Genomic DNA, 54913 nt, shown 5'->3' on the forward strand with positions numbered 1-54913 from the left:
GCCTGCTGTGGCGTCGGCGTCCTGGAGATCGGTCGGGGGGATGCTCAAGAGCCGCTGTCGGACTCGCCGGCTCCGCCGTCGGCACCTCCGTCGTGGACTCCGGGTGTGCCTGCCGCGCCGCCGTCCGCGGGACCCTCGGCTCCGCCGTCCGCACCACCGTCATGGACGCCCGGCGTACCTGCCGCACCACCGTCCGCAGGGCCCTCGGCGCCGCCGTCCGCACCACCGTCGTGCACACCCGGCGTACCTGCCGCACCACCGTCCGCGGGACCCTCGGCGCCGCCGTCCGCACCACCGTCATGGACGCCCGGCGTACCCGCCGCGCCACCGTCCGCGGGTCCCTCGTGCTGGTTCGGATCCTGCTCGGGGTTGGTCATCGTTCCTCCTGAGAATCGAACCGCTGGGATGGGGCACAGCCTGCAGAGCCCTCTTTGCTTGCTTTCACCAAGCTCGCTCACGCGTTTCTGGTCGGCAACCTGAAGCAATGGCGGTGCGCCCGGTCGGCGGGCCCGATCGTCTTCACCGACAGCGGGTCATGATGGTCCCGTGGCGACAAAGGATGACAAGAAGTACACCGAGGACGGCCATTTCCTCATCATCAAGGGCCGACGCTGGCGGGCCACCGACCCCCTCGTACCCGCAAAGGTGGAGAAGCGCCTGACTCACCACCTCATGTCGGCCCGCCGGGGTGTCGCCGCCGCGGGCGACGACGAGGACGCGCGAAAGGCGGCCCGAGCGCGGGTGCAGCTCGCGAAGACCGGACTAGGGGAACGCGGCACGGCCTGGTGGGAACAGACCCCGGCCGAACGGCGCGAGCGCTGGGACGAGTGCCTGCGCAGGCTGGATGCGGAGGACTCCGCCTGACGACGGAACCGAAACACCGGCGATAGCCGACCCCCCTCCCCGCGCCCTTGCGCCACCAGGTATCTTGCATCGCATGGAACCAGGTGATTCGACCAAGCAGGCCAGGGCAGCCGCCCAGCTGCGCAAGGGCGTCCTGGAGTACTGCGTACTCGCCCTCATGCGGGACCGTCCCCGCTACGGCGTGGAACTCCTGCACGCCCTGGAGGACTCCGGCGCCCTCGCCACCAGCCAGGGAACGGTCTACCCGCTGCTCTCCCGGCTCCGCCGCGACGACCTGGTCACCACCACCTGGCAGGAGTCCGCCTCCGGCCCACCCCGTCGCTACTACGCGCTCACCGACAGCGGCCGGGCCGCGCTCGACGAGTTCACCCGCGTCTGGCCCGGCTTCCGCAACGCCGTCGACGCCTTCCTGACCACCCCGCCCCCCTCCCCCGGAGATTCCGCATGAAGACCTCTGCCGACCCCATACGCGACTACCTCTCGGCCGTCGAGCGCGAGGCGTCCGCGCTCCCCGCCGACCGTCGCCAGGAGCTCCTCGCCGACCTCGCCGAGCACATCGAGGTGACGCGCGCGGAACGCCCCGATGCCGCGATCGGCTCGGTCCTGGCGGAGCTCGGGGACCCGCGCGCGATCGCGGCGACGGCGCTGGCCGAGTCGGGGAGCGGGGTTGCGGGGGCCCCGGCCCGAGGCGGCGCCGACGGTGCGCCCGCCGGGCGCGGCAAGGTGCATCCCCTGGCCCCGCTCCTGATGCTCACCGTCCCGTTCCTCGTCGCGGCGTTCCTCCCCGACGTCCCCGCCGCGCAGTTCTGCAGCACGGTGTTCCGCGTCGTCGGTGCGGTACTGCTCTGCACCTCGGTGCACTGGACAACTGTCCAGAAGACCACTGGCGTGCTGATCGCCGCCGTCCTGCCGACCGTGGCCATCAGCATCTGGATCTCATCCAGCACCGCTCCGTCGGATGGTGCGGCCCTCCTGGCCAACCTGGCGATGTTCGTCCTGCTGGCCGGCACGGCAGCATGGCTCTGGCGGGTCCGCCGCGCCTGAGCGCGGCCGACGCAGTCGACGTCTTCGCGTCACCGATTTCGCCCCGGAATCGGCATTCGGGGGAATCAGCGTGTCTTGGGGCCAGGAAGGGCGTTTACCAGCTCAGGCGCCAGAGAGCGGGGTGCTCCGGCCGCGCGACCTCGTGTTGAGGCTGGCTTGGCGCCTTCCGGCTGATTGAAAATCAAGGAGAAGAAGAATGTCTGCCATGAAGAAGACGATGAGCGTTGCCCTGGCCACCGGCGGTCTCGTGATGGGCGCTGCTGGTCTCGCGTCCGCCGACGCCGGCGCCCAGGGTGCTGCCGTGGGTTCGCCGGGCGTGCTCTCGGGCAACCAGGCTCAGGTCCCGGTCCACATCCCGGTCAACCTGTGCGGCAACACCGTCAACGTCATCGGCCTGCTCAACCCGGCCTTCGGCAACACCTGCGTCAACAGCTGACCAGGCTTATCGCACCGTAGGAGCCTGTCGGCTCGACACGGTTTGAGCGGGTGTGCCGCCGATGTTCCCTTCGGCGACACACCCGCTTTTTTTGCTGTCCGTGAGCCTGGTGGGGCAGCGCATTCCTCCTACGGGCGCCGACGGTGGCCACAGGGCGATGAGTTTGGCGGAGGGACACGGTCTACACCCACAAACCCGTGAGCCGGAGGCCCCCATGAGCACAGAAGCCCTACCGCCCGTCGTCGATGCCGACACCTGGCAGCGCCAACTCGACGACCTGCGCCTACGGGAGAAAGCCGCGACCAGGGAACTCGACGCGATCGCCGCCCAGCGCCGCCGGATGCCCATGGTCGAGATGCCCGACTACACGCTCCAGGGCGAGGAAGGACCGGCCCGGCTGGCCGACATCTTCGACGGCAGGTCCCAGCTGATCGTCTACAACCACATGTGGTTCCCCGGCAAGAAGTGGCAGTGCCCCGGCTGCACGGGGTTCACCTCGCAGTTCACCCGGCTGGAGTTCCTGGCGGGCTACGACGCCAGGTTCGTCGTCGTCACCCAGGGCCCGATCGACGAGGCCCTCGCGTACAAACGGCGGGTCGGGAACAAGATGACCTGGTACTCCACCGCGAACAGCCCGTTCGGCACCGATGTGGGCGCACCGCCCGGCGGTGGATTCGCGGTCAACGTCTTCCTGCGCGACGGCGACACCGTCCATCGCACCTGGCACACCAGCGGCCGAGGCACCGAGCAGCTCAGTCACACGTTCGCGCTGATCGACCTGTTGCCGTACGGGCGGCAGGAGGAGTGGCAGGACTCGCCCAAGGGCTGGCCGCAGTCACCCACCTACAGCCGGTGGTCCGGGTCCGAGGACATCGCCGCACGCTACGGCGCCGAGCCGTCATAAAAGCCCCTCGTAGGCGGACGGTGGGCCCCGCTAGTGGGCGGTCCAGCCGCCGTCGAGGACGAGGTTCGCACCGGTCATGTACGAGGACTGGTCCGAGGCCAGGAACAGCGCTGCCTCGGCGGCCTCTTCGGGGGTGCCCAGGCGCCCCAGGAGGGTGCGTTCCTCGAACTCCTTACGACGCTTGTCCGGATCCCCCGTCGAGTCGAGGGCCGTCTGCAGGAGATCGGTCAGGATCACGCCGGGGCTGAGGGTGTTGACCCGAATGCCGTCACCGGCGTGATCGACGGCGAGCGCGCGCGTCAGTTGCAGGACACCTGCCTTGGAGGCGGAGTAGGCGGCCACTGCTTCCGAACCGACCAGCGCCAGCTCGGACGCGACGTTGACGATGACGCCTCCCCCGGCGCTGCGCAGGGCGGGCAGCGCATGCTTGGCGCAGAGGAACACCCCCTTGAGGTTCACGTCCATCAGCCAGTCCCACTCCTCGACCGTGGTGTCCTCCACGCGCTTGGCGAACTCCACCCCCGCGTTGTTGACGAGCACGTCGAGATGACCGAACCGCTCCACGGCCCGTCGCATCAAGGCGACCACCTCGTCCTCGCGGGTGACGTCGCAACGCACCACGAACGCCTCCCCGCCCTCGTCCGTGATGAGCCGGGCGGTCTCCGCCAGCGGCGTCTCCTTGTCACCGGCCACCACCACATGGGCTCCCTCGGCCGCCAGGCGCCGCGCGATGGCACGTCCCAGTCCGCTGCCTGCTCCGGACACCACCGCACACCGGCCGTCCATGGGCATGTTCCGCTCCTGTCCGTTCGTCACCGTCAACAACCTCAGGCACATGGCGCGCCCGCCACCCATTGTCGGCCCGGGGCACACGTGACACCCGTCGCACCTAGGGCGAGCGGCGTACGGTGCTGGTCGGGGATGGTGGTGTCATGAAGGAGCAGAGCTTCGACGTGTGGGCGGCCGGGAACGCCTACGAGCGGTACATGGGCCGGTGGAGCCGTCTGGTCGCCGATGAGTTCGTGGCGTGGCTGGACTGTGGGGACGGGTTGCGGTGGCTGGATGTGGGCTGCGGCACGGGGGCGCTGACCTCGGCGGTGGCCTCGCAGTGCCGGCCCCGGCTGGTGGTGGGTCTTGACCGGTCCGCCGGGTTCGTGGACTCGGCCCGTGCCACTGCTCCGGCGCCCGCGTGCTGTGTCGTCGGCGACGGGCTTTCGCTGCCGGTGCGCGACGCCCGGTTCGACGTGGCCGTCAGCGGCCTGGTGCTCAACTTCCTTCCCTCGCCGGGTGCGGCGGTGGCCGAAGCTGCCCGGACCGTGCGGCCCGGCGGGCTGGTCGCCGCGTACGTGTGGGACTACGCCGAAGGCATGGCGTTCCTGCGCCACTTCTGGGATGCCGCGATCGCGGTGGACCCCTCGGCCGTCGATCTCGACGAGGGGCGGCGCTTCCCGATGTGCGGCCCGGATCGCCTCCGGTCGCTGTGGAGCGGGGCGGGACTCGCCGACGTGGACGTCGAACCCATGGAGGTGGAAACCGTATTCGCCGGGTTCCCTGATCTGTGGGAGCCGTTCCTGGCCGGGCAGGGCCCCGCACCCGGCTACGTCGCCGCCCTCGCCCCGTCCGCCCGGGACCGGTTGCGCGACACACTTCGCGAGGGCGTGCCGGTGCGGCCCGACGGGTCGATCGTGCTCAGCGCCCGCGCCTGGGCGATCCGGGGAAGGCGAATCCACACCGGGACACACGCCGCCCCATGGAGCGACGCCGGGTGAGTGCGCATACTCATGCGCGCCCCGGGGTCGGCCCGGCAAAATGCGGCCATGACTTGTGCTCTCCCGGAACCTCGGCCTCGACGCAGCTGGCCCTGGTCGAACAGGACACCTCTCCGCACGGACGTCGGTACCGGCCTTCTGCTGTTGGTGGTTGAGGTAGTCGTGTACGTGGCGGGGAGCTTCGGCCACGGCATGGAGGTGTGGGTCGCGCAGACGGACCAGGCGAGGATCGATGCCGCGCAACGGGCAGGCATCGCATGGACGCAGTACCTGCTCATCGGCGCGCTCGTTCTGGCCGGGCTCGCGCTGCTGGTCCGCGCGCCATGGACGATGATGTTGCAGCTCCTGGCCGTCGGAACGCTCACGGTGCTGTTCGTGTTCTCGCAGCACGAGTACGACCGTACGCACCCGGGCCCCGCACCCACTCCGAGCGCCGGATACTCACCCTGCTACAGCGGAAGCAACAGGTGTGACTGAACCGTCGCCATTTCCTATGGTTCGACCATGCACACAAGCACGTCCCGCCCCGCCCCTCCACGGTCCCGCCGCCTCGGCGGCCACCCCCGCGCATCCGACGTCCGGAAGGGGGGCGCGGCATGACGCTCAATCAGCTGCGGGCCTTCGTCGAGGCCGAACGGCTCGGCTCGTTCACCGCCGCCGCGCAGGCCATGGACATCGCCCAGGCATCGGCGTCCGAGCTGGTCCGGCGGCTGGAGGCGGAGCTGGAGGCAGAGCTGTTCCTGCGCGGCAGCCGCACGCTGACCCTGACCTCGGCAGGGCGCGAACTGCTGCCGTACGCCCAGGAAGCGCTGGCGGCGGCCGACAGCGGGACCCGCGCGGTCCACTCTCTTGGGTCGCTGGGCGGCGGCACCGCCACCTTCGGGGTGCTGCGCAACGCCGACTACTACCTGCTCGCCAACCTGGTGCAGATGTTCCACGCCCGCTACCCGGCCGTCCGCGTACGGCTCGTGGGCCAGAACTCCGCCGAGACCGCCTCGGCCGTCGCGGCGGGCCAGATCGAGGCGGGCCTGGTCATCCTGCCCATCGACGACGAGGGGCTCGCCATCACTCCCCTCATGCGGGACGAGGTGTTCTACGTCAGCGCGAGCGCCGAACGCACCAGCGCCCCCGTGAGCATCGAGGCGTTCTCCAGCGCGCCGCTGGTGCTCTACGACGCGCACTACGGGTGGAAGGATCCGACCCGGCGCCAGCTCGCCGAGCGTGCCCAGCTCGCCGGAGCCCGTATCGATCCGCTGATCGAGCTGGAGCACGTGGAAGCGGCACTGAAGCTGACGGCGGCCGGGGTCGGCGACACGATCGCGAGCCGGGCGGTGATCGCCAGCCCTTCCTTCCCCGCCGGGCTGCATACCGCGCCCTTCGCCGAGCCCCTCTACGACACCATCGCGCTCGTCAGGCGGCGCGGCCACCCCCTGTCCCGCGCCACCCGGGAACTCGCCCGCCTCGCCGAGGACACCATCCGTGAGATCGGGAGCGGATTGCTGACCTGAACCACAGGAAAACCCTGTGGGAAGCGCAGGAATCGCCCCTCTAGTCCTGTGGAACAGCCGCGTCTACCGTCCCGGGTATGCAGATCACGCACGACGAACAGAAGACCCTCGCTCCCTTCCAGTGGCTCAAGAAGCCGGAGGTCGACGGTCCCCCCGCCCAGCGCGACCCCAAGGTGGTCGAGCGCGTCTCCCAGATGCTGAAGGAGATCGAGAGCAAGGGCATGGACGCCGTCCGCGCCTATGGACAGGAGCTCGACGGCTGGTCCGGCGATCTCGAGATCGGGGCCACCGAGCTCAAGAAGTCGGGCGACGCCCTGCCCGCCGACGTCCGTACCGCCCTTGAGATGGGGTACGAGCGCACGCACCGCTTCGCCTCCGCCCAGCGCGAGCACCTGACCGACTTCGAGATCGAGCTCGCCCCCGGTGTGGCGGGCGGACAGCGCTACGTCCCGGTGTCGCGGGTCGGCGCCTACCTCCCGGCAGGCCGGTTCCCGCTCCTTGCCAGCGCCTTCATGACCGTGGGCGTCGCCAAGACGGCAGGTGTTCCCACGGTGGTGGCGTGCACTCCGCCCTCGGGCGAGCACGGCGCCCACCCGGCCGTGCTCTACGGCGCCTACCTGTCCCGGGCCGACCGGGTCTTCGCGGTCGGCGGCGTCCAGGCCCTCGGCGCGATGGCGTTCGGTCTCCTGGGCGAGGCCCCCGTCGACATGCTCGTCGGTGCGGGGAACGCCTTCGTCACGGAGGCCAAGCGGCAGCTCTTCGGGCAGGTCGGGATCGACCTCCTCGCAGGACCGTCCGAGGTGGCCGTCATCGCGGACGACACCGCCGACCCGGTCTGGGTCGCCGCGGACCTGCTCGGCCAGGCCGAGCACGGACCCAACTCCCCGGCCGCGCTGATCACCACGTCGGAGAAGCTGGGCCGGGCGGTCGTCGCCGAGATGGACCGCCAGCTGGAGACGCTCGCCACCCGTGACATCGCCGGACCCGCCTGGCGGGACTTCGGCTCCGTCATCGTCGTGCGCGACCGGGACCAGGCCGTCGCCGTGTCGGACATCCTCGGCCCCGAGCACCTGGAGATCCAGACGCAGGACGACGACTTCTACCTCCACAACCTCACCAACTACGGCTCGGTCTTCCTGGGGCCCTGGTCCACCGTCGCCTACTCCGACAAGGGCATCGCCGGCACGAACCACGTGCTGCCGACCGGCAAGACGGCCCGCTACAACGCGGGGCTCTCCGTCTCCCGCTTCCTCAAGCCCCTCACGTACCAGCGGGCCGTCAAGGAGGGCACCGCTTCCCTGGCGCCCGCCGTCGAACGGATCTCCGCGTTCGAGGGCCTCGCCGCCCACGGCGCGACGGCCACGATCCGCATCGACCGGATCGGCCGCACCTCCGGAGCGTTCGACGCCGTCCCCGAAGCGCTGCGCGAGCAGCTCTGATCCAAGCCTCCGCCTCGCCTCCGCGCCACTCCGGGCCGGAGGCGAGGGGGCCCGCTCGCGCCAGGAGCACCCACACTCCTGGCGCGGCCGGGCCCCGGGCCGCCGCCGGTGTCGGCCGCCCGGGACGAGTGAGTACCGTCCTGTACCAGGGGCACCCGCGCCCCCACTCCCCCGAGGATCTCCCCATGCACCACCCCTCGCCAGACGCGGCCCCCTCGCACCCGGGCCCCGCACTCCAACAGGGCCTCAAGGGCCGCCAGATCACCATGATCTCCATCGGCGGCGTGATCGGGGCCGGGCTGTTCGTCGGCTCGTCGACCGCCGTCGCGGCCGCCGGTCCTGCCGTACTGATCTCCTTCTTGCTGGCCGCCGTGCTGGTGGTGCTGGTCATGCAGATGCTCGGGGAGATGGCCGTCGCCCATCCCGACACCGGGTCGTTCTCCACCTACGCGGACCGTGCCCTCGGCCGCTGGGCCGGGTTCTCCATCGGCTGGCTGTACTGGTGGTTCTACATTCTCGTCATTCCCATCGAGGCCATCGCCGCGGGCGAGGTCATCGCGGGGCTCACGTCCGTGCCGAGCTGGATTCCCGCGCTCGCCATGATCGCCCTGCTCGCGGGAAGCAACCTCCTCGCCGTGCGCAACTACGGCGAGTTCGAGTACTGGTTCGCCCTCCTGAAGGTCGTGGCGATCGTCGCCTTCCTCGTGCTCGGCGCGCTCGCGATCTTCGGTGTCCTGCCCGGCTCGGACGCCCACGGCGTCTCCCACCTGTGGAGCGAGGGAGGGTTCGCCCCCAAGGGCGGAGTGGCGGTGCTCGCCGGTCTGCTCACGGCGATGTTCAGCTTCCAGGGCAGTGAGATCGTCACGATCGCCGCCGCCGAGTCCGAGGAACCGAAGAAGAACATCAAGAAGGCCGTACGTGCCGTCGTGTGGCGCCTGGGGCTCTTCTACGTCGGCTCGATCTTCGTCGTGGTCAGCCTGGTGCCGTGGAACTCCGACGCGCTGGCCGACGGCTCCTACCAGGCGGTCCTCGACCGGATGAACATCCCGGGCGCCGGGCTCATCATGGACGTGGTGCTCGTCGTGGCCGTGAGCAGTTGCCTCAACTCGGCCATCTACACCGCCTCGCGTATGGCGTTCTCCCTCGCCCGCCGCCAGGACGCCCCGGCGGCCCTGGCCACCACATCGGCGGCCGGTGTGCCCCGCAACGCGGTCGTGGCCTCGACCGTCATCGGCGTCGCCGCGGTGATCGCCAACTACCTTCTGCCGAGCGTGTTCACGTACCTCATCGCCTCCAGCGGTGCGATCGCCCTGATGATGTACATGGTCATCGCCATCACCCAGTACGCCACCCGGCGCAAGGATCCCCAGCCGGGCGAAGTGCGCATGTGGGCGTTCCCCTATCTGACCCTCGCCACGATCGCCTTCATCGCCGGGGTGCTCGTCCTCATGGCGGTACTGCCCGGCCACCGCCTCGAACTCTGGCTCTCCCTCGCCCTGGCCGCCGTCCTGGTCACCGTGGGCGTTCTGCGACAGCGGCGCCACGGCGACCGGCCCGGCGCCGAGCCCTCTGCCGGGACGGACGCCATGGCGGGTCAGCGGTGAGACGCCAGGGGTGAGCGGTCAGGGGATCCTGGCATGCGTGGCCCGGGGCACGAACTCCGTCGGCAGGACCAGGCGCTCACCCTTGGGATCGGCGTCGCCGTCGATGCGCCGCACCAGCAACCGCGCCGCCTGACGCGACAGTTCCCGCAGGTCGTGCCGGACCGTGGTCAGCCGGAAGACTTCCCAGGCCGCCATGGGGAGGTCGTCGAAGCCGATCACGGTGAGGTCGTCGGGGACGCGGAGCCCGGCCGCGAGTGCCGCGTTCAGGACGCCGATGGCGACCACGTCGTTGCCGCAGAAGACCGCCGTGGGACTCTGGGCCGCGGCGAGCAGGTGGGGCAGCGCCTCGTACCCGGTGTCGTACTCGAAGGCGCCGCGCACCACGCGGTCCTCGGGCAGTCCGATGCCCGCGTCGGCCAGGGCGAGGCGGAACCCCAGCTCGCGCTCGCGTCCGGTCGTCGTGTTGGCCGCGCCGAAGATGCCGGCGATCCGCCGGTGGCCCAGCTCGGCGAGCTCGTGGGCGACCAGACGTCCACCGCCCTCGTTGTCGACGACGGAGGCATAGTCGCCCTGGCCGCCCGTGTCGCGGTTGAGGAAGACGTAGGGCATGCCGCGCCGGTCGAGCTGCGCCGGGAGGCGGGAGTCGGTGGTCGCCGTCGCGAGCACCACGCCGTCCAGGGACTGGTCCAGGAGGTTCTCCTCGGCCACCGCCTCGTCGGAGCGTTCGGTGATGAGCATCATGCGGTAGCCAAGGAGCTGGAGCTCGTCGTGCAGGGGCGCGACGACATGCGGGTAGAAGGGGTTCGTCAGGTCGGTCACGATCACCCCGATACGCCGGGTCGACCGGGTGGAAAGCGTCCGGCCCGCCTCGCTGGGCACGTAGTTCAGCGCCTGCGCCGCCTGCCGGACCTTCTCGCGGGTCGCCGCGGACACCCGGCTGTCGTCCCGCAGGGCGCGGGAGACCGTCGGCTGCGAGACGCCGGCCAGCCTCGCCACATCGTGACTCGTGATCGCCATCGGCCCTCTCCTCGTCACCCGGCCCGCCACCCCGGCGACCGACTTCTCAGTATACGTATGCCGAACCTCTTGACATTGGACGGCCCAGAACCTGTCATGGAATGCATACGTATTCCACGTGAAGGAGCAGCCATGAACGATGTCGTCGTGTCCACCACCGAACTGGGGCGCCGCACGGTTCGCCGCAGCGACTTCGTCTCCTGCAACCAGGCCTTCATCGACTGCCGCACACCGGGCTCGGACCGCAAGGAGAACTACGCGATGATCGGGCCCGGCGTCTCGCAGGCCGCCGGTCAGCACGTCAACCTCCGGCTGCCGCACGGCTACAACATCGGTGCGGCCGCCATGCCCCACGGCGTCACCAACAACCTCCACCTCCACTACACGGCCGAGGTGTTCGTCTGCACCGAGGGCGAGTACCTGCTGCGCTGGGGCGCCGACGGCAGCCAGGGGGAACTCCTCCTCAAGGCCGGGGACATCGCCTCCGTCCCCACCTGGATCTTCCGCGGCTTCACCAACACCGGTCCCGACGAGGGCTGGATGTTCACCGTGCTCGGCATGGACCACACCGGCGGCATCATCTGGGGCCCCTCGGTCCTGCGCGAGGCCGAGGGCCACGGCCTGTACCTGACCGCCGACAACAAGCTGATCGACACGGTCGCCGGTGACGCGATCGCGCCCGGCACCGAGCTGACCGAGCCGATGGCCCAGGAGTACATCGACCGCCTGCGCCACTACGGCGTCGACGAGATGAAGCGCCGTGTCGCGGCCGCCGACGAACTGGTCTGGTCCGAGCGGCCCTTCCTCGACAGCACCCTGCCCGGCGGTGGCGTGCGGCTGAGCTGCGTCATCGGGTACGGCATGACCGAGGACCTGCACCAGGAGCCCCGGATCTTCAACCCGCACGGGCACAACGTCGCCTGGCTGCGCGCCGAGCCGGGCCAGGGCGTCTCCCTCCACCGGCAGCACGAGACGCAGACGCTGATCGTCAAGGACGGGCTGTGGGAGATCACCCTCAACCGCACCGACCCCGTCTCGGTGCGCCTGGGCCCGCGGGACATGCTCTCCGTGCCCCAGGACGCCTGGCGCACCCTGCGCAACGTCGGCGACGAGCGCGGCGACCTCATGGTCGTCAACTCGGGTGACGGCCGCGTCCGCCTGGACTGGGACGAGGAGGTCTCCAAGTGCGCCGCCGACGCGGGCCTGGGCATCGACCACAACGGCTACGTGGCGCCGTACGCGCTGCTGCCCCGATCCGCCCGCCGCTGGTGAGCCAGGTGACCCGCACCGGCCCACTGCCGCTCGTGGTGGTTCCCGGCATGCTGTGCGACCCCGGTCTGTGGTCGGAGGTGGACTTCCCCGAGGGCCACACGCTCCGTCACCTCGACCTGCGGAAGCCGGACATCGGGGCCCTGGCCGATGACCTGCTGGCCTCGGTGTCCGGCCCGTTCGTCGTGGTCGGGCTGAGCCTCGGTGCCATCGTCGCGTTCGAGGCGCTGCGGCGCTCTCCGCAGCGGATCGCCGGACTCTGCGTGATGTCGACGAACGCGGGAGCGCCTCGCCCCGAGCAGTACACGGCCTGGCGTGCGATGGACGCTCTGATCGCCGAGGGCCGGTTCGCGGACGTCGTCGAACAGACACTGCCCGGCATGTTCCCCACCCCCCGGCCGCCGAGCACGTCGGCCGAGCGCTACCGGAGCATGGCGTACGCCGTCGGCCCCGATGCCGCGCGGGCCCAACTGGCCGCCCAGGCCACCCGCCGGGACGCGCTCGCCGCGCTGCGCGGCGCCCGGTGCCCGGCCGTGGTCCTGTCGGGGACCCAGGACGCGCTGTGCCCGCCGGACTTCCACCGGGCCGTCGCGGGAGCCCTGCCGGACGCCGAACTGCGCGAGGTGGCGGGGGCAGGGCACCTCCTCCCCTGGCAGCGGCCCTCCGCCGTCTCCGACGCGCTGCGGGACCTGCTCGCCCGGGTGCCCGCCGCATTCCCCGCCGCCTGACCCACAGCCCTCGCCCGCCTCAGAACACCGCAACAACCCCCTCCCCAAGAATCCCGAAGAGAGAGCCGTCATGCCTCGTTTCCTCAAGTCCCCTGTACCCGCGGGCACGGTGAGCGCCGCCCGCGCGGATGTCGCCGACCGCGTCCGCGCCATCCTCGACGACATCCGCGACCGGGGTGACGAAGCGGTCCGCCAGTACTCCGAGAAGTTCGACAACTGGAGCCCGGAGTCCTTCCGTCTGTCCCCGGACGAGATAAGGAAGATCGTCGCCGATGTGCCGGAGACGGTCCTGGAGGACATCGAGTTCGTCCAGCGGCAGGTGCGTACGTTCGCGCAGGCGCAGCGCGATTCGCTGCACGACGTGGAGATCGAGACCCTGCCCGGGGTGCGCCTGGGGCATCGGCACGTCCCGGTGGCCGGCGCCGGGGCCTACGTACCGGGAGGGCGTTACCCGCTGACCGCGTCGGCGCACATGACGATCGTGACCGCGAAGGTGGCCGGGGTGGAGCGGGTCGCCGCCTGCACCCCGCCGATCCGGGGCGAGATACCCGCCGCGACGGTCGCGGCCATGCATCTGGCGGGGGCCGACGAGATCTACCTCCTCGGCGGTGTCCAGGCCGTGGCCGCCCTGGCCATCGGCACCGAGACGGTCGGGCGGGTGCCGCTGATCGCGGGCCCCGGCAACGCGTACGTCGCCGAGGCCAAGCGCCAGTTGTTCGGCGAGGTCGGCATCGACCTGTTCGCGGGTCCGACAGAGATCCTGGTGATCGCCGACGAGAACGCCGACCCGTTCGTGGTGGCCGTCGACCTCCTCTCACAGGCCGAGCACGGCCCGGACTCCCCCGCCGTACTCGTCACCACGTCCGAGGAGTTGGGCCGCGCGGTCGAGCGCCACATCGAGCGTCTGCTGCCCGGGATGCCGACCAAGGACTTCGCCGGACCTGCCTGGCGCGACCACGGCGAGATCGTCGTGGCGGGCTCCCTGGACGAGGCCTTCGAGATCGCGGACTCCTACGCCAGCGAGCACGTCGAGGTCCTGACGGAGAACCCGCGCCAGGCGCTGGACAAGATGCGTGACTACGGAGCGCTCTTCCTCGGGGAAGGCACCTGTGTCTCGTACGGCGACAAGGTCATCGGCACCAACCACGTACTGCCGACGCGGGGGGCCGCGCGCTACACCGGCGGTCTGTGGGTGGGGAAGTACCTCAAGACGGTGACCTACCAAGAGGTCACGGACACCTCGTCGTCGGCGCTGCTGGGTGAGGTGTGCGGGCGCGCGGCGCGCGTCGAGCTGTTCGAGGGTCACGCCCGCTCCGGTGACGTCCGCGCGGCCAAGTACGGCGGCGGCACGCTGCCCTGGAACGACGAGAGCGCCGTGAACGCCGAGAGCTCCGAGGCGGGCGCATGAGTGCCGGCACTGCGGCACTGGCCGGGCGCACGGCGCTGGTCAGCGGGGGCGGCAGCGGACTCGGCGCCGCCATCGCCCGCGCCCTGCTGGCGGACGGGGCGCGGGTGGTGATCACCGGTCGCAATGAGCAGGCCCTGAAGGAGACCGCCGCGCGGCTGGGCCCTGGCGTCGTCCACCGGGTCTGTGATGTGTCCGGGCCCGGGGACGTCGAGGCCCTCGCGGAGAGTCTCGCGGGCGAGGAGATCTCCGTACTCGTCAACAACGCCGGGATCGCGGGCCCTGTGGCACCCCTGACCGAGATCTCGCCGCAGGACTGGGACGAGGTGTTCGACGTGAACGTGCGCGGGGTGTTCCTGATGTGCCGGGCCTTCCTCCCCGCCATGACGGCGCGGGGCGCGGGCGATGTCATCAACATCGCCTCGGTGTCGGGCAAGCGCCCCTTGCTGCGGCGCACGCCCTACTGCGCGTCCAAGATGGCGGTCATCGGCCTGACCACCACTTTGGCGGGCGAGGTCGGACCCTCGGGGGTCACGGTCAACTCCCTTTCCCCTGGGCCAGTTTCGGGGCCCCGGATGGAACGCAACTTCCGTCTGGAGGCGGAACGCACCGGCGGCAGCTACGCGCAGGCCGAGGAGGCGTTCGTGTCGCGGTCGGCCCTCGGCCGGATGGTCACCGAGGACGAGGTGGGCGCGGCGGTCAGCGCGATGCTGCGGATGCCGGGGCTGTGCGGCGCCGACATCGACCTCTCGGCAGGGATGGTCGCGCGGTGACGGCGGCAGAAGCGGTGCCGCCCGGAGCGGCGGTGACGCCCGGAGGACCGGGGCGCCGCTCCCTCAAGGAGCGGCTGGCGGCGGGTGAGCGGCTGTACGGCGCCCTGCTGCGGCTGCCCTCGGAGACCCTGGTGGAGATGGCGGGGGTCGCGGGCCTGGACTACCTGGTCATCGACTGCGAGCACGGCCCGGCCGACACGGCCCTGCTCCAGCACCATCTGACGGCCGCGGCGGCGCAGGGCATCGATGTCCTCGTGCGCGTGGGCACGGCCGAGCCCGCCCTTGCCCTGCGCTGCCTGGACCTGGGGGCCGCGGGGATCATCCATCCGCATGTCGACGACGCGCAGGACGCACGGCGGGCGGTGGCCTCGGTCCACTATCCGCCGCTGGGGAGAAGGGGGTTCGCGACCTACAGCAGAGCGGGCCGTTTCGGCACCGTCCCTGCGGCCGAGCATGTGGCCGCGTCCCAGGACGCCCTGGTGGTGGTGATGATCGAGACGGAACGGGCCTGCGGCGCCGCTGCTGAGATCGCCGCGACCGAGGGCGTGGACGCGGTGCTCGTGGGCCCTGCCGACCTGGCGGCGGACTGTTCCTTCCCCGGGCAGGACGTGGTCGACGCGCTGGTCACGACCGCTCACCAGGCGTCTCGTGCGGCGGGCCGGTCGGTGATGGCGATCGTGCCGGACACCGAACTCGCCAGGGCCGCCGAACAGGCGGGTGCCCAACTGGTGCTCTACAACATGGCCCAGGTCCTGATGGACACCTTCCGGTCCCTCGCGGGCCCCCGCGCGCCCATCGCCGCACACCCCACCGGGCCCGTCCCGTCCACCGCCACACCTGCCGTCGGAAGCCTCCCTTCCACCTCTTGACGGCCCCCGTCGCGCTCCTTAGTGTTCGGCGGAAGTTCATACGTATGCATACCCACGACATCGCGCGAACGGAGAAGCCATGTCCGCTGTAGCGCCGCCCACCACCGCAGTCGGCACCCAAGGGGTCGACGCGGAGAAGCGGAGTGCGATACGCCGCGCCATCGGCGCGGGAAGCATCGGAAACTTCGTCGAACAATTCGACTACGGCCTCTACGGCTACATGGCGCCGGTCCTGGCCCCCGCCTTCTTCCCGCAGAGCAACCAGGCCGTGGCCGTGCTGAGCACGTACGCGATCATCGCCATCGCCTGTCTGTTCCGCCCCTTGGGCGGGACGCTCGTCGGCCGCTGGGGCGACCGCGTGGGCCGCAAGAAGACGCTGCTGTGGACCATCGTGCTCATGGGTGTGGCCACCGCCCTGATCGGCGCCCTGCCGACGTATCAGCAGATCGGGATCTTCGCGCCCCTGCTCCTCCTGCTCCTGCGCGTCGTCCAGGGCATGGTGTCGGGCGGCGAGTACGTCGGGGCGGTGGCGTTCATCGTGGAGTGGGCGGAGCCGAACCGGCGCGGCTACTACGCCTCGTACGCCTCCAACAGCTGTTTCGCCGGCATCCTCGCCGGGGCCGGCACCGCCGCGCTCACCAGTTGGGCGTTCCAGGGGCCCGCCCTGGACTCGTGGGGCTGGCGCATCCCGTTCCTGCTCGCGCTGCCGCTGAGCGCGGTCGGGATCTGGCTGCGGGGGCGCATCGAGGAGTCGCCGGAGTTCGTCCGTGCCACGGAGGGCGGCGCCGACGTCGTCAAGGCCCCGATCAGGGAGGCGCTGCGCACGCAGTGGCGGCCGATGCTCGTGTTCTGCGGCGTCTCGGTGATGCTCGCGATCCTGTCCTACAGCTGGGTCACGTTCTATCCCGAGTACCTGACCGGCACACTTGGCCTGCCGCGCTGGATGGCTCTGACGTCCAACGCCATATCCATCGCCGTACTCATCCCCCTGCTGCCCCTGGCCGGCATCATCTCGGACCGGATCGGCCGCAAACCGATGCTGATCACCGGCGCCGTCGCCTGCGTCGTCCTGGTCCCGCTGGCCTTCCGGGTCGGCGAGGGCGGCACATTCGGGGCGGCCATCGCGAGTCAGCTCATCTACATCGTCCCCGAGTTCTTCCTGACCGGCATCGTCACGGTCTGCACGGCCGAACTCTTCGCCACGCGCACCCGGTTCAGCGCGAGCGCCATCGCGTACAACAGCTCGTTCTCCATCTTCATGGGGATCACGCCGTTCGTCGCCGCCCTGCTCGTGAACAGCTTCGACTCGATCTATGCCGTGTGGGTCTACCTCGCGGCTGCCGCCGTCATGGCTCTCGTGGTCGTGACCACGTTCATGACGGAGACGTACCGGAGCCACCTGGGGGCGGACAAGTTCGCCGCGTGAGCGGTGGCGCCGCCCTCTTCTACATACGCATACACCCACCTGCGACACACGCGCAGAGCAAGAAAGGCACCCATCATGTCGCTCGACCCCGTCGCCTACCTCCCCTACAAGGACCCCGACGACTTCATCCGTGAGGTCACCGACCGCATCTGGGTCGGCCGGGACATCTCCTACATCGTCGACAACTACGAGCCGGACTCGATCGTCCACACCAGCCTCGGCACCGTGGTGGGCCGCGACGGCGTGATCGAGGGCACGACGATGCGCATGGGCAGTACGCCCGGTCACATCGGCCAGGCCGAGGACGTGGTCTGGGAGGCGCGCGGGAACGACGCCTTCCTCAGCTCGCACCTCGTCTTCTCCGCCGACGAGCATCTGGTCGACGGACGCAACATCCGCATCCGCAAGCGCACGGTCGCCAACTGCCTCTACCGCCGCGGCCGCATGGTCGAGGAGTGGGTGGTCCGCGATGAGCTCGCCACCTGTCTCCAGCGTGGCGTGGCCCCGGACGAAGCGGCCCGCGCCCTGCGGTTCCAGGGGTACAGCGGGTCGATGACCGAGGAGCCGCCGAAGGACGTGCTCCTGTCCGGGGTCAGCGGGCCGCGGCCCGACGAGTTCCGGCCCGAGTGCGAGATGGTCCTCGAGTTCATCGACGAGGTCTGGACGCAGCGACGGCTGCAGAAGGTCAACGACTTCATGGCGCGTGACCTCTTCCTGCACACGATCGGCGACCGGACCGTCATCCGCCCGGAGCGCTACCAGAGCGATCTGATGGCCATGGTGGCCGCGTTCCCCGACGCCCGTTTCGAGGTGCGGGACGTACAGACCAACCACTCGCCGCGCTACGCCGGCCTCCGGGTGGCCGTCACCTGGACCATGCACGGCACCTACCGGGGCACGCCGGACTTCGGCCCGCTGACCGACCGGCCGGTGACCGTGCTCGGTGTCTCCCAGTTCCTGATCCAGGAGGGCCGGATCGTAAGGGAGTTCCGTGTCTACGACGAGATCTCGCTGCGGGCCCAGATCAACGGCACGCGAGGTGACGGGCCGTCGGTGGAGGCCAACATCTACTGACCGGCGCCCGGTGATCATCTGGTCGTCGGGGCGTGCGAGCATCCCGGTATGAGGTGTTTCGAGACCGTCACGCACATCGCCGCGCCCCCGGCGACCGTATTCGACCTGTCGTTGGACGTGGATCTGCACACCGCGTCCATGGCCGAGTCCGGGGAGCGGATCGTCGGTGGCGTACGCGCGGGACGTATGGCGCTCGGTGACACCGTGACGTGGGAAGCCCGGCACTTCGGCGTGCGGTGGCGGATGACTTCACGCATCAGTGCGTACGAGCGGCCCGGCACCTTCGTCGACGAGCAGGTATCCGGGCCGTTCGAGCGGTGGCACCACACGCACCACTTCGCACCGGACGGGCGCGGGGGCACGGTCATGCGTGACGTGGTCGAGTTCGCGGCGCCTTTCGGCCTGTTGGGTACGGCTGTGGAGGCGGTGGCGCTCGGCCGGTACATGCACGAGCTCATCGACGCGCGCAATGTGCACGTGCGGCAGCAAGCGGAGGCGTCGGCCTAGCACCACGCCCCGCCGCCGCCCGGGATTCAGCCGGCCGGTGCCGTGAGCCCGCTCAGGTCGCGTCTCAGACGATCACGACCCGGCGCCCGCGCGTATGACCGGCCTGGCTGTCGATGTGTGCCTCCGCGGCCTCGGCGAGCGTGTACGACTTCTCGACCGGGATGTGGAGCTTTCCCCGCGAGATGAGGTCGGCGGCCTCGGCGAGCGCTTGCGGCACGCTCCCCGCCACGCCGGAGAACCGAACGCCGAGCTCCGGTGCCGCGAGATCGGCGATGGAGATGACCTTCTGCGGGTCCCCGGTCAGCTCGACGAGCTCGCGAATGACGCCCGAGCCGGCCAGATCGAGGGCGGCGTCCATCTGCCCGAGCTGCCGCACTCGTTCGACCCAGCCCTCGCCGTACGTCGTGGCGAGGGCGCCCAAGCCACGCAGGTAATCCTGGTTCGCGGCCCCCGCCGTGCCGATCACGGCGATGCCGCGGTCGCGGGCGATCTGCAGCACCGCCGACCCCACTCCCCCGGACGCGCCGCTGACCAGCAGCGTCTGTCCGGGCTGCACGCCTACCTCGCGGATGACGCGCAGCGCGGTCTCCACCACCGAGGGGTATCCGGCCGCCTCTTCGAACGTCAGGTCCTCGGGTATAGGGGCCCAGGCCGACAGCACGGCGAACTCGGCATAGGTGCTCGACCCTTCGCCGAACACGTGGTCGCCGGCCTCGACGTCTTCGACGCCCTCGCCGACCTCGTCCACCACCCCGGCGGCGTCCAGCCCGACTCCGGCGGGCAACTCGACCGGATGGGCACCCAGGACCTGGCCCTCGCGGACCCTCCAGTCGACGGGGTTCACGCCCGCCGCCCGTACGGCGACGCGTATCTGGCCGGGGCCCGCGTGGGGCTCCTCGGCATCCGTGAGGTGCAGGACATCGGGACCGCCGAACTCGGCGAAGCTCACTCTCTTCATGCCGCCGAACATAACACTAACGGTTAGTGTTTAAAAACGGTTACGGTTTTGTACCTGATAGCATCCGGCCATGACCGTGCCGACCGGCCGCCGCGAGCGCAAGAAGGCCGCGACCCGCCAGAAGATCGCCGACACCGCCCTGCGGCTGTTCCTGGAGCGCGGGTACGACGCGGTGGGGATCCGCGACGTGGCAGCCGAGGCCGACGTGGCCGTCACCACGCTCTTCTCCCACTTCGCCTCGAAAGAGGCCCTGGTGTTCGAGCAGGACGAGGACTTCGAGCAACGCCTCACACAGGCGGTCACCGGCCGGGCTCCGCACGAGCCGCTCGTTCCCGCACTGCGGCACGAGATCCAGGCCCTGGTGCGCCACTGCACGGCGGACGGCGCCGCCCCGGTCTGGCGCATGGTCGAGGAATCGCCCGCCCTGCGGAAGTACGAGGAGTCGATGCGGCTGCGACACGCGGAGCTGCTGGCGACGGCCATCGCCGCCGACGCCGGTCTGCCACGGACCGATACGGCCTGCCGGGCGATCGCGAGGTTCGTGATCGACGCCTACTCGGTGGCCCGCGAGGCGGCCGATCCGGATGCCGCCGTGGACGAGATCTTCCGGATGATCGAGGCGGCCTGGGAGGTCACCAGCTCGGTTCCCCCCGTACGCGGGGAACCGAGCTGACGCCGGAGCCAGAGCGTGCGGCTCAGCCGTTGCCCTTGCCGTTGCCCGACAGCGCCGGGATGTCGCTGAGGACGTGCGACAGCGGCTCGTCCTGCTTGGCCTGCGTGGAGTTGTCGGCACACTGCTGGTTCTGCGGCGCCGAGAGGACCGGGATGTCCTGGACCGCGACCGGCACGAGGATGCCGACCAGGGAGCCCACGTTCGCCTTGACCGGCACACCGGCACAGAGCTTGTTCAGCGAGCCCTCGACCAGGCTGCCCTGCAGACTCATGTCCCCGTCGGTGGCGCTGTTGCCGAACGCCGTCTCGGCGCCGTTGCCGCTGAGCGAGGTGGTGCCGGTGTCGTCGCCGATGGCGGCCGCACTGCCGGCGCTGCCGGCCAGGGCGGCGGCTGCGAGGCTCAGGGCGAGGGGGAGGTTACGGGTACGCATGGTCACTCCAAGACGGAACGTCAGTTGCCAGAAAGGCCAGTAGATCCGTCAATGCCCCAAGTCATGGGTATTTTCGCCCGTTAGCGGAGTGTCGGCGTACCGGGGCTGACGACCTCGGCCTCGCTCCAATGGCATGATCGACCTCGCAGCAGGGGCCCCGACAATATTACCTACCAAATCGGTCGAAGAATTGATACCTACAGCTTCGCGGGTGTTTTCACGAATAAGCCGCAAGATCGAGTTCACCGCATGGCGTCAGCCACGCACGATCCTGTGGGCCACGGCATGCGTGGTGGCCCTCGGATTCCTCGTCGCGCTGGAGATCGCCGCGCGCCACTACGGCGGCGTACCGGGGCCGATCACCAACCAGGCGCGAGAGGTGCTGTTCCCGCCCAAGCCAGGTCCGCTGTACGGCGGCCTGGCGTTGATGATGGTGGTCCTCACCTGGCGGCAGCGGTTCATCGCTGCCGGTGCCGCGATCGGCATCGACGTCGTCTTCGTGCTCGTGCGGTGGGCGGCCGACGCCGAGGTGCCCGAAGGCCAGTTCTTCGGAAATGGCGCGCTGTGGACGATGCTGGGCTGCGCCGTCATCGCGATCACCCGCCGCACCGGCCAGGAGCGTGTCCTGCTCCTGAAGGGCGTCGGCCTGGGCCTGCTGCTCGTGGCCGGACGCAAGACCGGTGACACCTGGCTGCTCATCACGGCGAAGACCCGACCGACCGTCCTCGACCCGTACGTGGCGATCGCCGATCACGCGCTGGGCAACCCGTCATGGCTGGCGGGCCGGATGCTCAAGGCCACCGGCCCGGTCACCACCCATGTTCTCGACCTGGTCTACGCACAGCTCGCGGTGGCCGCGATCGCCGTCGCCCTGTACCAGCTGCGCAACGTGGCGGCCGAGCGCCGCTTCCCCCGCCACCACCTGGTGCGCACCTTCCTGGTGATCGGCCTCCTCGGGCCCGCCATCTACATGATCTTCCCGGTCGTCGGGCCGATCTTCGCCTACGGCCCGGGCACCTCGGGCACCGGCGGCGTGCAGTGGGCGGTGGCCAACCTGTGGCCGCACACGCCACCGCCGCTCAGCCTCCCGCACCCGGTCCCGTACGACGGGATCACCCCGCGCAACTGCGTGCCCAGCCTGCACACGGCATGGGCCACCGCGATCTTCATCCACTCCCGCAAGGGGCCACGGCTGCTGCGCTACGCAGGCACGTTCTGGCTGGTCGCCACGCTCAGCGCGACCCTGGGGTTCGGCTACCACTACGGCGTGGACCTCATCGCCGGTGTGGTGTTCGCGCTCACGGTCGAAGCCGCGCTGCGCTCGTTCGACCACGGCTGGGAACGGCAGGGCATCCAGCTGGTCGCCTACGGCACGACGGTCTTCGCCGCGCTCCTGGTGTCGTACCGCTACCTGCCGATGGAGATGGCCGAGCACCCTGAGGTGTCCGGCCCTCTCCTCCTGCTGGCGATGGCCTCGGTGATCTACGGCTACGTACGGACCACCAGGCTGTGGGAGCCGAAGCCCGCACCGGCGCTGCGAGCGGAACCACAACCCGAACCGGTCTGAGTCACGCCGTGGCCGCCGGGCGCAGGCGCACCGGCAGGGCCTGGTGGCCGTTGCTGATCAGCGAGCCGAGCCTCTTCAGCTCGGAGGCAGGCACGCCGAGTTCGATCTGCGGGAACCGGTCGAAGAGCATGCGCAGGGCGGTGACGACCTCGATGCGGGCCAGGGGCGCGCCGAGGCAGAAGTGGACCCCGAAGCCGAAGGCAAGGTGATCCTTCTTGGTGCGTGCGATGTCGAAGTCGTCCGCGCTCTCGCCGTGCCAGTCGGGGTGGCGGTTGGCCGCGGCATATGAGGCGAGGATCGCCTCGCCCTTGCCGATGATCCGGCCGTCAGGGAGTTCGATGTCGGCGACGGCGAAGCGCATGGGCAGATGCTTGACTGCGGGCTCGAAGCGCAGGGTCTCCTCGACGGCGTCGTTCCACTGCCTCTGACCGGAGCGCAGGGCGGCGAGCTGCTCGGGGTGGGTGAGCAGCTGGGTGACCGCCTGGTCGATGACGTTGACGGTGGTCTCGTATCCGGCGGAGATCATCAGCAGCAGCGTGTCGCGCAGCTCGCTTTCCGACAGCGCCGTCCCGTCGCCCTCGTCGTCGCGTGCGGCGATGAGGAGGGACGTCATGTCGTCGCCCGGATCGGTGCGCTTGGTGGCGATGAGAAAGTCGAGCGCCTTGTAGACCTCGGCGGTGTTGGCCGCCGACTGATCGGCGGTCAACGTGGTGTCGAAGACCCCGTCGACCATTCTGCGGAAGTCGGCCCGCTGCTCGGCGGGGACGCCCATGAGATGACCGACGACCGCGATCGGCAGCGGGTAGGCGAGGTGGTCACGCAGGTCGACGGTCTCACCGGCGGGCAGGGCGTCCATGGCGTCGAGGAGAGTGGTGACGATCTCCTCGACGGCCTCGGTCAGCGCGGCGATGCGGCGGTGGCTGAACGTGGGCGCGACCATGCGGCGCAGGCGGCTGTGATCGGCTCCGTAGGCGGTGAACATGTTCTCGACCGCGACCCACAGCGCCAGCGGCCACACCTGTACCGCCTCACCGAAGCCCGGCCAGTGGGCACGGGCGTCCTTGGAGACCTTCGCGCTGGTCAGCAACTCCTTGAGGAGCACGGGGTCGCTGACCGACCAGGCCTGCACGCCGAGGACGTCGACCAGGACCGCCGACCCGTGGGCCCGGAGTCTCCGGTGCTCCTCGTGCGGGTCGGCGCCGGTGGGGTCGAGGACGATCGGCGGGGTGGGCGAGGGCGTCACGGTAAATGTCCTTTCCGACGTACGCATCAGGCGAACGCGGCGGTAGAGAGCAAGCGGTCGGGGGCCGGGCGGCAGCCGTACGGGCCGAGGCCCCAGGACAGATGAGCATGGTTGCCGGAGAAGCGAAAGCCCCCCGAGAGCCCAGGTGTTGGCCGTACGACGGCCGCCGGCGGAGCCGCCGGGCAGGGCCCGGCGGCATGGATCGGTGTCAGGTCAGCCGCCACAGGTGGTCCGCCGTGCCGTTGTCCTCGAACTGCACGACCTGCGCACTGTTGGCCGTCGACATGCCGTCCACCCCGAGGACCTTGCCGCTGTGCCGGTTGCGGAGCAGGAACCAGCCCTCCCCCTTGTCCACCTTCTCCCAGCGCAGATGCTCGGCCCCGCTGTCGGTGAACTGAACCGACCTGGCGGAATCGGCCGTCGACGCTCCTTCGATGCCGAGCACCTTGCCGCTGTACCCGTTGCGCAGCGTGTACCGGCCCTCGCCCCGGTCGATGAGCTGCCACGCGTGGTCGCCCGTACCGGAGTTGTCGAACTGGACCACGCGCCCGCCGTCGTCCAGGGACATGCCGTCTACCGCGAGGACCTTGCCGCTGTGCCGGTTCTCGATCCGCCGGTAGGGCGGCTCGGGCGTCCAGGTGCGGCCATCGGGGGCAGCCGTGGGGAACGCGGTGACGCGCAGTCGTGCCGCGCCCATCGGGATGAGCGTCACGTCCTCCTGCGCGCCGGTGGCACGGGCCGGGCCCCGCTGGAGAGGGGCCACCACGTGCTCGTCGTCCGCGACCCATTCCTCCAGGCGCCGGGCGCGGGCGCGGATGCGTACCGGGACGCCTTCGTGCGTGAACGGGTCGCCGGTCAGCGGTCCGGGGTCGGCGGTGAAGGAGAGATCGTCCTTGGGGTCGGGGGCGAGCGCGTAGTTCCACGGGGTGGTCGCGTGCACCGCCTGGTGCGGGAAGGCGTCCGTGCCCGCGTACCGCTCGTAAGACTCGCCGATGCGCAGGGAGTACGTCAGGGGGCCGCGGTCGACGCTGACCGCGCCGTTCTTCCAGGTGCGGACGGCAGTGCTCTGCGGCAGCCGCAAGGTGACCCGGTCGCCGTCGCGCCAGGTCCGCTCGACCTCGGCGAAGGACGGTCCGTCCGGGGCCCGCAATCGGCTCCCGTTGACGGTGAGTTGGGGATTGTCGCACCAGCCGGGTATGCGCAGCCGGAGCGGGAAGCGGGTCGGCTTGTCCAGGGTCAGGGTGAGGGTGACCGTTTCCTTGAAGGGGTAGTCGGTGTCCTCGGTGATCGTGACCAGGGTGCCGTTGGCGACCTTCGCCGTGACCCGGCACGGGGCGTACATCGCCGCCGCCAGGCCGCGGTCCGGGGTCGCGAGCCACAGCTCCTCGGTGAAGTACGGCCAGCCCATGCCGTAGTTGTGCGGGCAGCAGCGGTACTGGTCGACGCCGGGCTGGAAGGCCTGCATCGCGAAGCCGTTCTGGAACTGGCCTTGCGTCTTGCGGGTGTTGTCGAGGTCGACGCTGTTGGCGCTGGTGACGTAGTGGATGCCGGTTCCGGCCGGGTCGGTCGCCGCGGGCAGCATGTTGAAGGCGAGCTCTTCGCACAGGTCGGCCCAGACCGGGTCGCCCGTGATGCGGGTGAGGAGTTCGTGACTGGCCATGAACTCGACGGTGCCGCAGGTCTCGAAGCCCTGACGGGGGTCGCCGAAACCGGGGCGCGCGTTCTCGTCGCCCGCGAAGCCGCCGCCGGGGAACTGCCCGTACGTCCCGATCGCGGTCGCGTAGTTGCGGTACGTCGCCCGCGTGTGGGCCGCCTTGCCGGAACGCAGCGCGTACTGGGCGGGCTCACGGAAGCCCTGCGCCACATTGACGTTGTGCCAGTCGGCGACGCCGCCGGCCCAGTCCACGCCGTGGGTGTGCATCTTGTCGGCGAGTTCGAGCAGGAAACTCTCCTGGGTGCGGTTGTAGACCCAGAAGGCGACGTCGAGCCCGTCGCCCCATCGCTTGGAGACCCAGCTGGAATCGAAGGCACCCGGTCCCTGCGCGTTCATGAAGCGCATGAAGCGCAGCAGGAACGGCACGATCCGCTTGTCCCCGGTGAACTCCTCGTGCGAGCGCAGCGCCTGGAGGAGCGGCAGATAGGGCCAGAAGTCCGGGCCGCCGTTCAGCTGGGTGCGCAGCCTTCTGGGACCGAAGAACCCGTCCGCTTCCTGGGTGGCGATGATCGCGTCGATCCACCGGCGGCTCTCCGCCAGGGCGGTGCGGTCCTGGGTGAGGGCGGCGAGGTCGACGTATCCGCGCAGCCAGTACGTCACTTCCTCCCACCCCTGCTTGTCCGGGTGCACCCAGCCCGAGTCGTCGAACGCGAGGAAGTGCGAGATCTCCGCGTACCGCCCGAACAGTCCGCCGAGCAGGAGGTCGAGCTGTCCGCGCAGCCAGCCACGCGCGGTGACGCTGCCCACCGGGAGCTTCTGGAACGCGGTGGGGGCCAGGGGCGCGGCGTTCGGGCCGTACAGACCGCCGCGCGCCGGGGTCGCCGCCTGCGCGGCGGGTGCGGTGACGGCTGCCACGCCGCCGGTCGCGCCGAGGGTGATCGCGCCGGAGCGCAGAAGGAAGTGGCGCCGGTCGAGCTGCGTCATGAGTACCGTCCCGTCGTTTCCGTTTTCGCTGGTGGCGGCCATGCAGGGTGCTTTACAACGTTGGAAATCCGCGATGTGCGAGATCTCAAAGACGTTGAGCAGAGGGGCAGTTGGCATCTCAGCACCGAGTGACGGCGTTGTCCAGAGGGCCAGAGGGACGGATGAGACAGGGACGGATGAGGCCTTGTGCCGCTGTCGCGACCTCGTGCTGCTGCCGCGGCCTTGTGTGCTGAGCCGGGACGGTGCCCGGATCTTCGTGGCTTCTGCCAGTACGGAGGTGTGCCGGGACCCGTAGAGACTGCCAGTCAGGGTCGCGGCACGCACGCCCTGGCAACGGGGGCCGCGTCCAACGCCAAACCGACGGAGGACGGCACCATGAGCACGCAGCAGCAGTACGACGAGATCGGTGAGGCGTACGAGGGGTTCAAGGCCCTGCCGTTGGAGCAGTACTCCGTAGTGCCGAGCTTCCTGGCGATGGTCGGGGACGTGCGCGGCAGGTCGGTCCTCGACCTGGCCTCCGGCACCGGCTTCTACAGCCGGGAGTTCAGGCGGCGCGGCGCCACCGATGTTCTCGGCGTCGACATCTCGGGCGAGATGGTCTCTGTGGCACGGCAGTTGGAGCAGCGTGATCAGCTGGGTGTGCGCTACGAGGTCGGTGACGTGGCCGAACTGCGGCCGCTCGGCACGCGCTTCGACATCACGCTGGCCGTCCAGCTGCTCAACTACGCGCCGGACGTCGCCACCACGGAACGCATGTGCCGCAACATCCACCGGAACATGAAGCCGGGCGGCGAGCTGTTCGCGCTCAACCAGTCGCCCGACTTCCGCTTCGACGGGCCGGGCCCCGACAAGTACGGCTTCCGCAGCGAGCTCACCGGCGAGAAGGTCGAGACGGGGCCGCAGGTGAGGACCACGGCGCTGCTCGACCCGGCGCCGGTCTCCTTCATCGCCAACCTGCCGCGCCGAGAGGTCTACGAGAAGTGCCTGGCGGCGGCCGGATTCAGCGACCTGGCCTGGGTGCCGCTGACGGTGTCGGAGGCCGGCGTGCGCGAGTTCGGTGCGGACCACTGGGCGGACTTCCACGCCAACCCGCCGCTGGTGATGCTGCGCTGCCGCGCCTGACGACCTGCCGGACACCGGGCCGCCGCCAGCCGCCGTCCGCCGGGCCGGGGCGGCACCTGCGTCAGGAGTGGGTGGGCGCCGTCTCACCGGTGGACCGGGCGGCAGCGGCCTGGCGCCGCCGGGGCCCGGCAGGCGTCGCGTCCTGCTTCCGTGGTGCGGGGCGGATCAGACCGAGAACGCCGGCCGCCAGCGCCCATGCCAGGAGCGGGAACGCGGCAACCCTTTCCATGCCTCCCATGCCGAGCCCGAGGTAGTGGCCGGAGAGGAAGAGCCCAAAGGCCACGAGCGCGGTGGCACCCATCAGGCTGGTCGCCCAGCGCAGCGGGCGGGGAACACCGGCCGAGGAGCCGGGTCCCGCCAGGCAGAGACCGATGTTGCCCAGTGCCATGATGAGCAGGGCGCCCAGGACGTGCTGGTTCTCGTTCACGTCCGCAGGGGCCAGCCCCGCGAGGACGAATCCCACCCCTCCCGCTGCCAGCAGCGTCCGGGCCGTGATCGCTGCCGCGCCTCTGCGCCACTGGTCGGCACCGGTCAGGACCACGCCCACGACGAGCAGAGCCCCCAGGGCGACGAACGCCCCGTTCATCAGACCGTGTTCGGGAGAGCACACGTACCGGGTCTCCGGCTCCGCCTGCAAGGCGCAGTGGGCATTGCCCAGGTCGCTGATGTTGTACCGCGCCCAGCTGTACGGCTTCGCCCAGGCCGACTCGGCGATGACATGGATGACGAAGAACTGCACGACACCCATGATCCATGCCGCATACCCGATTCGGGCCGTCAACTTCACACCTGTTGTTCGCTCAAGTTCCATGCGTACAGCGGATCATGAAGCGCTCTCCCCCAGCACTCCGACGAACCACCGGACCAGGGTGGGGAAATCCCCCGGCCGAGCGTCATGTCCCGGGTCCTTGAAAGGCGTTCAGAGCCTGCGGGAGACATCCTGTGCCGCTTGCTTTACGGCCGGTGCGAAGCCGCTGAGTTGTTCCTCCGTGACGAGGAAGGTGAGGGCGGAGACCGAGACCGCGCCGACGGGGGTTCCATCGGCGTCGAGCACCGGGGCGGCGACCGCGCAGATGGAGTCGTCCGACTCCTCGTAGTCCGTGGCGTAGCCGTCGGCCCGGATGCGGGCCAGCTCTTCGGTGAGGGCCGCGCGGTCGGTGTGGGTGCGGGGCGTACGGGCGGGCAGCCCGGTGCGGTCGAGGATGTCGGCCGCCTCGCCCGGCGGCAGGTGCGCGAGCAGCGCCTTGCCCGCGGCCGTGGTGTGCAGCGGCAGCGGGGTCCCGACGTCGCTGGCGATGCGATAGGCGTGGCCGGGGTCGACCTTGTGCGTGTACGTGGCGTAGTCGCCGCTGAGCACGGCCAAGTGGACGGTCTGGCGCAGGCGTTGCTGGAGGGCGCGCAGGACCGCGTCGATGCCGACGGCGTCGTCGGCTAGCACCAGGGCCGACAGGGCCCGGAGTTGATTTCCGCTGCCGTAGCGGCCCTCGCCGTCCGCCGCCGCGTACCCCTCCTCGATCAGGATGGCCAGGACCCGGTGGGTGCTTGCCTTGGGCACTCCCGAGTGTTCGGCGATCTCACCGAGGCGGTGCGGCCCGTCCGGGCGGGCCAGTGCGTGCAGGACCCGCAGCGCCTTGGCGACGGAATTAACGGGCTTGCTGCGATCCATTGACCCTCCGAGAACACGCGGGCTATGTTGCCAACCGGTCCGTACAGCGGAACGCCAATCTACTCTACGGAACGCTCGTCTGTCCTCCGGCCGCGACGCACCCCTGGGTCGCCCCGCGTGCCGGACGCTCCATGCACCTATCTCACGCTCGGGAAAGGCGGCCGTCCATGGCTGTACACGGGGCAACTGCCCCGCACCGACAACGATTCGATCTCGTGGTGTCGGGCGGGCTCCTGTCCGATCCGCTGCGCGAGACCCCCGAGCCGGGAGACATCGCCGTACGCGACGGTCGCATCGTCGAGATCGCGGCCCCTGGCACGCTCCTCGGCGAGGAACGCCTCGACGCCTGCGGCCTGCTCGTCGCTCCGGGCCTGATCGACCTGCATACACACGTCTACGCTCCCCGCACCTACCTCGGCGCGCCCGCCGACACCATCGGTCTGGAGCAGGGCGTCACCACTGTGGTCGACGCGGGCAGCTGCGGCAGCGACGACTGGTCCGACTTCACGGACAACGTTGTCCGGCCTGCCGCCACCCGGGTCCTGAGCTGGCTGAACATCTCCCGCCACGGCCTGGTCCACGGGCCTCGGGAGCTCTCGCACGGCCCCGGCGACGTGGACGAGGCGGCCACCGAGAAGGCGCTGCGCGACCACCCGGATCAGATCCGCGGGATCAAGGTCCGGATGAGTGCGTCGGTCCTGGGAGACAGCGGGCTCGCCCCGCTGCGGGCCGCCAAGCGGGTCGCCGACCGGGTGGGCCGGCCGGTCATGGTCCATGTGGGCAACGAGCCTCCGGTGCTGGGCGACGTGCTGGACCTGCTCGGCGCGGGTGATGTCGTCACGCACGCCTTCCACGGCAAGCCCGGCGGCTTGTTCGGAAGCGAGCGGCAGGCGCGTGCGGCCGTCGCACGCGGTGTCCGTCTCGACATCGGGCACGGCAGCGCGAGCCTGTGTTTCGCCACCGCGGAACGGGCGCTGGCCGCCGGATTCACCCCGAACACGATCAGCACGGATCTGCACGCGCGCAGCATCGAGCGGCCGGTGCACTCGCTGGCCACCACCCTGAACAAACTGATCGCCCTGGGCATGACGCCGCATCAGGTGATTCGCTGCGCCACCCTGCACGTCGCCGACGTACTGGGTCTGGAAGGGGAGTTGGGCACCTTGCGTCCAGGTTCCGCGGCCGACCTGACCTTGTTGCGGCAGGAGCAGGGGCCGGTGACGCTCACCGACGCCGAGGGCGCCACGCGGACCGGCTACACCCACCTGGAACCGGTCGCGGCCGTCCGCGCGGGCCGCATCCATCCAGTGGGGAGCGTGTCCGCGTGAACCACTCGCGCCGGACGGCTCATCGACCGGGCCCGCCTTTGCCCGCACCACCGACAGGAACCACCGAGAGGCCCATGAAGTGAGCACCCCCCTGATCGAGCGCCTCGCGGAGACGGTGCGCGACACGGAGCATCCCGTCACCGGCACCGACCGGGTCGAACTGGAAGCGTTCCTGCCGCTCACCCACCTCTACGCGCAGTCGAGCGGCATCGTCTTCGACGACATCCGCGCGCTCGCCCTGGCCGTGCACGCCCTGGCGTTCGTACGCAGGGTCCGCACCGCCGAACACCTGGAAGCACTCGACCCCCAGCTCGCCGCCGAGGTGGCCCCCGGGCGCATGGCGGCCGTACGCCACCTCATCGACAGCTACTGCGCCCCGCGGGACTTCGCCGCGCGCGACACCGAAGTGCTGCTGCTCGCCCTGCACTTCGAGACGGCGGCGCAGCTCCAGGACCACACCGACCAGCAGGCATGACCGACATCCCAGCATGACCGACACACCAGGGAGCACCGCCATGACAGTGAAGATCGTGATCGGACACCGGCTCGGCAAGGGCAACGCGGTCGCCGACGGAGTACGCGCGGCGGGCGGCGAACCCGTCGTCATACCCGGCCCCGGAGCCGACATGAAGGTGGGCGACGTGATGGCCGCCGAGAGCGCCGACCTCGGCATCTCGTTCTGCGGCAGCGGCGGCGCGGGGGCCGTGACCGCCAAGGCCAAGTACGGGCACGACATCGAGTTCGGCATGCGGTCGGCGCAGGCCGGTGTGACCGCCGTCGAACAGGGCCGCACCGTCCTCGGCTTCGGCTTCCTCGACAGCGAGGAACTGGGCTTCAAGGTCACCGAGGCCCTCCTGAAGAAGCTGGGGAGGACGGCATGAAGCAATCCCGCCACACCCTCCGCCTGACCGGCTCTGGGCCTACCCGCGAGAAGGCCTTCGCCACCGCCATCGGCCAGGTCCAGTCGGCGGTCGGCAAGCGCACGGACGGGGTCTGCTTCCGCGTGGAGCCGCTGGAGCTCGAAGTGCTCTCGGCCGCCGAACACCGTTGGACCGAGCGGTTCTTGGGACTGCTCTTCCCACGCACCCGCCAACGCTTCGAGATCACCCTGCGCGTCGAGGTGCAGGTGGCCTCGCTCGACCTGGATGCCGTCGACTTCACGGTGCGCGAGGAGCGGCTCTCGCCGCTCCAGCACGCCCTGCACATGAGGTGACCCCATGAACGAGACCCTCATCGTCCTGCTGCAGTCCCTCGTCATCGGCGGCCTCATCGGCTTCGGCGCGAGCGCGGGCGTGGCCCGGATGTTCCACGCGCCCAAGGTCCAGGGCATGGGCGCCTTCCGCACGTTGGGTGAGCTGAACGCCTGCCAGAACGACCCCGTCGCGCATTTCTCCTTCGGCCTGGGCTTCCTCTTCAACGCCTGGTCGAGCACCGTCGGCACCGGCGCGCTGACCGGAGACGTCGACCACCGCATCGTGCCGCACTGGACGGCCGCGGTCGCGATGACCAAGAACCGCAACCTCGACCAGACCCTGCACAACCCCCGGCGGATGGCCCTCACCGGCACCGTCGTCGGCATGGTCCTGATCGCGCTGCTCAACACGACGGCGGCCTCGATCCCGCACTCCCTCCAGGACGTCGCGGCCAAGGTCCTCGGACCGGCCTCGGAATGGCTGATCAACCCGGTGATGCCCATCATCTTCTGGATGGCCGCCGTCGACGCGGGCCGCCGCACCGGAGCCTGGGGCACCGTCCTTGGCGGGCTCGGTCACCTGGTGATGGGCAACGCGGTCCCGGGCATCGTGCTCGGCATCGTCATCGGCAAGGGGGTCGACGACCTGGGCTGGACCAAGGTCACCAAGTCCCTCGCGGGGGCGGTCATCGTCCTGTTCGCCGCCAGCACCGTCCTGCGCGGCGCCGACCTCACCCTGCTCCAGCAGCTGAAGGTCGACGTCCCGCACTGGCTCCTGCAGTTCCACGACGCGACCGGCACCAAGCCCCAGTGAGGCAGGCAGCGACATGACCGACACATCGACCGCCGCCGCGGGCGACATGCCCGCGCACGGCTCCGACTCCGCCGACGGATCCGGCTCCGTCACGAAGCAGGAGAGGCCCGGGTTCCTGACCAAGGTGCCGGGAGAAGGCAGCTTCTGGCTCTCCGAGTGGGCCTTCCCCGTCTTCGTCGCCTGCCTGGCCGCCGGGATCTTCACCGGCACACACCTCTATTACGTCTACCACACGGGTGTCTTCAACGAAGTCGCCGTCGTATCCATGCTCAAGGCCGGTATGGAGGGCGGCAGTTACAGCGCCGCGGCAGCCTTCGGCGCGGGCTTCCTGTTCGCCCGGATCATCGAGGGCCCCATGGTCGGCATCCTCGACATCGGCGGTTCCCTCCAGACCGGTGTCGGCATCGGCATCCCCGCGATGCTGCTGTCCGCCGGGTTCACCGCGCCACTCGAACACTTCTGGCTCGCGGTCCCCGTCGGCGCGCTGCTCGGCGCCCTGATCGGCTGCGCCATCCTGGCCATCCGCCGCGCGACCGTGAACTCCACGGGCGGCACCTCCACGTTCGGCGCCGACGTGATGATGGGCGCGGGCAACTCCGCAGGACGCTATCTGGGCCCGCTCGTCATCATCTCCGCCGCCACCGCGTCCCTGCCCGTCGGACTCGGCTCCACCATCGGCGCCGCGCTCTTCTACAAGTGGCAGAAACCCCTCACGGGCGGCGCCATCATCGGCGCGATGGCCGCCGGGTTCTTCTTCCCCATCCCCGGCAAGTGACCGCGTTCCCTCCCGAACCGGCCCTCCTGCCACCACCGTTCAAGGAATCAGTGTGCACACTCTCCACCAGGACCTGGGCGTACCTCCCGCGATCAACGCCAGCGGCAAGATGACCGCGCTCGGCGGCAGCGTGCTCAGCGAAGCCGTCATCACGGCGATGAGCGAAGGCGCCCGCCACCACGTCGTCATGGCCGACCTGCTCGCCGCCACCGGGCGTGAGATCGCCCGGGTCACCGGCACCGAGGACGGCTGCCCCACCACCGGCGCCGCGTCCGGCGTGGCCATCGCGGTGGCGGCGCTCGTCGCGGGCACGGACCTCTCCCGCATCGAGGCCCTGCCCGACCCGGGTGACGCACCGTGCGAGGTGATCCTGCCGCGCGGCCACTCGGTCCACTTCGGCGCCCCCATACGGCAGTTGATCGCGCTCGGCGGCGGCCGTCCCGTCGAGGTCGGCTCGGCGAACAAGGTCACCAAGGAACATCTCTCCGGCGCCATCGGCCCCCGTACGGCGGCCCTGTTGTACGTCCAGTCGCACCACGCCGTACAGAAGGGCATGGTCTCCCTCGCGCAGACCATCGACGTCGGCCGGGAGCACGGCATCCCCGTCATCGTCGACGCGGCCGCCGAGGAGGACCTGCGGCACTGGCCGACCACCGGCGCCGACCTCGTCGTCTACAGCGGCGGCAAGGCCGTCGGCGGGCCCACCTCCGGAATGATCTGCGGCAGCGCCCGCCACATGGAGGCCTGCCGCGCGCAGTACGCGGGCATCGCCCGCCCGATGAAGGTCGGCAAGGAGACCCTCTTCGGCCTCGTCCGCGCCCTGCGCGATTACGGTGCGGACTCCCCCGGCGGGCACCACGACCGCATGGAAAAGCTGGCCGCGCGCCTGGCCGCTCTGCCCGGGATCACGACACGGGTGGTCAGCGACGAGGCCGGCCGGGACATCCACCGCACGGAACTCGCCGTGGACCCGGAGAGCGCGGGCCGCGACGCAGCGCAACTGGCCGACGAACTGGCCGCGGCCGGGGTCTACTTGCGCGACCACCACGCCTCCACCGGCCGCCTGTACGTCGACCCGCGCCCCTTGAACCCCGACGAGGAGGAGCAATTGGTGGGCCACCTGACCACGCTCCTCGAAGGCTCCAAGGGGCACCAGCGACTTGAGAGTGATAAGGGTCCTGCGGGACTCGAGGGAGGAGACCTGTGACCGTCGCCGAACGCCGCCTGGTCGTCACCGAGGAAGCCGGGCTGCACGCCCGCCCGGCCGCGGCCTTCGCCCAGGCCGCCGCCCGCAGCACGGCCGAGGTCACCGTCGCCCGTGAGGACGGTCGCGAGGTACCCGCCCGCAGCGTGCTCTCGCTCATGACCCTCAACATCCGCTGCGGCGACGCCATCGTGCTGCGTGCACGCGGCGCCGACGCCGAATCCACCCTCGACGCCCTCGCCCGCATAGCGGCCCCCGCATGAGCGGCGCCCCGTCGCCCGATGCGACCTCTCTGAGCCCGGCCGTCACCCGCACCATCGAGCGTCTGCGGCTGGCCCGCATCACCCCGACCGTGCGGGCCGCGGACGCCGACGCAGCGGACCGGCTGGCGCGCACGCTCCTCGCGTGCGGCATCACCACCTTCGAGTTCACCGCCACCACGCCCGGCTGGGAGAAGCTGGTGGAGACCTGGTCCCGGGAGGCGCCGGAGGCGACCGTCGGACTGGGCACCGTCACCTCGCCCGAGATCGCACAGCGGGCCCTGGAGGCGGGGGCCCACTTCCTCGTCAGCCCGTGCCAGGTGCCGGAGGTCCGGCCGGTCGCTGACGCGGCGGACCGGCTCCTGGTGGAGGGCGGTCTCACCCCCAGCGAGCTGCGTGTCGCCGCCGGGCGAGGGGTCGCCAAGCTCTTCCCCGCGCACGTCGGCGGCATCGCCTATCTGAAGTCGGTGATGTCCGTCCTGCCGGGTGCCCGCGTCATGGCGACCGGCGGCGTCACGCTCGACAACGCGGGCGAGTGGCTGGCCGCGGGGGCGTTCACGGTGAGCATCGGCAGCGATCTGACCAGAGGGGATGTGGAAGCGAACGTACGACGGCTGCGGGCGCAGCTCGTCTGAGGGAGCCCGAGGGTGAAGCCGGCCGGTGCAGTCCGTACGCGCGACGCACCGACCGGACCGCCGAGCACCGACCGGACGTCAGCGCTCGAGGTCGTCCGCCCAGCGCGAAGGGTCGACGATGACCTCGTGCGCGATGTCCGGCAGTGAGCGGCCTGAACCGAAGGCGCGAGCGCGCATGCGGGCCAGAGCCTCCTCGTCGGTGATGTCCAGCTCCCCGACGAGCAGACCCACGGCGGCATGGGTCGGGCCCCAGTAGGAATCCAGGATGTCCTCCGGTTCCCACGGCGGCAGCCCGCCCCAGTCCATCGTCGCCTGATAGGCGCTCAGCAGGGCGAAGCTCGCGGCGCGGGCGGCGATGGCGCCCTTCTCGATGATGTCCGGGTCCAGGGCGAGCGGCTGATGGCACAGCAGATCGACCGCGCCGAGCGTGCGCCGGGCGTCGACTCGAAGGGGGAAGGCGTAGATCGTGCCGACGTCGGCGAGCTGTTCCTGGGCGCACGGCCCGAAGAGCGGCCAGCTCGACAAGTCCTGGCGCAGATCGTTGACGATCACCTCTGCCCCCGTCTGCGCGGCCGTGACACACGGACCCTCTCCCAGGCCGAACTGCAGCTTCTCCAGGCGCAGACCGGCCTCGCTGGTCGCGCACAACAGCTGGCGGTGCGGTGTGTCCGTGAACAGCGAGAGGGTCGCCGCGTCCATGGACACGGTGTCCCGCAGGACCTCGCACAACCGCTGCGGAAGCCTGGCCGGATCGCCGTCGGCTGCTTCGTGCACCGAGCGCTCCACGGCGACGTGATCCACCATCTGCCTCACCTGCCTCCGTAATCGCACTCTCGAGTCGGCCGGGTGCCCCACCGCCCACGGGGCAAACCGGCCTCCTGCTGGGCGGCGCGACGACGGGCAGGCACGGCCCCGGCCCGCGCGAGCCTCCTGGCGTAGGGGAAATGCGCCGGGCGCGTCCGTTCTGACACGCCTGGCGGCGGAGGAGGGTGGAGGCAGGGCGTACCGCCCGCGTCAGGCTCCCCTCCACGGCCGGTGCGGCCCGACCGTGGGCGTCGGCGCTGAGGCAGGTTTGCTGCGGCGCCCACGGGGCTCGGCCCGGCCTGGTGTCTCGAAGCCCAGTGGCCGCGCCGGGCCATCGGGTACGGGGCCCGTACGGTGTCAGCGGCTCTGCGCGAGGTCGGCGACGGTGGAGGCCGGAGTGCTGAGGATGCCGTCGAACGCGTCGACGACGGCGGTGTGCAGGTAGACGCTCTGCAACCGGATGCGGTCGGGGCCGCTGAGGTTCTCCGTTCGTGCCCGGCGGAGGTCGGCCATGCCGAGTCCGATACCGGTGTCGGCGAAGGCCGCTTCGATGCTTCCGGGCTCGGGCGGTTCCAGCGTGGTGTCGTCGATGGTGAATCCGTACGGAGCCTTCTCATCGCGGTGCATCTCGGCCGTGTGTCCCGTGGGGCTCGTCAGTCCGAGGGCGAAGTACGCGTCGCCGAGGGCGTTGTGCAGATGCTGTCCCATGGGGAGCCCGGTGAGATGGCCGTCGAAGGAGATCGGCGTCTTCTGGATGTGGGCGTTGTGGGCCAGCAGTACGACGCGGGCCGTGGGGTCGACCTGGTTCAGGTGCCACAGGAGTGACTGGGCCATGTAGAGGTCGCGGGCGGAGGTGTCGGCGGTGAGGCCCTCTCCGGTGAACAGGGCCGCCATGGCGCGGAAGGTGTAATCGGCGTGGCAGGCGCCCATGAGGCGCTGCAGGGCGACGTCGTAGCTGTGCTCGTCCCCTCGGGAGAGGTACAGCGGTTTCAGTGAACGGAACCGGATGAGCAGGCGTGCCAGGAGTGCGCTGAGGGTGTCTTGTTCCGTGGAGGCCAGGCGGGCCCACGCGGGTGCGGCCACGGCCGCGGAGTCACCGGCGAAGGACTCGGCGATCGTCCTCGCGGCCTGAACCGTCGGGAGGCTCTCGGGGTCGATCCGGCGTAGGTAGTCGGCGAGGGGGTCCAGGGCGGGGAGCAGCGATCCGCCGGCTGCCGGGATGTCGACTCCCGCGAAGCGGACCGGCGCTGTGGCCGTGGCGTTGTGTCGGCGCAGGAGGCGCAGTGGCTCCTGGAGTCCGACGGGGATCGCTGTCGCGAGGTGGGCGGCGAGGTCGTCGTCCGCTCCCTGGCCCTGGGCCCAGGCGTCGAGGGGGAAGCCTTCGCTGAAGCCGTACTCGAAGGCCAGGACGGTGAACCCGCAGCGCTCCACCAGGAACTTCAGGATGCGCTGGCGCATCAGGGCGAACTCGGCGATGAAGTGGCTGTGTTCGCCGAGGGCGACCACGCGGACACCGTCGAGGATCTCGCGCAGCGGCTCCAGGTCGTCCAGGGGCGCTGCCGGGTCGAGGTGGCTGAGCGGGACGGCATGGCCGTGGAGCCAGTCGGCGAACGGCGCGGGGTCGGTTGCTGTGGGCATGCTGGTGGCTCTTCCGCGAGGAGGTTTCCGGGGGTGCGGGCGCCCGGCCCGTACCCCCGAAGAACACGGCACGTGCCGTGCCGTTATGGCAGGAGCGTGCCGGGATCAAGGACTCCTGTCAAGAACGGCACGTGCCGTGCCGATACCCTGGAAACATGACCACCGCCCGTCGTCGCGGCCCCGACCTCACCGAAGCCATCATGCGGAGCACGCTGGAGCTGGGGCAGGAGATCGGCTACGCGAAGCTCAGCATCGAGGCCGTCGCCGCCCGCGCCGGCGCCGGCAAGCACACCATCTACCGCCGGTGGCCCTCGAAGGGCGCCCTGCTGCTCGACTCGCTGCTTTCGCTCAACGAGTCGGCCCTGGACTATCCCTATACGGGCGACGTCATGGCCGACCTGCGCGAACAGATCCACGCGGCCGTCGACCTCTTGGCCGGGCCGTCGTTCAGGCCGCTCTTCCAGGCCCTGGTCGGCGAGACGCAGCACGATCCCCGGCTCGCCGCCGCCCTCAATGAGCGCTTCATCGCCCCGCAGACGGCCAAGACCCTCGCGCGCCTGCAAACAGCCCGGGACCAGGGCCAGGTGTCGCCCGCCTTCGACTTGGACCTGGCGATGGCGGTCCTGTCCGGTCCGCTGTACTTCCGGCTCCTGATCACACAGGAACCACTGACCCATCAGTACGTCGACAGGATCCTCGAAGCACTCTTCACGGGGATGGGGACAGGAGCGTGAAGGAGCCCTCCCTGCTGCCCTGCGCGCGGCAGAGGGGGGCTCGCCTCACCACCTCACACCTCAGCCGGAGGGCTCGTCCGGCACCGGCTTCTCCGCGTGACTCTCCAGGGCCTGGGATTCGCCGCGCCTGGCGGCGCCTCCCTCGTCCGTGTCGGGAACATCCGCCTTCGTGTCGGGGGCATCCGCCTTCTTGCCGCTGTCGGCATCGGCCTTGGCCACGTCCAGGTCCCAGGCGTCCGGCTCGCCCGTCGCCTGCTGGTCGGGCGGGTCCCTGGGAACGGGCGTGGTGCCGTCCTCGCCGGGCGCGGCAGGTATCCGATCACTCACGATGTCTCCTCCTCGGCCGTTCGGCCATCGGCTCCTGGCCGGAGCAGGTACCCGCGAACGGCTCGACGACACGTCGCGAGGACGGCGGCCGCCTGCGTGTTTCCGCTGTTCAGGTCGGGGCACCAGGCCGTGGTCAGGCCGTACGGAAACGTACGGCGCCCCCCTCGCGGTCATCGGCCCCACCGGGCCAACGACCGCACGTTCTGGAGGTGCCGTCATGCTGAAGGCCATCGCAGACGTACTCCGCGCCATCGGCGGAGCCATCGCCACCGTCGTCACCCTGCCCTTCCGGGCCGTCGCCCGGCTGTTCGGAGGAGCGTCGGACAGCGCGCACGGCCGCCACTGATCCCCCGGGGCGGGCCTGCTTTCACCCGCCCCGGCAGCAACATCTCAGTGGCTGCTGTAGTCGATCCAGGTGCTCGGTCGCTCGTTCTGGCCGGGGCCCGGTCGGCTGTAGTCGCATACGCCCTTCGGGAAGGTCCTGCGCAGCTGCGCCTTCTCCGTCCTGGTGAAGCGTGCCCCGTAGTCGCTGAAGTCCAGCGGTCGCAGCGCGCACTTGAGCGTGGACTCGGCCAGCGGCTCGCCGGCCCTCAGCCGCGGGTCCGCGCCGATCGGGTACTCGTCCGCGCAGGGTCCGCTCGCCGGGTAGGTCAGCGGCGCGTGGATGCGCTTCTCAGGGGTCAAGTAGCACCCGTCCGAGAGGTCGGTGGGCTTGTTCGCGATGACCTTCGCCTGCTTGTCGCGCGAGGATCCGTCGGCTGCGATGTTGGTCAGCCACCGGTCCATCGACTTCAGCACGTAGGCGTCCGCGGTCTGCGACTCACCCACCAGGTTCGGCTTGCTCTCGATGATCACCTGGTTGGCCGAGGTCCCGTTGGCCGCCCGCAGCCGCGCCCGGGTGATGTAGGACCACTGGGCGGTGTGGACGTCGAGCGGCACCTTGTCCAGGTAGACGCGGTTGTCGATGATCGGCGTGCTGCGCAGCCCCAGTCCCATGCCGTTGAGCAGATTGTTGCGGTAGGCCGCCTTCAGCGCCTTCGGGTCCGCCTGCGAACGCCGGGCCACCGGTGCGCCCTTGTCGTCGAATCCGCCGATGGCGGAGTTGAGCGCGACGAACTGGGCCGGGCTGATCTCCTTGCTCTTGAGCGCCTTGAGGCCGTACTGCACCCCGACGTTGTCCAGGGTGCTGCGCACGAAGCCCGTCTTCTTGTCGCGGCCGATCTGGTTGGCGTACGCCTCCATCAGCGTGCACTTCACGCCGCCCGGGTTGGCGGTGGCGTTCCACAGCGCCGTGGCGGGGATCGACTTGTCGCAGCGCTTGGTCGGAGTGCGCAGGTCGAGCGTCTGATCCGCGCCGACGCAACTGCCGTACTGGAGGAGTCCGGTCACCGCGTCCCGCTGCTTCGGGGTGAACGAGTTCCCGGCCCCGCCGAAGTAGCGTACGAGCAGTTTGCAGTCGGCGGCGAAGCCCTTCTCCGCCGTGAACGGATCCGGGAAGCCGACCGTGGGAATGATCCCGTCCAGGATGCCCGGGTAGGAGTCGGCGATCATGAACTGCTGGATGCCGCCGCCGGATCCGCCCCAGCCGATGGTGTGTTTCACCGGTCCGTAGGTCTCGACGAAGTGCTCCTTCACCATCATCGCCGCCTCCGCCGAGACGGGGATGTTGCAGTTCGTCTCCAGCACGTTGAGGGTGGAGGAGGCGACCGCGTAACCCTGGGACAGGAAGGTGTCGTTGAGTACGCCGCCGGTCTGCGCACCCTGGTGGTGACCGCCCGAACAGCCGCCGCCGAAGCTGTAGACCAGCCGGCCGTTCCAGCTCTTCTGCCGCTTCAGGGGCGTGGGATCGGTGCCGTCGTAGAGCGCGGCGGTCTCGTAGACGGCGCGGTTGATGGTGCCGGTCTCGACGCGGACGATGTAGGGCACCTTCCGGCCGCCCACGGTCGCGGTGGCGAGGTCGGCCGGGCGCTGGTCCGGGTCGGCGAGCGGGGCGAACTTGCCCGCCTTGCTGCGGTACTTGTAGCCGACCTTGCTGGGCGCGGAGCAGTGCGGCTGTTCGGCGGGTGCGAGGCCGAACGCGGTCGTCTCGCAGTAGAACGGCATGGCCTGCTGACCGGAGAAGACGGGCCCGGTGGTCCGGTGGTTGGTCAGGGTCCGGGCCGTCGTGCGGCCGTCCGCCTCGGCGGTGACGCGGTTGCGGCCGTTCTTGAGGTCGTCGACGAGACCGAGCAGGGTCCCGTCGGCCTGCCGCTCAAAGCCTTTGGCCGTACGCCCGTTGACCTTCACCCGCACCGGGCCGTCCTTGCCCGCCGTCGTGATCCGCAGGAGCGCGTCGCCGCCGCTGGTCAGGCCGCGGTCCGGGGTCGACGCGACAGCGATGCGCGGTGGCGGCCGATCCCGGTCCGCGCCCGCCGCCGTACCTCCCGGTGTCAGGGCCGCCGCCGCCATGACGGCGCAGGCGAAGGTCACGGCGCTGCGGAGTTTGCTGCGCATATGTGGTCCTCTCAAGTCAGGTACATGACATCTGGGCTATGGGAGTACGCCGGGTTGGCGGGCGGGCCGGCGCCGGAGCTCTGGCGGCCTGGGCCAGGGTGAGGGCCCAGGCCGCCCGTCCGTTCCGTCAGTTGACCGAGCGGTCCTTGTCCTTCCAGTGCGGCCGCCGCAACTCGCGCTTGAGGACCTTGCCCGCGGGCGAGAGCGGGAGCTCGGTGACGAACTCCGCCGTGCGCGGGGCCTTGTAGCCGGCGATCAGCGTCTTGCAGTGCGCGCGCAGTTCGTCGGCCGTGGCCGTGGCGCCGGGCGCCAGGGTGATGACGGCGTGGACCCGTTCGCCGTAAGTGTCGTCCGGGACGCCGATGATGGCGCAGGAGGCGACGGCGGGATGCTGGGCCAGGGCGTTCTCGACCTCGGCCGAGTACACGTTCTCGCCACCCGTGACGATCATGTCCTTGATGCGGTCGACGATGTAGAGGTAGCCGTCCTCGTCCATGTACGCGCCGTCGCCGGTGCGGAACCAGCCGTCGCACAGCACCGCCGCGGACTCCTCCGGCTTGTCCCAGTAGCCGCTCATGACGTGCCCGCCACTGAGGACCACCTCCCCCACATCGCCGCGCGGCAGCTCCGTCCCGTCGGGGCCGACGACCTTGACCTCGCAGTGCGGTGCCGCCCGGCCCGCGGAGCGCAGCCGGGCTCCGTCGGCATGGTCGGCACCGGTGAGCAGCGTGGCGACCGGCGCCACTTCCGTCATCCCGTACGCCTGGGTGAAACGGGCCGCGGGGAAGGCGGCCATGGCCCTCTTGAGCAGCGCCTCGGGCATCGGCGAAGCGCCGTAGATGAAACTCTGGAAGCCGGACAGGTCGTAGTCCTCGCGGTCCGGATGGTCCACCAGCATCTGGATCATCACCGGGGGCAGAAGGGCCGTGGAGACCTGGTGGCGCTCGATGGCCCGCAGCGCGGCCACGGGTTCGTAGGCGGGGATGACGACGTGTACGCCACCGACGAGCATCTGCATGTTCCAGGCGGCCAGGGCCGCGAGGTGGAACAGGGGCGCGGCGTGCAGCATCCGGCCGCCGGGCACCGCGACCTGCCCGCCCGCCTGGCTGCCCAGGGAGGAGACGATCATGTTGGCGTGGCTGAGCATGACGCCCTTGGGGAAGCCGGTGGTGCCGCCGGTGTAGAAGACCCCGGCGAGCGTGTCGCCGCCGTGCCGGCCGTCGGCCACCGGATCGGCGCCGGCCAGCAGGTCCTCGTACGACAACAGGCCTTCGGGCAGGGGCTGTTCGCCGCAGTGCACGATGACGTCGAGGACGTCACGCAGCTGCTCGACGAGTGGGGCGAAGGTGTCGTCGACGAACAGGACGCGGGTGCCCGACTGTTCCAGGGAGTAGCGGATCTCGGGCCCCGCCCAGCGGATGTTCACCGGGTTGACCGCGGCGCCGATCCACCAACTGGCCATCAGGTACTCGAGATAGCGGTCGGAGTTGAGGGCGAGCATGGCGATGCGGTCGCCCGGCTCGATACCGAGCTCGCGCAGGGCTCCGGCCAGCCGGGCGATGCGCCCGGCCGATTCGCGTACGGTGCGCGTCCGGTCGCCGAAGACGGTGAACGGGGCGTCGGGGGTCTGCTGGAGCGCCCGTTGCAGGGCCTGGGTCATGTACATGGCCGTTCGTCCTCCAGTGAGCGTGCGATGAGCTCCTTCATGACCTCGTTCGCGCCCCCGTAGATCTTCTGGGCGCGGGCGTCGGCGTACATCCGGGCGATCGGGTATTCGCGCATGTAGCCATAGCCTCCGAAGAGTTGCAGGCAGCGGTCGATCACCTGGCACTGGACGTCGGTGAGGTACCACTTGGCCATCGACGCGGTGGCGGCGTCGAGTTCGCCGCGCAGATGGCGCTCCACGCACGAGTCGGCGAAGACCCGCCCGACCCGTGCGAGGGTGGCGCACTCGGCCAGCTCGAAGCGGGTGTTCTGCAGCTTGATCAGCGGTTCGCCGAACGCGCGCCGCTCCTTGACGTGGGCGACGGTCTCGGCCACCGCCCGCTCGGCGACGGTCACGGCCATCACGCCGATGATCAGCCGTTCCTGCGCCAGCTGCCGCATGAGCTGGGACAGGCCGCGGCCTTCGGCGCCCAGCAGGTTCGCCGTAGGTACCCGGACGTCGTCGAAGAACAGCTCGGAGGTGTCGGCGGCGTGCATGCCGAGCTTGTCGAGCACCCGGCCGCGCCGGATGCCTTCCGTCACGACGATCAGCGAGAGGCCCTCGCCGGTACGGGCGGCCACGATGACCAGGTCGGCGGACCCGCCGTTGGTGATGAACGTCTTCGATCCGCTGAGGACGAAGTCGTCGCCGTCGCGCACCGCCTTCGTCCGGATGCCGCGCAGGTCGGAGCCCGCGCCCGGCTCAGTCATCGCGATGGCGCCGACCAACTCGCCGGAGGCAAGGCCGGGAAGCCACCGCTGCTTCTGCTCCTCGGTGCCGTAGGCCAGCAGATAGTGGGCGACGATGCCGCTGTGCACGAAGTTGCCCCAGCCGGTGTCACCCGCCCTGGCCTGCTCCTCGAACACCGCCAGGTCGGCGTCGAAGTCCGCGCCGCCCCCGCCGTACTCCTCGGGGATCGAGCAGCACAGCAGCCCCAGCTCGCCCGCCTTGCGCCACACCTCGCGATCGACGAGTTGGTCGGCGTCCGGCGTGACCTGGGCGGCCAGGAACTTGCGGGTGGTCTCGCGCAGCAGGTCCAGCTCACTCATAGCCGCCACCGCACACCAGCACCTGACCGCTGACGTAGTCGGACTCCGGCAGGCACATCAGATAGACCGCGCCCGCCGCCTCCCGCGTCGTTCCGCCCCGGCCCAGCGGGATCGTGCGGGCCATCGCGGCGAGCAGGTCGGGGTTGACCCCCACCTTGATCTCCTTGCCCTCGACCTCGATCTCCCCCGCCCCCGAGGTCAGCCGGGTCTCGATCAGGCCGAAGGCGACGGCGTTGACGTTGACCCGGTAGCGGCCCCACTCCTTGGCCATCGTCTTGGTCAGCCCGACCACGCCCGCCTTGGCGGCGGAGTAGTTCACCTGCCCGGCGTTGCCGCCCAGGCCCGCGATCGAGGAGATGTTGACGACCTTGCGATGGTGGGCGACCGGATGCGTCTTGAGATACGGCTGCGCCGCCCGCAACAGCCGGAACGGCGCCTTGAGGTGGACGTCGAGGATGGCGTCCCACTGCTCGTCGGTCATCTTCTGTACGACGTTGTCCCAGGTGTATCCGGCGTTGTTGACGATGATGTCAAGGCCGCCGAACGACTCGGTGCAGACGCCGACGATCCGCTCGGCGAAGCCCTCCTCGGTCACGCTGCCCGGGCAGGCGACGGCCTGTCCGCCCGCCTCCTTGATCTCGGCCACGGTCTCCTCGGCGGGTCCGGCGTCGAGGTCGTTGACGACGACGGACGCGCCCTCCGCCGCCAGCTTCAGCGCGATCGCACGGCCGATGCCGCGGCCCGATCCGGTGACGATGGCCGCACGGCCACTGAGCTTGCTCACAGATCTCCTTCGATGATCGCGCTGCCGCGCAGGGTGACGGTGCCGTCCTGGAGCGACACCACGAGGTCCAGGTGGGTCAGTCCGTCCTCGACCTTGACGACGCTCGCCTCGCACACGGGCTCGGCCAGGACGGGGGTGATCGAGGTGAAGCGGACCTGGTAGGAGCGGATGCGCCGCTGCGGGACCAGGTCGGTCAGGAGGCGCCCGAGTTGGGCCATGGAGAGCATGCCGTGGGCGAAGACGTCGTCGAAGCCGGCGTTCCTGGCCGCGTCGAGGTCGATGTGGATGGGGTTGTGGTCGCCTGATGCTCCCGCGTACAGGGCGAGCGTGGTCCGGCTGACCGGTGGCAGTTCGAGCTTCACGGGGTCACCACCGTCGTCGTGCTGAGGTTCGCGATCGGCGTGCCGTCCCTGGTGACCTCGGTCGTACGCACCAGGAAGCGCAGCGCCTTCTTGGTGTAGTCGGCGGCGAGTTCAGAGCTGAAGCTCAGCTCGTCGCCCGCGTAGGCCAGGGCGTGATAGACGAAGCTCTGCTCGCCGTGCAGCACGTTGCCCAGGTCCACGCCGAGGTCTTCGAGGTAGCCGAAGGAGTCGGCCGCCTCCTTCATCTCCTGGCAGAACAGGTAGGTGGGCGGCACCGGCAGATCCCGGTGGCCCGCCTTCCTCGCCGCCTCGACATCGGTGTAGACGGGATCCTGCTGTCCGGTCGCCTGGGCGAAGAACAGCAGGTCGCTCCGGTGGATCATGAAACCTTCCCGGGCTTCTCGTAGAGGGTGACGACGCAGGCGCCGCCCAGTCCGATGTTGTGCTGCAGCGCGAGCCGGGCCCCGTCGACCTGGCGTGCGTCCGCCTGCCCCCGCAACTGCCAGACCAGTTCGGCGCATTGGGCAAGCCCGGTGGCGCCCAGGGGGTGGCCCTTGGAGAGCAGACCGCCGCTGGGGTTGGTGACGACACGGCCGCCGTAGGTGTTCTCACCGTCGAGCACGAACTTCTCGGCGGTCCCCTCCGGGGTCAGGCCGAGCGCTTCGTAGGTGATCAGCTCGTTGGCGGTGAAGCAGTCGTGCAACTCGACGACGGGAATGTCGAGGGGGTCCACGCCGGATGCCTCATAGACGGAATCGGCGGCGCTCTTGGACATTCCGTACCCGACGACCTGCATCATGTCGCCGCCCTCGAAGGCGGCGGGCCGGTCGGTGGTCATCGCCTGGGCCCTGATCACCACGTCCGCGGCCAGGCCGTGCCGCCGTGCGAAGTCCTCGCTGCACAGCACGGCCGCCGCCGCGCCGCAGGTGGGCGGGCAGCACTGCAGTCGGGTCAGCGGGCCGTAGATGTGCGGGGAGGCAAGCACCTCCTCCAGCGTGACCTGCTCGCGGAAGACGGCGTAGGGGTTGTTCGCCGCGTGCCTGCGCGCCTTGACCGAGATCCGCGCGAACGTCTCGGGCCGGGTGCCGTAGCGCTCGGCGTAGGCGCGGCCCGCGCCGCCGAAGAACTGGGCGGCGAAGGGTGCCTGTGCGTCCGTTCCCTGGATGTCGGTCATGGTGTCGGTGCCGCGGGCCAGCGGCGCGGGCCGGTCGTCCCAGAAGTTCTTCAGGGCGCCCTTCTGCATCTGCTCGAAGCCGACGGCCAGCACGCAGTCGGCCGCCCCGCTCTCGATCGCCTGCCGTGCCAGCCAGAGCGCGCTCGAACCGGTGGAGCAGTTGTTGTTGACGTTGACGATGGGGATCCCGCTGAGCCCGACGCCGTAGAGGGCGGCCTGGCCGCAGGTCGAGTCGCCGTACACGTAACCGGCGTAGGCCTGTTGGACCTTTTCGTATGCGATCCCGGCGTCGGCGAGAGCGTTCCTCGCCGCCTGTGCGCCCATCACGTCATAGGAGTCGCTCGCGCCCGGTTTGGCGAAGGGCACCATGCCCACGCCGAGCACCCGCACACTCATATCTACCTCTTCCAGTGGCTAACGTGGATTAACTTAGAGGTGCGGATCGGGTGGTGCAAGGGCTGTGCCGCGATGGGTTTTCTCGTACTGGGATCATGGATTCGCAGGGATGAGTCATCCCGGGAGGGGGTTCGAGCCGACACTCAGGATGCGAACATTGGCTACTAGGATTTAACTTACGAACGCCGTGGAAGTCGCTGCACGGCGGCGTGCGAAGCCCTGACGCGGGCCGCGGCGAAAGCCATAAGTGAAGCTGCGCTAGCCTGACCCCATGAGCAGTCGGCCTGTCAGACGCCCCCGGGACCGCAGAGAGACGATCATCAGGAAGGCTGCCGAGCTCTTTCACGAGAAAGGCTTCCACGGCGTCTCCCTGGCGGAGATCGCCTCGGCGGTCGGCGTCTCGGCGCCCGCCCTGTACCGGCACTTCACCGGCAAGCCCGACCTGCTGGCCAAGGTGCTCTCGGACACCTACGACCGCCTCCAGAGCGTGGCCGACACCGCCGACAGCGCGGAGGACGCGTTGCGCGGCCTGGCCGAAGTCGTGGCCGAGCGCAGGGAGCTCGCGGTCCTGTGGCAGCGGGAGGCCCGCCATCTTCCCGAGGAGCGCAGGGGTGAGACCCGGCAGCAGATGCGCGACCTCGGCGCCAGCATCACCCTTCTGCTCCGCCGCGACCGGCCGGAGCTCACCGAAGCGGGAGCCGACCTGCTGACCTGGGCCGCGCTCAGCGTGGCCGTCAGCCCGGGTCATCACCGCATGTTCTGCTCGACGGCCCGGCTTCGGGAGCAGATCGCGGAGCTCTCGGTCACGGTGCTGCGCCACGGCGTCGTACTTGACGACGCGCCGGCCACCCCGGCACCCGCCAGGGGCGGCGGGCTGGCACCGGCCTCACGCAGAGAGGCCCTGGTCGGCGCGGCCACCAAACTGTTCGGCAGCCGGGGCTTCCACCAGGTCAGCCTCAACGACATCGGAGCGGCCGCGGGCATCGCGGGGCCGAGCGTCTACAAGCACTTCTCCAGCAAGGGCGAGATCCTCTTCGAGCTGCTGAACCGGGGAGCGGCGTCCCTGCAACTCGGGATGACCCGGGCCATGTCCACCGCACGCACGCCGGAGGAGGCCCTCGACGGGCTCGTGCACGGCTACGTGGAGATGTGCAGCGAACACACCGACCTGATCGCCGCGTTGGTCACCGAGGTGCTCCATCTCCCCGACGACCAACGCCATACGATCCGCCGCGTCCAGCACGACTTCGTGGCCGAGTGGGTCGAGCTCGTCGCCAAGGTCCGCCCCGAACTGGACCAGACCGACGCCCAGTTGACCGTGCACGGCGCGCTGGACATGATCAACGACGTACTTCGGATCAGCCGCTTCCGCGCGCGCCCCCGCCTGGCCGAGGAACTGACCGGCCTGTCCCACCTGCTGCTGATGGGCCGCTGACGCGGCGGGGGAGCCGACTCACGCCGCGTCAGTGCGCCGCGCTGATCCTGATCCCGGCCGCCGCGCCCTCGCCCCGCACGGTGAGCGTCCCCGGGCCTTCATGGCGTACGCAGTCGAGACGGCCCAGCGCTGTCTCCTGGCCGTCAGGTCCCGCGACGGCGATCCCCTCGGTGACGGCCATGACGAGCAGCGTCTCGCCCGCCGCGCACTCCATCTCCGCCTCCTGCCCGGCGGCGACGGTGAGGATCTGTACGTCTCCCCTCGCCCGGCCCCTGCGGGTCATCACGTTCATGTCGCGCACCGCGCCCGCCTCAAGGCGGCAGTCCGTCACCGCGTCGCCGGAGAAGGCGAAGGGGTCCAGCGGCCCGACCGGTCGCTCGCTCCCGTCCACGGTCAGGACCATGCCTTCGCCCTCGACCAGGGTGATCACGCGGTCGATCCCGGGAAAGGGCGAGAAGGGGCCTCCCGCGTCCACGTCCGCGACGCTCACCCGCCAGTCGAAGCCGTCCGCGGGCTCCTCGGTGTCCCGGGGCGCTCGCACCGAGCCCGATGCGACCTCCCGGGTCGTACCGCCGCCGTTCTTCCACGGCATGCTGCGGTAGTCGCTCCAGCGCAGTACGTCTCCGGCCATCCGACGCCGCCTCCTTCTTGTCCCGTCGTGATCCCACGAGCGCCCAGACCCATGATCATCAAGTCGGAGGTCAGCCTACGTGCCGACCGGAACCGGCGAGCGGCGAGCGGGCGACCGTGCGCCTCACCCGGCGGACAGAGTCCCGGGCGCACGGTGAGGAACTCGGCCCGGTCTTTCGGAACTTGCCGAGTCCGAGGCGGTTTTCCGGCCGCTTTTGACCCGGCCGCGGGGTCGCCCGCGCGGCCGAGGCCGCAGTCGCGCAAAGTACTCCCTATGACGACACCCGCAGAGTCGCTCCGGTCCCTCGCCCGCACGCGGGCCTCGCTCGACGGCGAAGAAGTCACGTACTGGTGGTCCGGGGACGTGTACTCCTGGGCCCCCGACGAGCCCTACCAGCGCATCTTCGGCTTCGAAGGGCTCAACGTCGCCCGCCTGGTCCAGGACGCCGAAGCAGGCCCGGACGCCTACCAACTGCTCACCCGCGAGGCCGCCTTCTACCTGGATCCCGTCACGCGCGAGATCCTGGAGACCTGGCAGGACCTGCCGGTGGTGCACATATGGAACGACCCGGCGAACCAGAAATGGCGCCCCTTCCCCGTCCCGACGACCGAGCTCGGCGGCCAGGTCTGCTTCAGCCTGGAGATCCCGCTCGCCTACCCCTCTCCCCTGCCGGTGGCCGAGTACCCCCTCAACTCGGCCGGGGACACGTACAAGGCCCTGGAACTCTTCCAGTTCTTCGCCGACCGCGCCGACCTGGCCGGTCCGGCACCGAGCGTCCCGGCCACCATGTCGTGGACCCGGATGTCCCCGTGGCTCCCGTGGATGGCCCGCGGCCAGCGGCCCGGCGGCCTCACCTATCACTGCCGGGGCCGCAAGCTCGGTTCGTACGCCGAGGTACCCGAGCGCACCCGTGACTACATCGCCGACCACCATCCCGAGTTCGCCCAGGCCCCGGAGAAGTGGAGCGAGCCGAACGAGACCAGCTGGACCTACTTCCGCAAGCTCCACCCGCCGACATAGCCGACGGGCCGCCTCGGCCCAGCGGGAGCCCGGCGCCTGCGCATCCCTGCGTCCACAGCCCGGAAGCCCCCAGCCCATATTCACCCACAAGGGTGAATTACCAGGAGCCAGAACGATTCTGCACGCGGTGGCGTTCCTACAGTGGTTGGAGTTGCCCCAGCCCCCGGCGACCCGCCGATGATCACATCATCTCCCCCGCTGATGTGGGGACCGTCGCCTCGGGAACCGTCATGACCATCACAGACCGGCGAACCACTCCGAACCTGGGCCAACCTCTCCCGCTTGCGGAAGCAGCACCTCCCGCCTGCTCCTTCGTCCGCACCTACTCGCTGGACACCGTCACCGTCGTCGAACTCCGCGGCACGCTCGATCTGGCCACCGCGTCACATGTCCGGGCACATCTGGATGCCGCTGCCGCCCCGCAAGGAGCGCGGGTGGTCGTGGACATGCGGCCGGTGGAGTTCTTCGACTGCACCACCCTGGGACTGCTCTGCCGCACCCGCCGACGCGCGCGGGCGTCGGACGGGCTCCTGGTCGTGGTCTGCGCCCGGCCCTGGCACCTGCGGATCCACACGGCGGCCGGACTCCACCGGCTCCTGCGGCCGGTCGCCACCCTGGAGGCCGCTCTCACCCAGGCGAGCCAGTGGCAACGCCCGACGACGCCACGGCCCTCCGCGCTCTCCCAGGACTGGTGAGGCCGCCGGCGCCTGGGGCCGCGCCCGTCCGAGCGACGCAGCGCCCGGCAGATGTCAGCGGGCGCGGCGGATCCGGATCGGACCGCGCGCCTTTGCCGGGTCGACGGCGTGTCCGGCCTGGGTGATCTCCACCTCGCCGGCCGTGACCAGACGCCGGGCCGCGCGGCGCGCCGGTTCCATCAGCGCGCGCCAGCCGTCGTCGTCCTGCGCGTACACCGCACGCGCGGCGTCGGACGGGCAGATCGTCGCGTCCGGGGCACGGCTCTCCAGCAGCTGCAGAATGGCTCGTTCCAAGCGCCGGTCCATCTGCCGTTCGTCGTCCGTCACCGCGCCAGTGTCGCACCGGCGCAGTGACCGGAAGGGGATCCACTACGCCGACCGGCGTGTGCGTGGCGGGCCGGCGGCCCTCCTCCGCGCGCCCCGTCAGACCGTGCTGAGCGGATGAGCCGCCGTCGCCGAGCGCGGCGGCCAGGCGCGAGGGGCGAGGATGCCGAGGACATAGGCGCGGGCGACGAGTGCGGGCCGGGTCGCGGCGCCCAGGACGTGCCGCAGGCGGCTGAGGTGGTAGTCGACCGTCTGCCGGGACAGCTTCAGCGAGGTGGCGATGTCTCCGTTGCTGCTGCCTTCCGCCAGGAGGGAGAGGATGCGGATCTGCGCCGCGGTGAGGGACGGATGGGCCTCGTGGGCGAGGCTCTGGTGGGTGACGACGGCCCATACGTGCCGGGCCCGCGCGGCGGAATGACCGATCGTCGTCAAGTGGAGCTGCGCGCGGCGCTGCAGCCCCCGGGCGTCGACGAGCACGGCGGAGGTCTCCACCCGTCTGACGCGGCGGGCTATCAGGCCTTTCCACCGGCGGTGCAGGCCGTCCAGGTCGGGTTCGGAGGCGAGCAGGGTGTGCGCGCGGCGGCCGACCAGGTCGGACAGGCTGAGGTGGAACAGTTCGGCGGCCGCCGCGCTCGCCTCCACCACCCGGCCGTTCGCCGAGAGCAGTGCGCAGGGCAGGCCGCTGTGGTCGCGCAAGGCTTGCAGGTTCTCCTCGGCCTCCTGGCGCTGCACCGTGGCGCGCAGGTGGTCCGTGACATCCACGTAGATCCCCGCGACGCAGGTCTGCGCGTTCTCGCGTACGGGGAAGCGGTGGCCCACGGCCCGGCCCGCGCTGCCGTCCTGGCGCCGGTAGCCCAGGGTGTGGCGCACCGGCGTGCCCCGGCTGAGGATCTCCTGGTCGAGGGCGCGGAACTGGCCGGCGTCGGCGGGCGCGTCGAAGTCCTCGATGTACTTGCCGACGACGTGTTCCGGAACGGTGCCGTAGAGGTGTGCGTAGGCGTGGTTGGCCCACAGGTAGCGTCCGTCGCTGTCCCGGATGAAAGCAGCGGCCGGTGCGAGGTCCACCAGATCGGCGAAGGCCGCGTACCGGCGCGGGGCATCGGCACCGGCGTCGACCTCCACCGCCGAGGCCTTGAAGCTGGAATCATCCACAGTGGTCTCCGTCCGTATATGACTGCCTGACGCACAGTCACAGCGCATTGGACATCCCGCCCCGGTCTCGCGCACGCGCGGTTCTCACCGGAGTGGCGAAATGCCGAGGTGGAACCTCCTTCATCCCTCAACAACGCCTACGACTCAGGCATTTGCCTGAGTCCCAGCTACCCAGGGTGGCGCTGCGGGCCTCCGCAGCGTGGTGCCCTTGAGTGAGCGGGTGAACACGCCCCGCCACGCACCTCCCCGCACCTCCGCGTACGCCGGGAGATTTCCCGGGCCCCACACGCATCACCGATGCATACGACGGTGCGTGCCCCCCGAACAAATGGAGACGAACTTCTGTGAGCAAGGTGCTGTTAGTGCATGCCAAGGGTGGTCCTCCGCTCGGCCATGTCCTGTCCCGGACGGCCGCACGGGCGCAAGTGCACCTGCTGGCTCTCAGCGCTCTTCCTCCCTCCGTGGCGGATTCCGCCTCGAGACTGTGCGCCTCGGTCGTGACCCCCTCCGACGCGCAGCGCGGCGACCTGGTGTCCCTGATCGTCTCGCGGGCCGAAGCCGTGGGCGCGGACGCCGTGCTCACCTTCTCCGAGTACGCGGTCGTGGCCGTCGCCGAGGCCTGCGAGGCGCTCGGCCTCGCGGGCGCGGGCGGCGCCGCCGCGCTCGCCCGCGACAAGCGGCTGATGCGGCGCACCTGGCGCGAACACGGCCTGCCGCAGCCCGAGTTCCGCCCCGTGGCCACGGAGACGGAACTGCACGCGGCAGCCGGCAGTTTGCCCTTCCCGCTGCTCCTGAAGGCGGCCTGGAGTGCGGGCTCCACCGCCCACCAGATCATCCTCTCCCCGCACGAGGTGTCCGCCGCCTGGGCACGCTCCCGTGCAGTGATGGCCGAATCGGCGCAGTTGGGGTACGCGGAGCTTCATGTCGCGGAGGCCAACGCGGACTTCGTGGTCGAGCAGATCGTGACCGGCACCGCGTCGGCCTGGTTCGACGAGCCGGGCTGGGGTGACTACGTCAGCGTCGAGGGCGTCGTGGCCGACGGCGCCTTCCACCCGGTCTGCCTCAGCGGCCGGATGCCGACCGTCGAGCCGTTCACCGAGCGCGCGGGCATCACCCCCGCCCTGCTCTCCCAGGACGCCCAGGACCGGATCGTGGATCTCGCGCGCCGTGCCGTCGACGCCCTCGGCCTGCGCGACTGCGGGACCCACACCGAGATCAAGCTCGGCGCGGACGGCAGCATGTGGCTGATCGAGACGGCCGCCCGGTTCGGCGGCGCGATGACGGTGCCCCAGATCGAGGAGGTCTTCGGGCTCGACCTCATCGGCATGCTCGTCGACCACCTCGTCGGGCGCCCGGTCCAGTGGCCAGGACAAGCCCTCACACCGGCGCAGGCGCGCGGTGCGGCGGGCTCCCTCGTCGTCCTCGCGGTCGACGGCCGCGGCGAGGCCTGGCAGGACCGCAGGGTCTGGGACTTCCCCGCGGTCTCGGCGGCCGTGCCCCTCAGCCGGGGCAGCGCACTGTCGGTGGTCGCGGAGAGCTCGCTCGCCGACGGCAGCGTCGTGCCGGTCTACGAACCCGCCGCGGGCGCCAACACCATGGCGGCCCTGTGCCTGCTGTCCGCCGCCGATCCGCGGACGGTGCTCCGCGACTTCGAGACCCTGGTGGACGCCCTGCCCCGGGTACTGCCCGCCGCGCAGCCCGAGGAGGCCTCCGTATGACCGCCCGGCTGTTCACCGGCACCGTCGAACCGGCCGCCGAACCGGCCGCCGACCGCACGGTCGTCGGCGAGAACCTCTCCCTGCCGCTCTTCCGCACGCTCTCGGGGGTCCTGGCAGGTCACCCCTACCTCAAGGTCGTCGTCGACCGGGCCGAGAACACCTGGCACCTGCTCGACACCGCCGCGCACCCCTTCCACGTCAACTACATCGCCACGCGGGTCCTCGGCATGGAGCTCACCGCCCTCGACGCCGATCTGGACGGGTTCAACGCCTCCGTCTACATGGATCCCGGGCGCCGCTTCCTGCTCGGCGTGCTGTCCCTGCACACCGAGCAGGAAGCCGACGGCCGCGAGCGCACCTTCCTCGTCCTGGAGACGACCGAGGCCGACACCATGCACGGTGAACTCCTGGACTTCTTCTACGAGTTCGTCCGCGCACGGGTCGACGGCAGGCTCCCGCTGCTGCTCAAGCCCGCCAACCACGGGCAGGAAGAGGCCCTCGCGGCGATCAGCGAACTGCGCGTGCCGCGCATCCTGAGCCACGAACTCTTCGGCTCCAGGACCCGCACACCGCTCAACCCCGGCGAGGCCACCGGACGGCTACGTCTTTTCCGTACGCACGAGGAGTACGCGGCGGCGGAGTCCGGGCTCGGCTGGGCGGACATCGTGGCCATGCCGTGCCTGCCGGACGACGTGCCCCGGGTGGCCGGATTCCTCAACACCGCTCCGATCACCCCGCTTTCGCACACCAATGTCCTCGCCTCGGGCTGGGGCATACCGAACGCCATCGTGCGCGACCTGGAGCAGCTCGTCGAGAAGGACGCTCTGGACGGCGCGTGGGTCAGCTACCGGGTGCGCGAGGACGAGATATCCCTGGAACGCCTCGACCACGAGCCCGCCCTGCAAGCGCCCGCCTGGCACCAGCAGCGCATCCGCCTCGAACCGCCCCTGCTCGAAGACGCCCCCGTGCTGGCCCTGCACCGGCTGCGCAGCGCCGACCGCGACCGGTACGGCACCAAGGCGGCCAACCTGGGCGAGCTGCATCACGTACTGGACAGCCGGACGGCCGACCTGACCGCCTTCTACGGGCGGCCCCGCCCACCGCGCGAGGACCTCTACGGGCACCTCGCGACCCGCCTCGGCCTGAGCGCACCCTCCAGCGGTGAACTCCGTGCCAAGGCCGCCGAGTTCGTTGCCGGTGCGGTCGGCGCGCCGGAGGGCGTCGCGCTCCCCTTCGCACTCCAGCAGCGTTTCCTCGCCTCGTCGCCCGCCCTCCAGCAGGGCATCGGCAAGCTCAAGATGGCACTGGAACTCGACGCCACGGACGTCTTG

The 54913-nt window shown here is 70.4% G+C and carries 59 protein-coding genes (1 of these 59 cut by a window edge); 37 read left to right on the forward strand and 22 right to left on the reverse strand.

The window, feature by feature from the left end; genetic code table 11:
• Nucleotides 1–44: 44 nt before the first annotated feature.
• The gene (locus ACFUPX_RS21915) at nt 45–377 is read right to left on the reverse strand and encodes a BatC protein (RefSeq protein ID WP_383324946.1); all 333 of its coding nucleotides are present in this window, start codon (nt 375–377) and stop codon (nt 45–47) included.
• Between the two features lie 169 nt (nt 378–546).
• On the opposite strand from ACFUPX_RS21915, the gene ACFUPX_RS21920 reads away from it, so the two are divergent.
• The 5 genes from ACFUPX_RS21920 (at nt 547) to ACFUPX_RS21940 (ending at nt 3248) form a co-directional block, all read left to right on the forward strand.
• The gene (locus ACFUPX_RS21920) at nt 547–864 is read left to right on the forward strand and encodes a hypothetical protein (protein WP_383324949.1); all 318 of its coding nucleotides are present in this window, start codon (nt 547–549) and stop codon (nt 862–864) included.
• A 73-nt stretch (nt 865–937) separates the two neighbouring features.
• Nucleotides 938–1312 carry a PadR family transcriptional regulator gene (locus ACFUPX_RS21925; protein WP_383324952.1) on the forward strand — a complete coding sequence of 125 codons (375 nt, stop codon included), beginning with the start codon at nt 938–940 and terminating at the stop codon, nt 1310–1312.
• Entirely contained in the window at nt 1309–1908 is a 600-nt protein-coding gene (locus ACFUPX_RS21930; protein ID WP_383324955.1) for an HAAS signaling domain-containing protein, read from the forward strand. The genes ACFUPX_RS21925 and ACFUPX_RS21930 overlap by 4 nt, the downstream gene beginning before the upstream one ends.
• A 205-nt stretch (nt 1909–2113) precedes the next feature.
• Nucleotides 2114–2344, forward strand: a complete 231-nt coding sequence (locus tag ACFUPX_RS21935; RefSeq protein ID WP_383325210.1) for a chaplin — start codon at nt 2114–2116, stop codon at nt 2342–2344.
• Nucleotides 2345–2558: 214 nt separating this feature from the next.
• Nucleotides 2559–3248, forward strand: a complete 690-nt coding sequence (locus ACFUPX_RS21940; protein WP_383324958.1) for a DUF899 domain-containing protein — start codon at nt 2559–2561, stop codon at nt 3246–3248.
• Between the two features lie 30 nt (nt 3249–3278).
• Here ACFUPX_RS21940 and ACFUPX_RS21945 read toward each other — a convergent pair whose 3' ends face one another.
• The gene (locus tag ACFUPX_RS21945; protein WP_383324961.1) at nt 3279–4064 is read right to left on the reverse strand and encodes an SDR family NAD(P)-dependent oxidoreductase; all 786 of its coding nucleotides are present in this window, start codon (nt 4062–4064) and stop codon (nt 3279–3281) included.
• Between the two features lie 116 nt (nt 4065–4180).
• Here ACFUPX_RS21945 and ACFUPX_RS21950 point away from each other — a divergent pair, with 116 nt between their 5' ends.
• The 5 genes from ACFUPX_RS21950 (at nt 4181) to ACFUPX_RS21970 (ending at nt 9568) form a co-directional block, all read left to right on the forward strand.
• On the forward strand, nt 4181–5017 hold the full coding sequence (locus ACFUPX_RS21950) for a class I SAM-dependent methyltransferase (RefSeq protein ID WP_383324964.1): 837 nt from the start codon (nt 4181–4183) through the stop codon (nt 5015–5017).
• Nucleotides 5018–5065: 48 nt separating this feature from the next.
• The gene (locus ACFUPX_RS21955) at nt 5066–5494 is read left to right on the forward strand and encodes a DUF6234 family protein (RefSeq protein WP_383324967.1); all 429 of its coding nucleotides are present in this window, start codon (nt 5066–5068) and stop codon (nt 5492–5494) included.
• A 119-nt stretch (nt 5495–5613) separates the two neighbouring features.
• Nucleotides 5614–6525, forward strand: coding sequence for a LysR family transcriptional regulator (locus ACFUPX_RS21960; RefSeq protein ID WP_383324970.1), 912 nt, complete (start codon nt 5614–5616; stop codon nt 6523–6525).
• Between the two features lie 77 nt (nt 6526–6602).
• Nucleotides 6603–7964 (forward strand): histidinol dehydrogenase, encoded by a 1362-nt coding sequence (hisD, locus tag ACFUPX_RS21965; RefSeq protein ID WP_383324972.1) that lies wholly within the window; start codon nt 6603–6605, stop codon nt 7962–7964.
• Nucleotides 7965–8149: 185 nt separating this feature from the next.
• Nucleotides 8150–9568: an amino acid permease gene (locus ACFUPX_RS21970; protein WP_383324975.1), complete on the forward strand. Its 1419-nt coding sequence runs from the start codon at nt 8150–8152 to the stop codon at nt 9566–9568.
• An 18-nt stretch (nt 9569–9586) separates the two neighbouring features.
• Here the strand turns inward: ACFUPX_RS21970 and ACFUPX_RS21975 are convergent, their stop codons facing one another.
• Nucleotides 9587–10585, reverse strand: coding sequence for a LacI family DNA-binding transcriptional regulator (locus tag ACFUPX_RS21975; RefSeq protein ID WP_383324978.1), 999 nt, complete (start codon nt 10583–10585; stop codon nt 9587–9589).
• A gap of 132 nt (nt 10586–10717) precedes the next feature.
• Between ACFUPX_RS21975 and ACFUPX_RS21980 the strand changes: the two genes are divergently transcribed.
• The 8 genes from ACFUPX_RS21980 to ACFUPX_RS22015 all read left to right on the forward strand — a co-directional run bounded on the left by ACFUPX_RS21980 (nt 10718) and on the right by ACFUPX_RS22015 (nt 18636).
• Nucleotides 10718–11857: a hypothetical protein gene (locus ACFUPX_RS21980; protein WP_383324981.1), complete on the forward strand. Its 1140-nt coding sequence runs from the start codon at nt 10718–10720 to the stop codon at nt 11855–11857.
• Nucleotides 11858–11862: 5 nt separating this feature from the next.
• Nucleotides 11863–12582: an alpha/beta fold hydrolase gene (locus ACFUPX_RS21985; protein WP_383324984.1), complete on the forward strand. Its 720-nt coding sequence runs from the start codon at nt 11863–11865 to the stop codon at nt 12580–12582.
• Between the two features lie 70 nt (nt 12583–12652).
• On the forward strand, nt 12653–13990 hold the full coding sequence (gene hisD / locus ACFUPX_RS21990) for a histidinol dehydrogenase (protein ID WP_383324987.1): 1338 nt from the start codon (nt 12653–12655) through the stop codon (nt 13988–13990).
• A complete protein-coding gene (locus ACFUPX_RS21995; RefSeq protein WP_383324989.1) occupies nt 13987–14760 on the forward strand; it encodes an SDR family NAD(P)-dependent oxidoreductase in 774 nt (257 codons plus the stop codon). The genes hisD (ACFUPX_RS21990) and ACFUPX_RS21995 overlap by 4 nt, the downstream gene beginning before the upstream one ends.
• A complete protein-coding gene (locus tag ACFUPX_RS22000) occupies nt 14757–15629 on the forward strand; it encodes an HpcH/HpaI aldolase/citrate lyase family protein (protein ID WP_383324992.1) in 873 nt (290 codons plus the stop codon). Before ACFUPX_RS21995 ends, ACFUPX_RS22000 begins: the two co-directional genes overlap by 4 nt.
• Nucleotides 15630–15708: 79 nt before the next feature.
• Complete coding sequence (locus ACFUPX_RS22005) at nt 15709–17055, forward strand: MFS transporter (RefSeq protein WP_383324995.1); 1347 nt, start codon at nt 15709–15711, stop codon at nt 17053–17055.
• Nucleotides 17056–17130: 75 nt separating this feature from the next.
• Nucleotides 17131–18129 (forward strand): ester cyclase, encoded by a 999-nt coding sequence (locus ACFUPX_RS22010; RefSeq protein ID WP_383324998.1) that lies wholly within the window; start codon nt 17131–17133, stop codon nt 18127–18129.
• A 48-nt stretch (nt 18130–18177) separates the two neighbouring features.
• Nucleotides 18178–18636: an SRPBCC family protein gene (locus tag ACFUPX_RS22015; RefSeq protein WP_383325002.1), complete on the forward strand. Its 459-nt coding sequence runs from the start codon at nt 18178–18180 to the stop codon at nt 18634–18636.
• Between the two features lie 64 nt (nt 18637–18700).
• Here the strand turns inward: ACFUPX_RS22015 and ACFUPX_RS22020 are convergent, their stop codons facing one another.
• Complete coding sequence (locus ACFUPX_RS22020; RefSeq protein ID WP_383325005.1) at nt 18701–19594, reverse strand: NADP-dependent oxidoreductase; 894 nt, start codon at nt 19592–19594, stop codon at nt 18701–18703.
• Between the two features lie 70 nt (nt 19595–19664).
• Between ACFUPX_RS22020 and ACFUPX_RS22025 the strand changes: the two genes are divergently transcribed.
• Nucleotides 19665–20267, forward strand: coding sequence for a TetR/AcrR family transcriptional regulator (locus ACFUPX_RS22025; RefSeq protein WP_383325008.1), 603 nt, complete (start codon nt 19665–19667; stop codon nt 20265–20267).
• Nucleotides 20268–20289: 22 nt separating this feature from the next.
• Here the strand turns inward: ACFUPX_RS22025 and ACFUPX_RS22030 are convergent, their stop codons facing one another.
• On the reverse strand, nt 20290–20697 hold the full coding sequence (locus ACFUPX_RS22030) for a rodlin (protein ID WP_383325011.1): 408 nt from the start codon (nt 20695–20697) through the stop codon (nt 20290–20292).
• A gap of 211 nt (nt 20698–20908) precedes the next feature.
• Between ACFUPX_RS22030 and ACFUPX_RS22035 the strand changes: the two genes are divergently transcribed.
• Nucleotides 20909–22264, forward strand: coding sequence for a phosphatase PAP2 family protein (locus ACFUPX_RS22035; RefSeq protein WP_383325014.1), 1356 nt, complete (start codon nt 20909–20911; stop codon nt 22262–22264).
• Between the two features lies 1 nt (nt 22265).
• On the opposite strand, the gene ACFUPX_RS22040 is transcribed toward ACFUPX_RS22035, so the two are convergent.
• The gene (locus tag ACFUPX_RS22040; RefSeq protein WP_383325017.1) at nt 22266–23534 is read right to left on the reverse strand and encodes a cytochrome P450; all 1269 of its coding nucleotides are present in this window, start codon (nt 23532–23534) and stop codon (nt 22266–22268) included.
• 181 nt (nt 23535–23715) lie between these two features.
• Nucleotides 23716–26187 carry an RICIN domain-containing protein gene (locus tag ACFUPX_RS22045; RefSeq protein WP_383325020.1) on the reverse strand — a complete coding sequence of 824 codons (2472 nt, stop codon included), beginning with the start codon at nt 26185–26187 and terminating at the stop codon, nt 23716–23718.
• Nucleotides 26188–26520: 333 nt separating this feature from the next.
• Here ACFUPX_RS22045 and ACFUPX_RS22050 point away from each other — a divergent pair, with 333 nt between their 5' ends.
• Nucleotides 26521–27267 carry a class I SAM-dependent methyltransferase gene (locus tag ACFUPX_RS22050; protein WP_383325023.1) on the forward strand — a complete coding sequence of 249 codons (747 nt, stop codon included), beginning with the start codon at nt 26521–26523 and terminating at the stop codon, nt 27265–27267.
• 61 nt (nt 27268–27328) lie between these two features.
• Here the strand turns inward: ACFUPX_RS22050 and ACFUPX_RS22055 are convergent, their stop codons facing one another.
• Both ACFUPX_RS22055 and ACFUPX_RS22060 read right to left on the reverse strand, forming a co-directional pair.
• Nucleotides 27329–28048: a DUF998 domain-containing protein gene (locus ACFUPX_RS22055; protein ID WP_383325026.1), complete on the reverse strand. Its 720-nt coding sequence runs from the start codon at nt 28046–28048 to the stop codon at nt 27329–27331.
• Between the two features lie 138 nt (nt 28049–28186).
• A complete protein-coding gene (locus ACFUPX_RS22060; protein ID WP_383325029.1) occupies nt 28187–28933 on the reverse strand; it encodes an IclR family transcriptional regulator in 747 nt (248 codons plus the stop codon).
• A gap of 167 nt (nt 28934–29100) precedes the next feature.
• On the opposite strand from ACFUPX_RS22060, the gene ACFUPX_RS22065 reads away from it, so the two are divergent.
• The 9 genes from ACFUPX_RS22065 (at nt 29101) to ACFUPX_RS22105 (ending at nt 35141) form a co-directional block, all read left to right on the forward strand.
• Nucleotides 29101–30261, forward strand: coding sequence for an amidohydrolase/deacetylase family metallohydrolase (locus tag ACFUPX_RS22065; protein WP_383325032.1), 1161 nt, complete (start codon nt 29101–29103; stop codon nt 30259–30261).
• A gap of 79 nt (nt 30262–30340) precedes the next feature.
• Nucleotides 30341–30736 carry a hypothetical protein gene (locus ACFUPX_RS22070; RefSeq protein ID WP_383325035.1) on the forward strand — a complete coding sequence of 132 codons (396 nt, stop codon included), beginning with the start codon at nt 30341–30343 and terminating at the stop codon, nt 30734–30736.
• 40 nt (nt 30737–30776) lie between these two features.
• Nucleotides 30777–31142 carry an SFCGS family glycine-rich protein gene (locus tag ACFUPX_RS22075; protein WP_383325037.1) on the forward strand — a complete coding sequence of 122 codons (366 nt, stop codon included), beginning with the start codon at nt 30777–30779 and terminating at the stop codon, nt 31140–31142.
• Nucleotides 31139–31474, forward strand: coding sequence for a DUF4312 family protein (locus ACFUPX_RS22080; protein WP_383325040.1), 336 nt, complete (start codon nt 31139–31141; stop codon nt 31472–31474). Before ACFUPX_RS22075 ends, ACFUPX_RS22080 begins: the two co-directional genes overlap by 4 nt.
• A 4-nt stretch (nt 31475–31478) precedes the next feature.
• Entirely contained in the window at nt 31479–32267 is a 789-nt protein-coding gene (locus ACFUPX_RS22085; RefSeq protein ID WP_383325043.1) for a DUF4311 domain-containing protein, read from the forward strand.
• A 13-nt stretch (nt 32268–32280) separates the two neighbouring features.
• Nucleotides 32281–33042, forward strand: a complete 762-nt coding sequence (locus ACFUPX_RS22090; RefSeq protein ID WP_383325046.1) for a DUF4310 family protein — start codon at nt 32281–32283, stop codon at nt 33040–33042.
• A gap of 52 nt (nt 33043–33094) precedes the next feature.
• Nucleotides 33095–34249 (forward strand): DgaE family pyridoxal phosphate-dependent ammonia lyase, encoded by a 1155-nt coding sequence (locus ACFUPX_RS22095; RefSeq protein WP_383325049.1) that lies wholly within the window; start codon nt 33095–33097, stop codon nt 34247–34249.
• Nucleotides 34246–34509, forward strand: coding sequence for an HPr family phosphocarrier protein (locus ACFUPX_RS22100; protein ID WP_383325052.1), 264 nt, complete (start codon nt 34246–34248; stop codon nt 34507–34509). Before ACFUPX_RS22095 ends, ACFUPX_RS22100 begins: the two co-directional genes overlap by 4 nt.
• The gene (locus ACFUPX_RS22105) at nt 34506–35141 is read left to right on the forward strand and encodes a bifunctional 4-hydroxy-2-oxoglutarate aldolase/2-dehydro-3-deoxy-phosphogluconate aldolase (RefSeq protein WP_383325055.1); all 636 of its coding nucleotides are present in this window, start codon (nt 34506–34508) and stop codon (nt 35139–35141) included. Before ACFUPX_RS22100 ends, ACFUPX_RS22105 begins: the two co-directional genes overlap by 4 nt.
• A gap of 78 nt (nt 35142–35219) precedes the next feature.
• Here ACFUPX_RS22105 and ACFUPX_RS22110 read toward each other — a convergent pair whose 3' ends face one another.
• A complete protein-coding gene (locus tag ACFUPX_RS22110; RefSeq protein ID WP_383325057.1) occupies nt 35220–35945 on the reverse strand; it encodes a GAF and ANTAR domain-containing protein in 726 nt (241 codons plus the stop codon).
• 357 nt (nt 35946–36302) lie between these two features.
• Nucleotides 36303–37583, reverse strand: a complete 1281-nt coding sequence (locus ACFUPX_RS22115) for an erythromycin esterase family protein (RefSeq protein ID WP_383325060.1) — start codon at nt 37581–37583, stop codon at nt 36303–36305.
• Nucleotides 37584–37738: 155 nt separating this feature from the next.
• On the opposite strand from ACFUPX_RS22115, the gene ACFUPX_RS22120 reads away from it, so the two are divergent.
• Nucleotides 37739–38317 (forward strand): TetR/AcrR family transcriptional regulator, encoded by a 579-nt coding sequence (locus ACFUPX_RS22120; protein ID WP_383325063.1) that lies wholly within the window; start codon nt 37739–37741, stop codon nt 38315–38317.
• Nucleotides 38318–38377: 60 nt separating this feature from the next.
• On the opposite strand, the gene ACFUPX_RS22125 is transcribed toward ACFUPX_RS22120, so the two are convergent.
• Complete coding sequence (locus ACFUPX_RS22125; protein ID WP_383325066.1) at nt 38378–38644, reverse strand: hypothetical protein; 267 nt, start codon at nt 38642–38644, stop codon at nt 38378–38380.
• A 217-nt stretch (nt 38645–38861) separates the two neighbouring features.
• Here ACFUPX_RS22125 and ACFUPX_RS22130 point away from each other — a divergent pair, with 217 nt between their 5' ends.
• Nucleotides 38862–38990 (forward strand): LPFR motif small protein, encoded by a 129-nt coding sequence (locus ACFUPX_RS22130; protein WP_383272786.1) that lies wholly within the window; start codon nt 38862–38864, stop codon nt 38988–38990.
• A gap of 44 nt (nt 38991–39034) precedes the next feature.
• Here the strand turns inward: ACFUPX_RS22130 and ACFUPX_RS22135 are convergent, their stop codons facing one another.
• The 7 genes from ACFUPX_RS22135 to ACFUPX_RS22165 form a co-directional block, all read right to left on the reverse strand.
• Nucleotides 39035–41137: a DUF6351 family protein gene (locus tag ACFUPX_RS22135; protein ID WP_383325068.1), complete on the reverse strand. Its 2103-nt coding sequence runs from the start codon at nt 41135–41137 to the stop codon at nt 39035–39037.
• A gap of 127 nt (nt 41138–41264) precedes the next feature.
• Nucleotides 41265–42803: a long-chain fatty acid--CoA ligase gene (locus ACFUPX_RS22140; protein WP_383325070.1), complete on the reverse strand. Its 1539-nt coding sequence runs from the start codon at nt 42801–42803 to the stop codon at nt 41265–41267.
• Nucleotides 42794–43891 carry an acyl-CoA dehydrogenase family protein gene (locus ACFUPX_RS22145; RefSeq protein ID WP_383325073.1) on the reverse strand — a complete coding sequence of 366 codons (1098 nt, stop codon included), beginning with the start codon at nt 43889–43891 and terminating at the stop codon, nt 42794–42796. The genes ACFUPX_RS22140 and ACFUPX_RS22145 overlap by 10 nt, the downstream gene beginning before the upstream one ends.
• Nucleotides 43884–44675 (reverse strand): SDR family NAD(P)-dependent oxidoreductase, encoded by a 792-nt coding sequence (locus tag ACFUPX_RS22150; protein WP_383325076.1) that lies wholly within the window; start codon nt 44673–44675, stop codon nt 43884–43886. Before ACFUPX_RS22150 ends, ACFUPX_RS22145 begins: the two co-directional genes overlap by 8 nt.
• Complete coding sequence (locus ACFUPX_RS22155) at nt 44672–45037, reverse strand: MaoC/PaaZ C-terminal domain-containing protein (RefSeq protein WP_383325079.1); 366 nt, start codon at nt 45035–45037, stop codon at nt 44672–44674. Before ACFUPX_RS22155 ends, ACFUPX_RS22150 begins: the two co-directional genes overlap by 4 nt.
• Nucleotides 45034–45420 (reverse strand): MaoC family dehydratase N-terminal domain-containing protein, encoded by a 387-nt coding sequence (locus tag ACFUPX_RS22160; RefSeq protein WP_383325082.1) that lies wholly within the window; start codon nt 45418–45420, stop codon nt 45034–45036. The genes ACFUPX_RS22155 and ACFUPX_RS22160 overlap by 4 nt, the downstream gene beginning before the upstream one ends.
• A complete protein-coding gene (locus ACFUPX_RS22165) occupies nt 45417–46607 on the reverse strand; it encodes a lipid-transfer protein (RefSeq protein ID WP_383325084.1) in 1191 nt (396 codons plus the stop codon). The genes ACFUPX_RS22160 and ACFUPX_RS22165 overlap by 4 nt, the downstream gene beginning before the upstream one ends.
• A gap of 271 nt (nt 46608–46878) precedes the next feature.
• On the opposite strand from ACFUPX_RS22165, the gene ACFUPX_RS22170 reads away from it, so the two are divergent.
• Complete coding sequence (locus ACFUPX_RS22170) at nt 46879–48042, forward strand: TetR/AcrR family transcriptional regulator (RefSeq protein ID WP_383325087.1); 1164 nt, start codon at nt 46879–46881, stop codon at nt 48040–48042.
• 28 nt (nt 48043–48070) lie between these two features.
• Here the strand turns inward: ACFUPX_RS22170 and ACFUPX_RS22175 are convergent, their stop codons facing one another.
• Nucleotides 48071–48673, reverse strand: a complete 603-nt coding sequence (locus ACFUPX_RS22175; protein ID WP_383325090.1) for a HutD family protein — start codon at nt 48671–48673, stop codon at nt 48071–48073.
• Nucleotides 48674–48946: 273 nt separating this feature from the next.
• Between ACFUPX_RS22175 and ACFUPX_RS22180 the strand changes: the two genes are divergently transcribed.
• Both ACFUPX_RS22180 and ACFUPX_RS22185 read left to right on the forward strand, forming a co-directional pair.
• Nucleotides 48947–49693 (forward strand): DUF1838 family protein, encoded by a 747-nt coding sequence (locus tag ACFUPX_RS22180; protein WP_383325093.1) that lies wholly within the window; start codon nt 48947–48949, stop codon nt 49691–49693.
• Between the two features lie 230 nt (nt 49694–49923).
• The gene (locus ACFUPX_RS22185; RefSeq protein WP_383325095.1) at nt 49924–50388 is read left to right on the forward strand and encodes an STAS domain-containing protein; all 465 of its coding nucleotides are present in this window, start codon (nt 49924–49926) and stop codon (nt 50386–50388) included.
• A 54-nt stretch (nt 50389–50442) separates the two neighbouring features.
• Here the strand turns inward: ACFUPX_RS22185 and ACFUPX_RS22190 are convergent, their stop codons facing one another.
• Nucleotides 50443–50715, reverse strand: a complete 273-nt coding sequence (locus ACFUPX_RS22190; protein WP_383325098.1) for a DUF3253 domain-containing protein — start codon at nt 50713–50715, stop codon at nt 50443–50445.
• Between the two features lie 96 nt (nt 50716–50811).
• The gene (locus ACFUPX_RS22195) at nt 50812–51864 is read right to left on the reverse strand and encodes a PAS domain S-box protein (protein ID WP_383325100.1); all 1053 of its coding nucleotides are present in this window, start codon (nt 51862–51864) and stop codon (nt 50812–50814) included.
• A gap of 344 nt (nt 51865–52208) precedes the next feature.
• Here ACFUPX_RS22195 and ACFUPX_RS22200 point away from each other — a divergent pair, with 344 nt between their 5' ends.
• Nucleotides 52209–53582, forward strand: a complete 1374-nt coding sequence (locus ACFUPX_RS22200) for an acetyl-CoA carboxylase biotin carboxylase subunit family protein (protein WP_383325102.1) — start codon at nt 52209–52211, stop codon at nt 53580–53582.
• Nucleotides 53579–54913, forward strand: the 5' portion of a protein-coding gene (locus ACFUPX_RS22205) for a PEP/pyruvate-binding domain-containing protein (protein ID WP_383325104.1). Its footprint extends 702 nt past the window's final position; only the first 1335 of its 2037 coding nucleotides appear in the window; its start codon is at nt 53579–53581; its stop codon lies beyond the right edge, outside the window. The genes ACFUPX_RS22200 and ACFUPX_RS22205 overlap by 4 nt, the downstream gene beginning before the upstream one ends.

The sequence above is a fragment of the Streptomyces sp. NPDC057302 genome (genome assembly GCF_042667685.1).
Classification (GTDB): Bacteria; Actinomycetota; Actinomycetes; order Streptomycetales; family Streptomycetaceae; genus Streptomyces.

Coding starts and splice junctions, on each gene's coding strand:
- ACFUPX_RS21915 (WP_383324946.1), bottom strand. CDS start 377: ATGACCAACCCCGAGCAGGATCCGAACCAGCACGAGGGACCCGCGGAC.
- ACFUPX_RS21925 (WP_383324952.1), top strand. CDS start 938: ATGGAACCAGGTGATTCGACCAAGCAGGCCAGGGCAGCCGCCCAGCTG.
- ACFUPX_RS21930 (WP_383324955.1), top strand. CDS start 1,309: ATGAAGACCTCTGCCGACCCCATACGCGACTACCTCTCGGCCGTCGAG.
- ACFUPX_RS21935 (WP_383325210.1), top strand. CDS start 2,114: ATGAAGAAGACGATGAGCGTTGCCCTGGCCACCGGCGGTCTCGTGATG.
- ACFUPX_RS21940 (WP_383324958.1), top strand. CDS start 2,559: ATGAGCACAGAAGCCCTACCGCCCGTCGTCGATGCCGACACCTGGCAG.
- ACFUPX_RS21950 (WP_383324964.1), top strand. CDS start 4,181: ATGAAGGAGCAGAGCTTCGACGTGTGGGCGGCCGGGAACGCCTACGAG.
- ACFUPX_RS21955 (WP_383324967.1), top strand. CDS start 5,066: ATGACTTGTGCTCTCCCGGAACCTCGGCCTCGACGCAGCTGGCCCTGG.
- ACFUPX_RS21960 (WP_383324970.1), top strand. CDS start 5,614: ATGACGCTCAATCAGCTGCGGGCCTTCGTCGAGGCCGAACGGCTCGGC.
- hisD (WP_383324972.1), top strand. CDS start 6,603: ATGCAGATCACGCACGACGAACAGAAGACCCTCGCTCCCTTCCAGTGG.
- ACFUPX_RS21970 (WP_383324975.1), top strand. CDS start 8,150: ATGCACCACCCCTCGCCAGACGCGGCCCCCTCGCACCCGGGCCCCGCA.
- ACFUPX_RS21975 (WP_383324978.1), bottom strand. CDS start 10,585: ATGGCGATCACGAGTCACGATGTGGCGAGGCTGGCCGGCGTCTCGCAG.
- ACFUPX_RS21980 (WP_383324981.1), top strand. CDS start 10,718: ATGAACGATGTCGTCGTGTCCACCACCGAACTGGGGCGCCGCACGGTT.
- hisD (WP_383324987.1), top strand. CDS start 12,653: ATGCCTCGTTTCCTCAAGTCCCCTGTACCCGCGGGCACGGTGAGCGCC.
- ACFUPX_RS21995 (WP_383324989.1), top strand. CDS start 13,987: ATGAGTGCCGGCACTGCGGCACTGGCCGGGCGCACGGCGCTGGTCAGC.
- ACFUPX_RS22005 (WP_383324995.1), top strand. CDS start 15,709: ATGTCCGCTGTAGCGCCGCCCACCACCGCAGTCGGCACCCAAGGGGTC.
- ACFUPX_RS22010 (WP_383324998.1), top strand. CDS start 17,131: ATGTCGCTCGACCCCGTCGCCTACCTCCCCTACAAGGACCCCGACGAC.
- ACFUPX_RS22015 (WP_383325002.1), top strand. CDS start 18,178: ATGAGGTGTTTCGAGACCGTCACGCACATCGCCGCGCCCCCGGCGACC.
- ACFUPX_RS22020 (WP_383325005.1), bottom strand. CDS start 19,594: ATGAAGAGAGTGAGCTTCGCCGAGTTCGGCGGTCCCGATGTCCTGCAC.
- ACFUPX_RS22025 (WP_383325008.1), top strand. CDS start 19,665: ATGACCGTGCCGACCGGCCGCCGCGAGCGCAAGAAGGCCGCGACCCGC.
- ACFUPX_RS22030 (WP_383325011.1), bottom strand. CDS start 20,697: ATGCGTACCCGTAACCTCCCCCTCGCCCTGAGCCTCGCAGCCGCCGCC.
- ACFUPX_RS22040 (WP_383325017.1), bottom strand. CDS start 23,534: ATGCGTACGTCGGAAAGGACATTTACCGTGACGCCCTCGCCCACCCCG.
- ACFUPX_RS22045 (WP_383325020.1), bottom strand. CDS start 26,187: ATGGCCGCCACCAGCGAAAACGGAAACGACGGGACGGTACTCATGACG.
- ACFUPX_RS22050 (WP_383325023.1), top strand. CDS start 26,521: ATGAGCACGCAGCAGCAGTACGACGAGATCGGTGAGGCGTACGAGGGG.
- ACFUPX_RS22060 (WP_383325029.1), bottom strand. CDS start 28,933: ATGGATCGCAGCAAGCCCGTTAATTCCGTCGCCAAGGCGCTGCGGGTC.
- ACFUPX_RS22065 (WP_383325032.1), top strand. CDS start 29,101: ATGGCTGTACACGGGGCAACTGCCCCGCACCGACAACGATTCGATCTC.
- ACFUPX_RS22075 (WP_383325037.1), top strand. CDS start 30,777: ATGACAGTGAAGATCGTGATCGGACACCGGCTCGGCAAGGGCAACGCG.
- ACFUPX_RS22080 (WP_383325040.1), top strand. CDS start 31,139: ATGAAGCAATCCCGCCACACCCTCCGCCTGACCGGCTCTGGGCCTACC.
- ACFUPX_RS22085 (WP_383325043.1), top strand. CDS start 31,479: ATGAACGAGACCCTCATCGTCCTGCTGCAGTCCCTCGTCATCGGCGGC.
- ACFUPX_RS22090 (WP_383325046.1), top strand. CDS start 32,281: ATGACCGACACATCGACCGCCGCCGCGGGCGACATGCCCGCGCACGGC.
- ACFUPX_RS22105 (WP_383325055.1), top strand. CDS start 34,506: ATGAGCGGCGCCCCGTCGCCCGATGCGACCTCTCTGAGCCCGGCCGTC.
- ACFUPX_RS22110 (WP_383325057.1), bottom strand. CDS start 35,945: ATGGTGGATCACGTCGCCGTGGAGCGCTCGGTGCACGAAGCAGCCGAC.
- ACFUPX_RS22115 (WP_383325060.1), bottom strand. CDS start 37,583: ATGCCCACAGCAACCGACCCCGCGCCGTTCGCCGACTGGCTCCACGGC.
- ACFUPX_RS22120 (WP_383325063.1), top strand. CDS start 37,739: ATGACCACCGCCCGTCGTCGCGGCCCCGACCTCACCGAAGCCATCATG.
- ACFUPX_RS22130 (WP_383272786.1), top strand. CDS start 38,862: ATGCTGAAGGCCATCGCAGACGTACTCCGCGCCATCGGCGGAGCCATC.
- ACFUPX_RS22135 (WP_383325068.1), bottom strand. CDS start 41,137: ATGCGCAGCAAACTCCGCAGCGCCGTGACCTTCGCCTGCGCCGTCATG.
- ACFUPX_RS22140 (WP_383325070.1), bottom strand. CDS start 42,803: ATGTACATGACCCAGGCCCTGCAACGGGCGCTCCAGCAGACCCCCGAC.
- ACFUPX_RS22145 (WP_383325073.1), bottom strand. CDS start 43,891: ATGAGTGAGCTGGACCTGCTGCGCGAGACCACCCGCAAGTTCCTGGCC.
- ACFUPX_RS22160 (WP_383325082.1), bottom strand. CDS start 45,420: ATGATCCACCGGAGCGACCTGCTGTTCTTCGCCCAGGCGACCGGACAG.
- ACFUPX_RS22165 (WP_383325084.1), bottom strand. CDS start 46,607: ATGAGTGTGCGGGTGCTCGGCGTGGGCATGGTGCCCTTCGCCAAACCG.
- ACFUPX_RS22170 (WP_383325087.1), top strand. CDS start 46,879: ATGAGCAGTCGGCCTGTCAGACGCCCCCGGGACCGCAGAGAGACGATC.
- ACFUPX_RS22175 (WP_383325090.1), bottom strand. CDS start 48,673: ATGGCCGGAGACGTACTGCGCTGGAGCGACTACCGCAGCATGCCGTGG.
- ACFUPX_RS22180 (WP_383325093.1), top strand. CDS start 48,947: ATGACGACACCCGCAGAGTCGCTCCGGTCCCTCGCCCGCACGCGGGCC.
- ACFUPX_RS22185 (WP_383325095.1), top strand. CDS start 49,924: ATGACCATCACAGACCGGCGAACCACTCCGAACCTGGGCCAACCTCTC.